The sequence below is a fragment of the Streptomyces sp. NPDC049585 genome (genome assembly GCF_040675615.1).
Lineage (GTDB): Bacteria > Actinomycetota > Actinomycetes > Streptomycetales > Streptomycetaceae > Streptomyces > Streptomyces luteosporeus.
This window is the reverse complement of sequence record NZ_JBFAPE010000023.1, coordinates 57,375-109,630: the sequence shown is the minus strand read 5'-3', so window position 1 is coordinate 109,630 and position 52,256 is coordinate 57,375. Positions and strand designations below refer to the sequence as shown.

General features: G+C 74.1%; 48 protein-coding genes and 1 riboswitch (1 of these 49 only partly in view). Of the genes, 17 read left to right on the top strand and 31 right to left on the bottom strand.

Annotated elements, in window-relative coordinates:
- Positions 1 to 337: 337 nt before the first annotated feature.
- Positions 338 to 2,113, bottom strand: a complete 1,776-nt coding sequence (locus AB0K17_RS22590) for a hypothetical protein (RefSeq protein ID WP_365984031.1) — start codon at positions 2,111 to 2,113, stop codon at positions 338 to 340.
- Positions 2,114 to 2,360: 247 nt separating this feature from the next.
- Here AB0K17_RS22590 and AB0K17_RS22585 point away from each other — a divergent pair, with 247 nt between their 5' ends.
- The 4 genes from AB0K17_RS22585 to AB0K17_RS22570 all read left to right on the top strand — a co-directional run bounded on the left by AB0K17_RS22585 (position 2,361) and on the right by AB0K17_RS22570 (position 6,172).
- Complete coding sequence (locus AB0K17_RS22585) at positions 2,361 to 2,831, top strand: helix-turn-helix transcriptional regulator (protein WP_365984030.1); 471 nt, start codon at positions 2,361 to 2,363, stop codon at positions 2,829 to 2,831.
- A 9-nt stretch (positions 2,832 to 2,840) separates the two neighbouring features.
- Positions 2,841 to 3,479, top strand: a complete 639-nt coding sequence (locus AB0K17_RS22580) for a hypothetical protein (RefSeq protein WP_365984029.1) — start codon at positions 2,841 to 2,843, stop codon at positions 3,477 to 3,479.
- Positions 3,472 to 4,695 (top strand): MAB_1171c family putative transporter, encoded by a 1,224-nt coding sequence (locus AB0K17_RS22575; protein ID WP_365968587.1) that lies wholly within the window; start codon positions 3,472 to 3,474, stop codon positions 4,693 to 4,695. The genes AB0K17_RS22580 and AB0K17_RS22575 overlap by 8 nt, the downstream gene beginning before the upstream one ends.
- 235 nt (positions 4,696 to 4,930) lie before the next feature.
- The gene (locus tag AB0K17_RS22570; RefSeq protein WP_365984040.1) at positions 4,931 to 6,172 is read left to right on the top strand and encodes a cytochrome P450; all 1,242 of its coding nucleotides are present in this window, start codon (positions 4,931 to 4,933) and stop codon (positions 6,170 to 6,172) included.
- A 118-nt stretch (positions 6,173 to 6,290) separates the two neighbouring features.
- On the opposite strand, the gene AB0K17_RS22565 is transcribed toward AB0K17_RS22570, so the two are convergent.
- Both AB0K17_RS22565 and AB0K17_RS22560 read right to left on the bottom strand, forming a co-directional pair.
- Positions 6,291 to 6,881, bottom strand: a complete 591-nt coding sequence (locus tag AB0K17_RS22565; protein ID WP_365968586.1) for a YIP1 family protein — start codon at positions 6,879 to 6,881, stop codon at positions 6,291 to 6,293.
- Between the two features lie 87 nt (positions 6,882 to 6,968).
- Entirely contained in the window at positions 6,969 to 8,501 is a 1,533-nt protein-coding gene (locus tag AB0K17_RS22560) for an APC family permease (RefSeq protein WP_365984028.1), read from the bottom strand.
- Positions 8,502 to 8,649: 148 nt separating this feature from the next.
- Positions 8,650 to 8,873: riboswitch (cobalamin riboswitch) on the top strand.
- Positions 8,874 to 8,902: 29 nt separating this feature from the next.
- Here AB0K17_RS22560 and AB0K17_RS22555 point away from each other — a divergent pair.
- Positions 8,903 to 10,135, top strand: a complete 1,233-nt coding sequence (locus AB0K17_RS22555) for a HoxN/HupN/NixA family nickel/cobalt transporter (RefSeq protein WP_365984027.1) — start codon at positions 8,903 to 8,905, stop codon at positions 10,133 to 10,135.
- On the opposite strand, the gene AB0K17_RS22550 is transcribed toward AB0K17_RS22555, so the two are convergent.
- Positions 10,089 to 10,307 carry a hypothetical protein gene (locus tag AB0K17_RS22550; RefSeq protein ID WP_365984026.1) on the bottom strand — a complete coding sequence of 73 codons (219 nt, stop codon included), beginning with the start codon at positions 10,305 to 10,307 and terminating at the stop codon, positions 10,089 to 10,091. The genes AB0K17_RS22555 and AB0K17_RS22550 overlap by 47 nt on opposite strands.
- A 184-nt stretch (positions 10,308 to 10,491) precedes the next feature.
- Between AB0K17_RS22550 and uvrA the strand changes: the two genes are divergently transcribed.
- From uvrA to AB0K17_RS22525, 5 genes are all read left to right on the top strand, one after another.
- The gene (gene uvrA / locus AB0K17_RS22545) at positions 10,492 to 12,897 is read left to right on the top strand and encodes an excinuclease ABC subunit UvrA (RefSeq protein WP_365984025.1); all 2,406 of its coding nucleotides are present in this window, start codon (positions 10,492 to 10,494) and stop codon (positions 12,895 to 12,897) included.
- Between the two features lie 163 nt (positions 12,898 to 13,060).
- Entirely contained in the window at positions 13,061 to 14,128 is a 1,068-nt protein-coding gene (locus AB0K17_RS22540; RefSeq protein ID WP_365984024.1) for a phosphatidylinositol-specific phospholipase C domain-containing protein, read from the top strand.
- 182 nt (positions 14,129 to 14,310) lie between these two features.
- Entirely contained in the window at positions 14,311 to 15,063 is a 753-nt protein-coding gene (locus AB0K17_RS22535; RefSeq protein ID WP_365968580.1) for a lysophospholipid acyltransferase family protein, read from the top strand.
- Positions 15,064 to 15,283: 220 nt separating this feature from the next.
- Positions 15,284 to 17,626: a GH92 family glycosyl hydrolase gene (locus tag AB0K17_RS22530; RefSeq protein ID WP_365984023.1), complete on the top strand. Its 2,343-nt coding sequence runs from the start codon at positions 15,284 to 15,286 to the stop codon at positions 17,624 to 17,626.
- A gap of 149 nt (positions 17,627 to 17,775) precedes the next feature.
- Positions 17,776 to 19,218 carry an amino acid permease gene (locus AB0K17_RS22525; protein WP_365968578.1) on the top strand — a complete coding sequence of 481 codons (1,443 nt, stop codon included), beginning with the start codon at positions 17,776 to 17,778 and terminating at the stop codon, positions 19,216 to 19,218.
- Between the two features lie 19 nt (positions 19,219 to 19,237).
- Here the strand turns inward: AB0K17_RS22525 and AB0K17_RS22520 are convergent, their stop codons facing one another.
- From AB0K17_RS22520 to AB0K17_RS22475, 10 genes are all read right to left on the bottom strand, one after another.
- Complete coding sequence (locus AB0K17_RS22520; protein ID WP_365984021.1) at positions 19,238 to 20,101, bottom strand: DNA-formamidopyrimidine glycosylase family protein; 864 nt, start codon at positions 20,099 to 20,101, stop codon at positions 19,238 to 19,240.
- Between the two features lie 36 nt (positions 20,102 to 20,137).
- Positions 20,138 to 21,280, bottom strand: coding sequence for an NAD(P)/FAD-dependent oxidoreductase (locus AB0K17_RS22515; protein ID WP_365984020.1), 1,143 nt, complete (start codon positions 21,278 to 21,280; stop codon positions 20,138 to 20,140).
- 180 nt (positions 21,281 to 21,460) lie between these two features.
- Positions 21,461 to 22,147: a (2Fe-2S)-binding protein gene (locus AB0K17_RS22510; RefSeq protein ID WP_365984019.1), complete on the bottom strand. Its 687-nt coding sequence runs from the start codon at positions 22,145 to 22,147 to the stop codon at positions 21,461 to 21,463.
- A gap of 81 nt (positions 22,148 to 22,228) precedes the next feature.
- Positions 22,229 to 23,278, bottom strand: a complete 1,050-nt coding sequence (locus AB0K17_RS22505) for a methyltransferase (protein WP_365984018.1) — start codon at positions 23,276 to 23,278, stop codon at positions 22,229 to 22,231.
- Positions 23,279 to 23,349: 71 nt separating this feature from the next.
- Positions 23,350 to 24,189, bottom strand: a complete 840-nt coding sequence (locus AB0K17_RS22500; RefSeq protein WP_365984017.1) for an NAD(P)H-binding protein — start codon at positions 24,187 to 24,189, stop codon at positions 23,350 to 23,352.
- Between the two features lie 35 nt (positions 24,190 to 24,224).
- Positions 24,225 to 25,265 (bottom strand): histidinol-phosphate transaminase, encoded by a 1,041-nt coding sequence (locus tag AB0K17_RS22495; RefSeq protein ID WP_365984016.1) that lies wholly within the window; start codon positions 25,263 to 25,265, stop codon positions 24,225 to 24,227.
- Positions 25,266 to 25,274: 9 nt separating this feature from the next.
- Positions 25,275 to 26,873, bottom strand: a complete 1,599-nt coding sequence (locus AB0K17_RS22490) for an FAD-binding oxidoreductase (RefSeq protein WP_365984015.1) — start codon at positions 26,871 to 26,873, stop codon at positions 25,275 to 25,277.
- A gap of 32 nt (positions 26,874 to 26,905) precedes the next feature.
- Entirely contained in the window at positions 26,906 to 28,678 is a 1,773-nt protein-coding gene (locus AB0K17_RS22485; RefSeq protein WP_365984014.1) for a thiamine pyrophosphate-binding protein, read from the bottom strand.
- Positions 28,665 to 29,381, bottom strand: a complete 717-nt coding sequence (locus AB0K17_RS22480; protein ID WP_365968569.1) for a hypothetical protein — start codon at positions 29,379 to 29,381, stop codon at positions 28,665 to 28,667. Before AB0K17_RS22480 ends, AB0K17_RS22485 begins: the two co-directional genes overlap by 14 nt.
- Positions 29,382 to 29,473: 92 nt before the next feature.
- Positions 29,474 to 30,472 (bottom strand): 3-oxoacyl-[acyl-carrier-protein] synthase III C-terminal domain-containing protein, encoded by a 999-nt coding sequence (locus tag AB0K17_RS22475; RefSeq protein WP_365984013.1) that lies wholly within the window; start codon positions 30,470 to 30,472, stop codon positions 29,474 to 29,476.
- 322 nt (positions 30,473 to 30,794) lie between these two features.
- On the opposite strand from AB0K17_RS22475, the gene AB0K17_RS22470 reads away from it, so the two are divergent.
- On the top strand, positions 30,795 to 31,772 hold the full coding sequence (locus AB0K17_RS22470; protein ID WP_365984012.1) for a helix-turn-helix transcriptional regulator: 978 nt from the start codon (positions 30,795 to 30,797) through the stop codon (positions 31,770 to 31,772).
- 1 nt (position 31,773) lies between these two features.
- On the opposite strand, the gene AB0K17_RS22465 is transcribed toward AB0K17_RS22470, so the two are convergent.
- The 6 genes from AB0K17_RS22465 to egtA form a co-directional block, all read right to left on the bottom strand.
- Positions 31,774 to 31,989, bottom strand: a complete 216-nt coding sequence (locus AB0K17_RS22465) for a dodecin (RefSeq protein ID WP_365968566.1) — start codon at positions 31,987 to 31,989, stop codon at positions 31,774 to 31,776.
- Between the two features lie 83 nt (positions 31,990 to 32,072).
- On the bottom strand, positions 32,073 to 32,558 hold the full coding sequence (locus tag AB0K17_RS22460; RefSeq protein ID WP_365984011.1) for a universal stress protein: 486 nt from the start codon (positions 32,556 to 32,558) through the stop codon (positions 32,073 to 32,075).
- 9 nt (positions 32,559 to 32,567) lie between these two features.
- On the bottom strand, positions 32,568 to 33,542 hold the full coding sequence (egtD, locus tag AB0K17_RS22455) for an L-histidine N(alpha)-methyltransferase (RefSeq protein WP_365984010.1): 975 nt from the start codon (positions 33,540 to 33,542) through the stop codon (positions 32,568 to 32,570).
- Positions 33,539 to 34,336, bottom strand: a complete 798-nt coding sequence (gene egtC, locus AB0K17_RS22450) for an ergothioneine biosynthesis protein EgtC (RefSeq protein ID WP_365968563.1) — start codon at positions 34,334 to 34,336, stop codon at positions 33,539 to 33,541. Before egtC ends, egtD begins: the two co-directional genes overlap by 4 nt.
- The gene (egtB, locus tag AB0K17_RS22445) at positions 34,336 to 35,667 is read right to left on the bottom strand and encodes an ergothioneine biosynthesis protein EgtB (protein WP_365984009.1); all 1,332 of its coding nucleotides are present in this window, start codon (positions 35,665 to 35,667) and stop codon (positions 34,336 to 34,338) included. The genes egtC and egtB overlap by 1 nt, the downstream gene beginning before the upstream one ends.
- A complete protein-coding gene (gene egtA / locus AB0K17_RS22440) occupies positions 35,667 to 36,944 on the bottom strand; it encodes an ergothioneine biosynthesis glutamate--cysteine ligase EgtA (RefSeq protein WP_365984008.1) in 1,278 nt (425 codons plus the stop codon). The genes egtB and egtA overlap by 1 nt, the downstream gene beginning before the upstream one ends.
- A 226-nt stretch (positions 36,945 to 37,170) precedes the next feature.
- On the opposite strand from egtA, the gene AB0K17_RS22435 reads away from it, so the two are divergent.
- Positions 37,171 to 38,457, top strand: coding sequence for a cytochrome P450 (locus AB0K17_RS22435; RefSeq protein WP_365984039.1), 1,287 nt, complete (start codon positions 37,171 to 37,173; stop codon positions 38,455 to 38,457).
- Here the strand turns inward: AB0K17_RS22435 and AB0K17_RS22430 are convergent.
- Entirely contained in the window at positions 38,435 to 39,190 is a 756-nt protein-coding gene (locus AB0K17_RS22430) for a hypothetical protein (RefSeq protein ID WP_365984007.1), read from the bottom strand. The genes AB0K17_RS22435 and AB0K17_RS22430 overlap by 23 nt on opposite strands.
- Before the next feature lie 53 nt (positions 39,191 to 39,243).
- Positions 39,244 to 39,498, bottom strand: coding sequence for a hypothetical protein (locus AB0K17_RS22425; protein WP_365968559.1), 255 nt, complete (start codon positions 39,496 to 39,498; stop codon positions 39,244 to 39,246).
- 80 nt (positions 39,499 to 39,578) lie between these two features.
- Here AB0K17_RS22425 and AB0K17_RS22420 point away from each other — a divergent pair, with 80 nt between their 5' ends.
- The gene (locus AB0K17_RS22420) at positions 39,579 to 39,983 is read left to right on the top strand and encodes a hypothetical protein (protein WP_365984006.1); all 405 of its coding nucleotides are present in this window, start codon (positions 39,579 to 39,581) and stop codon (positions 39,981 to 39,983) included.
- Positions 39,984 to 40,356: 373 nt separating this feature from the next.
- Here AB0K17_RS22420 and AB0K17_RS22415 read toward each other — a convergent pair whose 3' ends face one another.
- Together AB0K17_RS22415 and AB0K17_RS22410 are read right to left on the bottom strand one after the other, a co-directional pair.
- Positions 40,357 to 41,121 carry a crotonase/enoyl-CoA hydratase family protein gene (locus tag AB0K17_RS22415; RefSeq protein ID WP_365984005.1) on the bottom strand — a complete coding sequence of 255 codons (765 nt, stop codon included), beginning with the start codon at positions 41,119 to 41,121 and terminating at the stop codon, positions 40,357 to 40,359.
- Complete coding sequence (locus AB0K17_RS22410) at positions 41,118 to 42,764, bottom strand: acyl-CoA dehydrogenase family protein (protein ID WP_365984004.1); 1,647 nt, start codon at positions 42,762 to 42,764, stop codon at positions 41,118 to 41,120. Before AB0K17_RS22410 ends, AB0K17_RS22415 begins: the two co-directional genes overlap by 4 nt.
- Before the next feature lie 92 nt (positions 42,765 to 42,856).
- Between AB0K17_RS22410 and AB0K17_RS22405 the strand changes: the two genes are divergently transcribed.
- Positions 42,857 to 43,612: a PaaX family transcriptional regulator C-terminal domain-containing protein gene (locus AB0K17_RS22405; protein ID WP_365984003.1), complete on the top strand. Its 756-nt coding sequence runs from the start codon at positions 42,857 to 42,859 to the stop codon at positions 43,610 to 43,612.
- 4 nt (positions 43,613 to 43,616) lie between these two features.
- Here AB0K17_RS22405 and AB0K17_RS22400 read toward each other — a convergent pair whose 3' ends face one another.
- Entirely contained in the window at positions 43,617 to 44,045 is a 429-nt protein-coding gene (locus tag AB0K17_RS22400) for a hypothetical protein (protein WP_365984002.1), read from the bottom strand.
- 168 nt (positions 44,046 to 44,213) lie between these two features.
- Here AB0K17_RS22400 and AB0K17_RS22395 point away from each other — a divergent pair, with 168 nt between their 5' ends.
- The 3 genes from AB0K17_RS22395 to AB0K17_RS22385 are packed head-to-tail and all read left to right on the top strand — an operon-like array spanning position 44,214 to position 46,977.
- Positions 44,214 to 44,915, top strand: coding sequence for a response regulator transcription factor (locus AB0K17_RS22395; RefSeq protein WP_365968554.1), 702 nt, complete (start codon positions 44,214 to 44,216; stop codon positions 44,913 to 44,915).
- An 8-nt stretch (positions 44,916 to 44,923) separates the two neighbouring features.
- Positions 44,924 to 46,402, top strand: coding sequence for an ATP-binding protein (locus AB0K17_RS22390; RefSeq protein ID WP_365984001.1), 1,479 nt, complete (start codon positions 44,924 to 44,926; stop codon positions 46,400 to 46,402).
- Positions 46,399 to 46,977, top strand: coding sequence for a hypothetical protein (locus AB0K17_RS22385; protein WP_365968552.1), 579 nt, complete (start codon positions 46,399 to 46,401; stop codon positions 46,975 to 46,977). The genes AB0K17_RS22390 and AB0K17_RS22385 overlap by 4 nt, the downstream gene beginning before the upstream one ends.
- 220 nt (positions 46,978 to 47,197) lie before the next feature.
- Here the strand turns inward: AB0K17_RS22385 and AB0K17_RS22380 are convergent, their stop codons facing one another.
- From AB0K17_RS22380 to AB0K17_RS22355, 6 genes are all read right to left on the bottom strand, one after another.
- Positions 47,198 to 47,650 (bottom strand): DUF1801 domain-containing protein, encoded by a 453-nt coding sequence (locus tag AB0K17_RS22380; RefSeq protein ID WP_365984038.1) that lies wholly within the window; start codon positions 47,648 to 47,650, stop codon positions 47,198 to 47,200.
- A gap of 504 nt (positions 47,651 to 48,154) precedes the next feature.
- Positions 48,155 to 48,796 (bottom strand): class I SAM-dependent methyltransferase, encoded by a 642-nt coding sequence (locus AB0K17_RS22375; RefSeq protein ID WP_365968551.1) that lies wholly within the window; start codon positions 48,794 to 48,796, stop codon positions 48,155 to 48,157.
- 23 nt (positions 48,797 to 48,819) lie between these two features.
- The gene (locus AB0K17_RS22370) at positions 48,820 to 49,311 is read right to left on the bottom strand and encodes a MarR family transcriptional regulator (RefSeq protein WP_365968592.1); all 492 of its coding nucleotides are present in this window, start codon (positions 49,309 to 49,311) and stop codon (positions 48,820 to 48,822) included.
- A 280-nt stretch (positions 49,312 to 49,591) separates the two neighbouring features.
- Entirely contained in the window at positions 49,592 to 51,145 is a 1,554-nt protein-coding gene (locus AB0K17_RS22365) for an FUSC family protein (protein WP_365984000.1), read from the bottom strand.
- 37 nt (positions 51,146 to 51,182) lie between these two features.
- Entirely contained in the window at positions 51,183 to 52,193 is a 1,011-nt protein-coding gene (locus tag AB0K17_RS22360; RefSeq protein ID WP_365983998.1) for an acyl-CoA dehydrogenase family protein, read from the bottom strand.
- A protein-coding gene (locus AB0K17_RS22355) for an acyl-CoA dehydrogenase family protein (RefSeq protein WP_365983997.1) crosses the window boundary here: on the bottom strand, positions 52,190 to 52,256 show its end. 1,070 nt of this gene lie beyond the right edge of the window; the window shows 67 of its 1,137 coding nt (coding positions 1,071-1,137); the start codon falls outside the window, past its right edge; the stop codon is at positions 52,190 to 52,192. Before AB0K17_RS22355 ends, AB0K17_RS22360 begins: the two co-directional genes overlap by 4 nt.

The following is a 52,256-nucleotide window of genomic DNA, read 5'->3' as shown; positions in this document are numbered from 1 at the left end:
CCGCAGACGAAGTGCCGTGCTGCGCCCGGACCCCGCGGGGGTGATACGTCGTCTGCAGGCCGCCGGTGGCTGATCGCGCAGTTCCCCGCGCCCCTGACGGGGCACTGCATGATCCGCCGGACACGACCTAGGGCGACGGAAGGTAGCGCCCCGCGCCCGTAAGGGGCGCGGGGCGGTGTCGATCTGCGGCTAACGCCGCGTGGGCGCGATCGGCCGGCGACGGCCCGCAGCTGACACGCCACCCCGGGGTTCGGGCAATCTGCGGGTGCGTCGTGGCTTGTCGCGCCCACGCGGCGGCAGCCGCAATTCGGCACTGCCCCGCGCCCCTGACGGGGCGCTAGCGCACCTGCCGGGAGCGCCGCAGTGACAGCACGACGTCTTCGTCCCGCAGGCCCGCCCGCAGCCGTACGGTGCCCGCCGGCGGGCGGCCGGCGCGCAGGTGCGCGTACACGACCGCCGCGTGCAACCCCGCGTCGGCGGGCGGGCGGCCGGTGACGGACGTCTCCACGACGCGGCCGTCCCGCAGGACGCTCACGCAGCGCCCCGGGGCGGGGGCCGTGGCCAGGCGGGCGCCGGGCCAGGCGGCGAGCGTGTCGAGGGCCCAGCGCACGGCCTGCGCCACCGAGTCGTGGCAGGTGCCGGTGGTGAGGGCCGAGGCGCTGCCGAGCAGGCGCAGGTCCCGTTCGTCCTCGTCGCAGGAGAGGTGGAGGAAGCGCCCGCCGCCCTCCTCGGGCCGGGCGCCGCTCGCCGGCAGGCGACGTATGCAGACCTCCTCGCCGGTGACGGTCGTGGTCACCCAGGCCGCGGTCACCGCGCCGCCCTCGGGCCGGGGCGCCGGGCAGGCGTACAGGGGCGGCGGGGAGCCGTCCGGTTCGGGGAGCGCCATCAGCTCGTACAGGAACGAGCGCAACCGCGGCAGCGCGGAGCCGGGTTCGGTGAAGGCGCCGGCGGCCACCTTGGTGACGCGTTCCTCGTCGTGCTCCTCGATGGCCCGCTCCAGCTGGGCCGCGAGGGGCTCGTGTGGCTGCAGGTGCGGTACGACGCGGCCGAGTTCGGCCATCGGCGTGCCCGGCACCGACTCCTCGCCGAACGCGGCCAGCAGCAGCGGCCGGCCCAGCGCCGCGGCGTACAGGGTGACCGATCCGTGGTCGCCCACGACCACGTCGGCCGCGACGAGCGCCGCCGGCCAGCCGCGCTCCGGGGGCACGAGCAGCAGCCCGCCGTCCAGGGCCGCCGCCTCGACGGCACGCACCTGCCAAGGGCTGTGGGCGGACCAGACGTTGGGGTGCAGCACGGCGGCGACGCGGTACTCGTCGAGCGGCAGCGCGGCCGCCAGCCGCGCCGGCAGGTGCGGATCGCGGCCGAGCAGGGACTGCGGCCCCCAGGTCGAGGTGACCAGCACCAGCCGCCGGTCGTCGTCGGCGCCCAGCGCCGCGCGGTAACGGGCGCGCAGGGGACGCGAGGCGAGGAGCCCGTCGTGGTACGGGTCGCCGATCAGGCGGGCACGGGCGGCCGGGCCGGGGTGGTGCTCGGCGAGCTGGGCGATCTGGTCGGGGTGCGAGACGGCGTGCCGGGCGCGCGGATCGTCCATGACCCCGGAGCGCCGCCGCCCGCTGCCGCGGGCGTCGGGGACGAGCTTGTGGAAGCCGATGCCGTGCGGCAGGACGAGGACGGGGCACGTCGCGTCGAGGCCGGTGGTGTCGATGTTCTCGCTGGCGGAGACGACGAGGTGCGGACGGACACGGGAGAGCTGGTCCCAGGGCATGAGCCGGACGCCGGCGGCGTGGAGGAGGTCGTGGACGCCGTCGCCGAAGGCGGAGGTGGGGTCGAAGGCGAAGACGACGTCGACGCGGGGGTCGCCGCGCACGAGGTCGGGCAGGACGTCGAGGAGGCGGACGGCGGAGGTGACGGTGCGGGCCGCGGCGACGAGGAGGCGCTCACCGGGGAACGTACGCCACCGCCAGGCGTCGTCCCCGACGGGGACGCGCAGATCACCCGGTTTCCGGTTTCCGGCTTCCGGCTTCCGGCTTCCGGCTTCCGGCTTCCGGCTTCCGGCTTCCGGCTTCCGGCTTCCGGCTTCCGGCTCTATGGTGCCTTCTCTACCGTCCCTCACTCCGCCCCCGCAACTCGTTCCGCGGTATTCACTCCGCCGACCTCACCGTACGCGCCGTCGTCGTACCCCAGAGCCACCGGCTCCGTATAAACCTGTGGTTAAGTCCTTCATCCGCTTGTAACCGGGCATGGACTAGTGCTCGTCCGCTCCGCGTGACAGGATGCCCTCGCGGCCGACCGCACGGACTTAACTGGCCGTGAAGGGCCATGAAGCCGTGTGACACAGCGCGCTCGAAGGAACGGGGCAGATGGCTAACGGGGGGGACAGGCAGGCACGGGAGGCGAGCAGTCCGCTCGCACAGCGGCTCACCTACCTGTTCGAATCGATGCATCCGCCGGGTGCGCCGTACACCAACGGCCACGTGGCGGAGGAGATCAGCCGCGGGGAGGAGTACGGCGGGGTCACGCTGACCGAGCAGTACTTGTCGATGCTGCGCAACGGCAAGCGCGTCAATCCCAGCCCGGACGTGCTGCGGGCGCTGGCGAAGTTCTTCGCCGTGCCCGTGGGTTACCTGATGGGCGACCTGTCGGACTCCCAGGCCGAACGCGTGGAGGAGGAGGTCCGCTTCCTCGCGGCCATGAGGGATCAGCGCGTCCGGGCGATCGCCCTGCGGTCGGTGGGCCTCCCGCCGGAGGTGCAGGACAGCCTGACCACCATCATCTGCCAGTTCCGGCAGCAGATGAACCTTCCGACCGACCCGCCCTGCGCGGGGGGGTGAGGAGCGCCCGTGACCGTCACCGCGGAGGAGGGCCTCTTCACCAACTGGCGGCGTACCGAGGACGAGGACGGTGCAAGCATGCGGGTGGGGCGGATTCGCCGGCGCTGCAAGCAGCTCATCCAGGAGCTCGCCCTGCCCGCCTCGGCCGACCTGCAGGGCATGTGCGACGCCGTCGCGCGACACGTGAGCAGGCCGATCAACCTGGTGCCGATGAGCCTGGACGGCGTCGTCTCCGGCATGACCGCCACCACGGACGACGCCTACTGGGTCGTCTACGAGCAGAAGACCTCGCCCTGGCACCAGGTGCACATCGTGCTGCACGAGATCGGCCACCTGCTGCTCGGGCACGACCAGGACCCCGCCGTGACCGAGGACGCCCTGAAGGTGTGGACGCCCTCGGTGGACGTGGCAACTGCCATGCGCCGCATGGGCCTGACCATGGGTCTGGCCCGCCACCACTGCTACGACAACCTCACCGAGCGCGAGACCGAGATCCTCGGAACCCTTCTGATGGCGCGCGTGGTGCCCCCGCCGCCCGGCCAGGACGTCGTCCTGGAGGGCAGGGCGGCGGAGCTCGCCGCGTCCCTGGGGCCGGCCCTGCAGCACGTGCGCCGGCAGTTGCGCGACGGCGGGGGCGCCGGTGTTTGACGCCATCTACCTGACCTTCTCCGTCGTCACCTGGGCCATCGTCGGCTACAAGGCCCGCGCCTGGCTGCGCGACCGGGGCAACGTCGACCTCGGGCTGACCGCGCTGATGACCTCCGGCGTGCCGGTCGTCTTCCTCTTCTCCGCGCCCACCGTCTACCGCGCCTTCGACCGGCTGACGGGCGTGGCGAACCTGGCGATGGTCGTGCTGTACTCCGCGGTCGTGCTCTTCGCCTCGGGCGCCACGGTGCTGCTGCTGCGCTGGACCACCAGCCGCGGCGACGCCGCGGCCCGGGCCCGCGCCGCCACCCGCTCCCGGTACGCGGTGGCGGCGGTCGCCGTCGCCTGGACGGCGGCGATCGTCTGCTTCGCCGTCGGGCGCCCCGACGCGGTGGAACACCCCAGGGACTTCAGCACCGCGTACGCCGACGCACCGGGCGTGGTCGCCTTCCTGGCGCTGTACCTGGCCATCTTCGGCACCAGCCTGGCCGGGCTGGGCACCCTGTGCCCCCGTTACGCCGCCCAACTGGGCCGCTCCTGGCTTTCCAAGGGGCTGCGCACGCTGTCGGTCGGCTGCTGGCTGGGCCTTGCGTACTGCGCCTGCAAACTGGCCGGCTTCGCGCTGACCTGGGCCGGCCGGGACGCGTACTGGCTCTCCAACGGGGTGGCCCCGATGAGCGCTTCCGTGGCGGCGCTGCTCGTCCTGCTCGGCTTCTCGCTGCCGGCCGTCGGCCCGCGCGCGGCCGCCTGGCGGCGGCTGCGCCGGCTGGAGCCGCTGTGGCGCGAGGTGACCGCCCACGCCCCCGAGGTGACGATCGAGGAGACCGGCTGGGCCCGCTGGACGGCCCGCTGGCCCTTCGCCGACCTGGAGTGGCGGGCCAACCGGCAGATGGCGGAGATCCGCGACATCCAGCGCGGAGTGCGCCGCCACGTCGAGCCGCTCACCGTCGAACTGGCCCGGGAGCGGGCCCGGTCGGCCGGCCTGGACGGGCACGAGCTCGCGGCCGTGGTGGAGGCCGCGGCCCTGCGCCGGGGCCTGGGCAACCAGGCCGTGGGGCATGTGGCGGTGCCCCACGCCGACAACGTGGTGGTCACCGTCAGCTCCGACCCCGCGGAGGAGCACGAACACCTGGCCCGCGTCGCGGACGTGTACCACACTCCGCTGGTCGACGCGGTGCTCACCGAACTACGGGAGATCAGTGCCGCACGCCGCGGTTGACGGCGCGCGGCCCGTGGACGGGGCGGCCATGGACGGGGGTCACGGCCGCTCCGCCTCACAGGCCGGTGCCGGGTCCGCGCGGATCAGCGATCCGCGCGGACCCGGCACGGCCGGTGGGCGTCCTCCCCTTCCGCGCCCCGCGAAGGGCCACTGCCGTGGGCCCCTAAAGTCGGGTGTCATGCAGCCCACTGACGAGTCCACCGTCGAGTCCACTGCCGAATCCGCCGTCGAGTCCATGGCCGAGTCCGCCGCCGGGTCCGCCGCCGGGTCGTCCGTGCAGTGCGTCGACGTCGCGGCCCTGCTGGCCGACCCCTACGGGACGTACGCCGCGCTCCGCGAGGCGGCGCCCGTGCACCGCATGACCGGGCCCGACGGGCGGCCGGCCTGGCTGGTGACCCGCTACGACGACGTGCGGCGGGCGCTCGCGGACCCCCGGCTCTCCCTGGACAGGCGCAACGCCCTGCCCGGCACCTACAGCGGCCTGTCCCTGCCCCCGGCCCTGGACGCCAACCTGCTCAACATGGACCCGCCGGACCACACCAGGCTGCGCCGCCTGGTGGTCAAGGCGTTCACGCCCGCCCGCGTGGAGGCGCTGCGCGCCCCCGTGCGCCGACTGGCCGGCGACCTGCTGGACGCCGTCGCGGCGGACGGCCGCACCGACCTGATGGCGACGTACGCCGGTCCGCTGCCCATCGTCGTCATCTGCGACCTGCTCGGGGTGCCGCAGCGCGACCGGCGGGACTTCCGCGAGTGGACCGACGCCCTGATCGCCCCCGACCCGGCGCAGCCGCAGCGGGCCAAGGAGGCGGTGGCGAGCCTGATGCGCTTCGTGGACGCGCTGATCGAGGGCAAGCGGGCCGAGCCGGGCGACGACCTGCTCTCCGACCTGATCGCGGTGCGCGACGGCGGGGATGTCCTGTCGCCGGACGAGCTGACCTCGCTGGTCTTTCTCCTGCTCTTCGCCGGTTACGAGAACACCGTCCACCTCATCGCCAACGCGGTGCTCGCCCTGCTCGAGCACCCCGTACTGCTGCGGGAGGTGCGATCGGATCCGGACGTCCTCGCGACGGCCGTGGAGGAGCTCATGCGCTGGGACGGGCCGGTTCCGCTGGCCATCCGGCGCTTTCCTCTCAAGGACGTCAGCATCGGCGGGGTGGTGGTGCCGAAGGGTGAGACCGTCCTGCTCTCCTTGGCCTCGGCCAACCGCGACGCCCGGCAGTTCCCCGACCCCGACCGTCTTGACCTGCGGCGGGAGCATTCGGGGCAGCTCGGGCTGGGGCATGGGATCCACCACTGCCTGGGGGCCGCGCTGGCCCGGATGGAGACGGAGACGGCCCTCGCGGTGCTGTTCGAGCGGCTGGACGATCTGGAACTCGACCTTCCACAAGCGCCGCCGGTCCGCCGTGAGAGCCTCAGGGCGCGTGGCCTGAAATCGCTCCCTGTGCGCTGGTCGGCGCAGAAACGAACAGGTTTTTGATGCATGGCCCATCCTTGATGAGGTAGAACTGTTCTCGAGCCCGCCCGGTGTGCATCCCCCGTCGCACCGGGCGGGCCTTCGTCGTCCTCCTCGCACTGGCGAGCGGGCGCCCGCCGGATCAGCCGCTGCCGGGCGGGAACTTCAGCAGGGCCACGGCCGCCAGCATCTGAATGCTCACCGCCGCCACCGCCTTGCGGGTCGGCAGATGGTGCTGGCCGCGGATCAGCAGGACGGCGAGCGCGCTGCCGAAGGCCGCCGTCACCGAGGCCGCGGCCCGCACCGGGACGGACCCGGCCGGCAGCCAGGTGTCGAGCGCGAGCCGGGGCAGGTCGCTCGCCCAGAACAGGACGACGAACAGACTCGTCGTGGGCCCGAACCGCCCGTTGCCGCCCAGACGGCGGGCGATCGCGTGGGTGGCCGCGCCCAGCAGGAAGCTGGCCAGCATCATCACCACCGACCCGATGCCCAGCGCCTCCAGCGCCAGCACCGGGCTCACGCCCCACTGCCCCCAGAAGGAGTCCACGGCCAGCGTGCCCATCGCCCCGCACAGCAGCGACAGGAAGGCGGCCGCTCCCCACACGCTCCGGTCCCGGCACTCGTCGAGGACCTCGACGGGCCGGTACCAGAGCCCGAATATCAGGCGGTGCCACAGCAGCCTGCGCGGCGTGGCGGCGGGGGCGGACGGATGCGGGGCTGTGGTCACGGGCATGGGTGCCGTTTTATCACCGTTCGGCAGGCCCCTACGAAAGTGCGGGCGCCCGCAGGGCTCCGGCCGCGACGCCGAGCCGACGCCTCGTCAGGCGGGCGCGGTGGTCACGGATCCCTCCTCGCCCTCGGCCTCGCCGCCGGTGCCGGCGGCCTGCCGCGGGAGGTACTCCTCATGGATCTCGCGCGGCCCGAAGGGCCACTGTCGCTCGTACGCCGCCCACAGCACGAAGGCCACGCAGCCCGCCCCGACCCAGGCCAGCGACCACTCGATCGGATGCCGCCCCGGCGAACTGCGGTCCGCGAAGCCGTAGATGACGAGCCAGCCCGCCAGCGCCACCAGGCTCGGCAGCGGGTAGAGCCACATGCGGTACGGGCGCGGCAGGTCCGGCTGGCGGCGCCGCAGCACGGTGGCGGCGATCACCTGGGAGAGCGCCTGGAGGATCACCATCACGGCCATCAGCAGCTGGATGATCGTGGCGAGGTCGGTGTGACGGCCGATCAGGAACCCGACGGCGCTGACGACCCCCATCGTCGCCAGGGAAAGCCCCGGGAAGCGGTGGCGGGGGTGCAGGGCGCCGAAGCGGCGGAAGAAGACCTTCTCCCGCGCCGCGTCGTAGGGAATGCGCGAGCCGCCCAGGAGTCCGGTGAAGACCGACGCGAAGGCCGTGACGAGGATCAGCACGGTGACGACGTCGGCCGCCGCCTTGCCCCAGGTCTTCTCCATGACGGCCGAGGCGACCGAGGAGGAGGCGGTGGAGGAGGGGTCGAGCATCTCCCGCCAGTCGATGACGCCCAGGGTGCCGATCTGCAGCAGGAGGTAGATGACCATGATGCCCAGGATCGAGTGCACGATGGCTCTGGGCATGGTGCGCCCGGGGTCCTTGATCTCGGCGCCCATGTAGGCGACGGTGCTGTAGCCGCCGTAGTCGTAGATGCCGATGGTCAGGCCCGCGGCGAAGCCCAGCCAGAACTGATGGCTCGTCACATCGAAGGCGCCGGCCGGGTAGGTGAAGGCCCGCTCCGGGCTGAAGTGGGTGAAGGCGGCGACGATGACCAGGGACACCGAGACGATCATTACGCCCCACAGGACGGCGGTGATGCGCGCGATGGACTCCACCCGCCGCCACAGCAGCGCGACGACCAGCGCCACCATGGCCAGGCCCGTCACGTCGCCCTGCGTCTGCGTCATGCCGGGCCACAGATAGCCCAGGTACTGCACGAACCCGATCACGCCGGTGGCCATGGCGAGCGGGATGAAGAGCATCGCCGTCCACACGAACAGGAACGGCATCAGTTTGCCGGTGCGGTACTGGAACGCCTGCCGCAGATAGACGTAACTGCCGCCAGCGCCGGGCATCGCCGCGCCGAGCTCGGCCCACACCAGCCCGTCCGCCAGCGCCAGCACCGCCCCCGCGACGAAGCCGATGACGGCGTGCGGGCCGCCGAACGAGGCGACCATCAAGGGAATGGTGACGAAGGGGCCTATCCCACACATCTGGCTCATGTTGATGGCCGTGGCCTGGAACAGCCCGATGCGGCGCACGAACACCGTCCGCTGCCCGGGCACCGCCGGGGCGCCGCCGCCCGGGTCCTGCCCCGTCCCCGCTGCCGAATCTGCCATGGCGGTCAGCCCCTTCCGGTCGTTGCCTGCACTCGTAGCACCGGGCCCGGGGTGGCGTCCATCACCCGCGCGGTAGCGGAGCGATGGCCTCCGGCAGATGTCCGGCAGATGAGGTACGGCCGGGGCGACCATGAGGCCCGTCGGGAGGTTAGGGTGTCCTGGCCGTGGTGTTCGGGAAGACCGGTGCCGGCCCTTCGGGGCCCATTCCGGAGCGGCCCTCGCCACTGTGATCGGGGAGTGACCGTCCCCACTCCGTACGCCGGACCGTCCGGCGCGCGGAAGCCACTGGGCCGCATCCGGCGACCTGGGAAGGCGGGGCGGTCGCGCGTGCACCCGTCAGCCAGGAGACCGGCCACGGCATCTCGAAGTGATCCACGAGGTGCTGGAGCGTTCAACCCGAGATGTCCACCAACACATCCCTTCCCGTCGACATATCCACCGGCCCGCCGGCCTTCCGCTGGCGCCGCGAGGACACCGTGCGCACCGCCGGCCTGCTGGCCGTCATCGCCGCCCTGCACGTCGTCGCGTTCGGCGTGCTCTACCTGCTGGTCGTGCCGCAGCACTACACCGTCGACTCCAAGGTCTACGGCGTCGGTCTCGGCATCACCGCCTACACCCTCGGCATGCGGCACGCCTTCGACGCCGACCACATCGCCGCCATCGACAACACCACCCGCAAGCTCATGGCCGACGGCAGGCGCCCGGTCTCGGTCGGCTTCTGGTTCGCCCTCGGCCACTCCAGCGTCGTCGTCGTGATGGCCCTGCTGGTGGCCGGCGGCACGCACCTGGCCGGCACGCTGATGGACGAGGACTCGCCCACCCACCAGGTGCTCGGCATCGTCGGCACATCCGTCTCCGGCGGCTTCCTCTACCTCATCGCCATCCTCAACCTCATCGCCCTCGCCGGCATCCTGCGCGTCTTCCGCGCCATGCGCGAGGGCCGCTACGACGAGGGAGAGCTGGAGAAGCAGCTGGACTCGCGCGGCTTCATGAACCGGCTGCTGGGCCGCTTCACCCGCTCGGTCAGCCGACCGGGCCAGATGTACCCCCTCGGCTTCCTCTTCGGCCTCGGCTTCGACACCGCCACCGAGGTCACGCTGATGGTGATGGCGGGCAGCGGCGCCGCGGCCGGACTGCCGTGGTACGCGATCCTGTGCCTGCCACTGCTGTTCGCGGCCGGCATGAGCCTCTTCGACACGCTCGACGGCACGTTCATGAACTTCGCCTACCAGTGGGCGTTCTCCAACCCGGTGCGCAAGGTCTACTACAACCTCACCATCACCGGCCTGTCCATCGCCGTCGCCTTCCTCATCGGCACCATCGAGCTGGTCGGCGTCCTGCACGAGAAGCTCGGCCTGGACGATCCCGTCAGCGGCTGGATCGCCGGGCTGAACCTCGACAACGTCGGCTTCGTCATCGTCGGGCTGTTCGTCGTGGTGTGGGCCGCGGCACTGGTCTACTGGCGCCTGGCGCGGGTCGAGCAGCGCTGGACCGCCCGCACGGCGACGGCCGTCGTCACCGGCGGGTCCGGAGCTACGGACGGGCCCGGAGCTGCGGACGGGTCCGGAGCTGCGGACGGGTCCGGGGTCACGGACGGGGACAGTCCCGCCGCGCGCACGCCTTCCGGGCGCTGACGACCGGCGGGCCGCTGCCCGCCGGTTCCTCGCCGACCACCACCAGCGCCGGTCCGCCGCACGTCCGGCAGATACGGGACGAGGGGTCCCGTTCCCGCTCGATCGCTGCGGCGATCCGGCGCAGGGGGTCGGCGCCGAGGGCCGCTCGCACCTCGGCATCGGTGTCGGACATGGGCCATCCCGTCGAAAGGTCGTCGTCGACGTTCGCTGTGACATTCGCTGTGACGTTCGCTGTGGCATTCGCCGTGACAGCGGTTGCCTGGGGCATCTTGGCGCAGGATGCCCGGCCGCGTCAGTGTGTCGCCGGCGGTTCACCCTCCCGGGGAGGCCGGGGAGCGGCGCCTAGACTCGCTCGCGTGCACGACCGCCATGACCCCCACGACCCGTACGTCCGCGTCCGCGGCGCCGCCGAACACAACCTCAAGCACGTCGACGTCGACATCCCCCGCGACGCCCTCGTCGTCTTCACCGGCGTCTCCGGCTCCGGGAAGTCCTCCCTCGCCTTCGGCACGCTCTACGCCGAGGCGCAGCGCCGCTACTTCGAGTCCGTCGCCCCCTACGCGCGCCGGCTCATCCACCAGGTCGGCGCCCCCAGGGTCGGGGAGATCACCGGACTGCCGCCCGCCGTCGCCCTGGAACAGCGCCGCTCCGCCCCCACCTCGCGCTCCTCCGTGGGCACGGTCACCACCTTGTCCAACTCGCTGCGCATGCTCTTCTCCCGCGCCGGCACCTACCCCGAGGGCGCGCCCCGCCTGGACTCCGACGCCTTCTCGCCCAACACCGCGGCCGGCGCCTGCCCCGAGTGCCAGGGCCTGGGCCGCGTCCACCGGGTCACCGAGGAATCACTGGTGCCCGACCCCGCGCTCACCATCCGCGAGGGCGCCATCGCCGCCTGGCCGGGCGCCTGGCAGGGCAAGAACCTGCGCGACATCCTCGACACCCTCGGGTACGACGTCGACCGGCCCTGGCGCGAGCTGCCGCAGGCCGACCGCGACTGGATCCTGTTCACCGACGAGCAGCCGGTGGTCACCGTCCACCCCGTGCGCGAGGCCGACCGCATCCAACGCCCCTACAAGGGCACCTACATGAGCGCCCGCCGCTATGTGCTGCACACCTTCGCCGACTCCAAGAGCGCCGCGCTGCGCGCGCGGGCCGAGCGCCATCTGGTCAGTGCCGACTGCCCGGTGTGCGCAGGGCGCCGGCTGCGGCCCGAGGCGCTGGCCGTCACCTTCGCCGGCCACGACATCGCCACTCTCGCCGCCCTGCCGCTGACCGCCCTGGCCGAGGTGCTGCGCCCGGCGTGCACCGGCGAATCGGCCGCGGCGGCGCTCGCCGGGGACCTCCTCGCCCGCATCGGGATCCTCACCGACCTGGGCCTGGGCTACCTGGCCACCGACCGTCCCACCCCCACGCTGTCCGCGGGCGAGCTGCAGCGGCTGCGGCTGGCCACCCAGCTGCGCTCGGGCCTGTTCGGCGTGGTCTACGTCCTCGACGAGCCGTCCGCCGGCCTGCACCCGGCGGACGGCGAGGCGCTGCTGACGATGCTGGAGCGGCTCAAGGCCGCGGGCAACTCGCTGTTCGTGGTCGAGCACCGCATGGACGTCGTGCGCCGCGCCGACTGGATCGTCGACGTCGGCCCGCAAGCCGGCGAGCACGGCGGGCAGGTGCTCCACAGCGGCCCCGTCGAAGCCCTCGCGAACGTCGAGGCGTCGGCCACGCGCCGCTACCTCTTCCCCGACGGGCAGCAACCGCCCGCACGCAGCACCCGTACCCCCTCGGGCCTGCTGCGGTTGCGCGGCGTGAACCGGCACAACCTGCGCGACGTGGACGCCGGCTTCCCGCTCGGCGTCTTCACGGCCGTCACCGGCGTCTCGGGCTCGGGGAAGTCCACGCTGGTCGGCCAGGTCCTCGCCGAGACCGTCGCCGCCCACCTCGACGGAGGGGAACCGCTCGGCGAGGCCGAGGGCCTGGACGCCGTCGACCGGCTGGTGACGGTCGACCAGAAGCCCATCGGCCGCACCCCGCGCTCCAACCTCGCCACCTACACCGGCCTCTTCGACGCCGTGCGCAAGCTCTTCGCGGCCACCGACGAGGCCCGCGCCCGCGGCTACGGCGCCGGCCGGTTCTCCTTCAACGTCGCCGGCGGACGCTGCGAGGAGTGCCAGGGCGAGGGCTTCGTCGCCGTCGAGCTGCTCTTCCTGCCCGGTACGTACGCCCCCTGCGCGGCCTGCGCCGGGGCGCGCTACAACCCCGAGACGCTGGAGGTCACCTACCGCGGCGCGAGCATCGCCGACGTGCTGGCCATGACCGTGGACGCGGCCGCGGACTTCCTCGCCGACGTGCCCGCGGCCCTGCGGGCCCTGCGCACCCTCGAGGAGGTGGGCCTGGGCTACCTGCGCCTGGGCCAGCCGGCCACCGAGCTCTCCGGTGGCGAGGCCCAGCGCATCAAGCTCGCCGCCGAACTGCAGCGCAGCCACCGCGGCCACACCCTGTACGTCCTCGACGAGCCCACGACCGGGCTGCACCCGGCCGACACCGAGGTGCTGCTGCGGCAGCTGCACGGCCTGGTCGACGCGGGCAACACGGTCGTGGTCGTCGAGCACGACATGACCGTGGCCGCGGGCGCCGACCACGTCCTCGACCTCGGCCCGGGCGGCGGCGCCGAGGGCGGCCGCATCGTCGCCTCCGGCCCGCCCCACGAGGTGGCCCGGGCCGCCGGCAGCGCCACGGCGCCGTACCTGGCCCGCGCCCTGCGGCTGTGAGCGGCCTGGACGGGGCGGCCGCCCCCTCGCTCGTCGTCCGTGAGGGCGCCATCGCCGGGTGACGGGGCCGGGGCCCGCCATGCCTGTCGCCCCGTCACATCACCACCTCCCGTACGCTGCTGACTCGTTCATCACAGCGGAAGACTCGACAACGGCGGGGGACATGCGCACCACCATGCACATACGCACGGCGATCACGGCGGCCGTGACGGCAGCGGTACTGGCCGGCACGGCCGCGGTACCGGCGGGGGCGGCGGGCAGGACGGCAGCGGTGCGGACGGCTGAGGCGGCGTACGACACGACGACCGCGGTCGGCGTGCACAACGCCTACGACCGGGCCAAGTACCCGTACTTCGCCGACGCCCTGGACTCCGGGGCCGGGCTGCTCGAACTCGACGTGTGGAGCAACGGCTTCGGCGGCCGCGCCTTCCGCGTCTCGCACGCCAACCCCGTGGCCAACGACAACAACTGCGAGAACGCCCACTCTCCCGCCGAGCTGCGCACCAGGAGCCGCAACCAGCCCCTCGCCGGCTGCCTCGCCGACATCCGCGCCTGGCACGACGCCCACCCCGGGCACCGGCCCGTGCTGCTGAAGGTCGAGATGAAGGACGGTTTCAACGCCAACAGCGGTCGCGGGCCCGCCGAACTCGACGCCCTGCTGACGTCGGCCCTGGGCGACGCCCTGTACCGGCCCGCGGACCTCGCCGGCGGCCACGCGGACCTCGATACGGCCGTGCGCGCCGGCGGCTGGCCCTCGCGGGCGGCGCTGCAGGGCAGGTTCGTCGTCGAGCTGATCCCCGGCACGGTCGAGGAGAAGAACCCGGCCGACCGGCTGTGGACCGACCGCGAGTACGCCACGCACCTGCGCGACCTGGCCGCCGCCGGTCGCCTGGGACAGGCTGCTGCCTTCCCGGCCGTCCACGGAGCCACCGCGGGCGACCCGCGCACGCGGTACGCCGACGCCTCGTTGCGCCCGTGGTTCGTCCTGTTCGACGGCGACGCCGGCGCGTACACGGGCGGCGGCATCGACACCGCCTGGTACGACCGCAACCACTACCTGCTGGTCATGACCGACGCCCACAAGGTCGCCCCCGCCATCGACGGCACCCGCCCCACCGAGGCCCGGGCCCGCGAGCGCGTGGCGTTGCTGGCCCGCGGGCACGCGAGCTTCGCCACGGCCGACTGGTACCCGCTGCCGCAGGTGCTCGCATCCGTGACACCGCGCGGCTGAGGTTGCGCGACTGAAGGTTGCGGCCCGGTGAACGGGGGCCGTTTTGCCGTCTCTTGCCGTCCTTTACCGGGCCTTCACTCAGCGTGGCCGAATAGACACTCTCCCCATGATCCCGCCTGCCCACTACCGTCCCTCGGCGCGGGGGCAGGTCGCTCGGGAAGCCCGGGGAAAGGGGCCATGACGTGTTCTATCACCTGTTCAAGACGCTCGTTCTGATACCACTGCTGCGGTGGGTGTTCCGGCCCAGGGTCGAGGGGCTGGAGCACCTGCCGGAGGAGGGCGCGGCCATCATCGCCGGCAACCACCTGTCCTTCTCGGACCATTTCATGATGCCGGTGATGGTCAGGCGCCGGATCACCTTCCTGGCGAAGCAGGAGTACTTCACCGGCAGCGGCCTCAAGGGCCGGCTGATCGCGGCGTTCTTCCGCGGGGTCGGCGGCATTCCCGTGGACCGCTCGGGCAAGGAGGCGGCCCAGGCGGCGGTGGACACCGCGCTCGGGGTGCTGGAGGGCGGCGGCCTGCTGGGCATCTACCCGGAGGGCACGCGCTCGCACGACGGGCGCCTGTACAAGGGCAAGGTGGGGGTCGCCGCCATGGCGCTGCAGGCCGGCGTCCCGGTCGTCCCCTGCGCGATGATCGGCACGTTCGAGGCGCAGCCGGCGGGGCGGCTGCTGCCGCGCCGGGTGCCCATCACCATCCGCTTCGGCCGGCCGCTGGACTTCTCCCGCTACGCCGGGCTGCAGGACGAGCGCGCGATCCTGCGGGCCGTCACCGACGAGATCATGTACGCCATCTGGAAGCTGTCGGAGCAGGAGTACGTGGACGTCTACGCCGCCGAGGCCAAGGCCCGGCTGCGGCCGGTCGGCGGCAGCCCGCGGCCCCTCGCCCCGGCGCCCGGCGCGCACGCCGGCCTCGGCGAGTCCGCGGCGGCCTGACGGGGACACGACGGCCTGACGGGGGCTCGGCAGTCTGACGAGGACACGGCGGTCTGACGAGGACACGGCGGGCGCCGCATATGGTCATTCCGCGGCGCCCCCGCGCATCCCGCCCGCTGACCGGAACACCACGCCCACCAACCGGCGCATCCTTGACTCCCCTTGCGGCCCCGGCCAGCCTCTGCGCTGTCACCGAAGTCGGCTGGAGGGTCGTGGTCGCATGAGACCGGCCGTTCGTCCACTGCCGCGCCGCGCCGGCGCGGCCGTGCTCGCCCTCGTCGCGGTCCTCGGCACCGCCGGCCTCGCGCCGCCCGCGGCCCGGCCGGCCGAGCCGCTCACCGGCCTCGTCAACCCCTTCATCGGCACACAGAACGAGGGGAACACCTTCCCCGGCGCCGCCGTGCCCTTCGGCATGGTGCAGCTGTCCCCGGACACCGGGCACGGCACCGGGTACGACTACCGGCACGAGCACATCCGCGGCTTCAGCACCGTGCACCTGTCCGGGGTGGGCTGCCGCATCGGCGGGGACCTGCCGGTGCTGCCCACCACGGGCGAGGTCACCAGCACCGACAACGCGCGCTACGCCGCGTCCTTCAGCCACCGCGACGAGAGCGCCCGCCCCGGCTACTACCGGGTCCGCCTGGGCTCCTACGGCGGCATCACCGCCGAGCTGACCGCGACCGCGCGCACCGGGCGGCAGCGCTACACCTTCCCCGCGACCGGCAAGGCCAACGTGCTCTTCAACGCCGGTCAGGCGTTGCACCGCACGGTCTCCAGCACGGTCGAGGTCGTCGACGAGCGCACCGTGCGCACCACCATCACCGGCCGCGGCTTCTGCCAGGACACCCGCCCGTACACCCTGTACACGCTCACCCGCTTCGACCGGCCCTTCGCCTCGTACGGCACGTGGAACGGCGACCGCATCAGCGCCGGCTCCCGCTCCTCGTCCTCGGCGGCGCGCAACGGCGCCTGGGTGCGCTTCGATGCCACCCGCGACCGCGACGTGGAGGCGACCACCGCCGTCAGCTACGTGGACGCGGCCGGCGCCGAGCGCAACCTGCGCGCCGAGCAGGACGGCTTCGACCGGACGGCCGCGGCGGCCCGGGCCGCGTGGGAACGGCGGCTGGGCGACGTACGGGTCGCCGGCGGGAGCACCACCTTGCGCCGCACCTTCTACTCCTCGCTGTACCGCTCGTTCCTCTCCCCCAACGTCGGCAGCGACGCCGACGGCCGGTACCGGGGCTGGGACCAGCGCGTCCACCGCGCCCGGGGCTTCACCTACTACCAGAACTGGTCGCTGTGGGACACCTACCGCACCCAGGCCCAGCTGCTGGCCCTCCTCGCGCCCCGCGAGGCGCGGGACATGGCCCTGTCGGTGCTGCGCGTGGACGCCGAGGGCGGCTGGCTGCCCAAGTGGGGGTACGGCACGGTCGAGACGAACATCATGACCGGTGACCCCGTCACCCCCTACCTCACCAACGCCTTCCACCACGGGCTGCTCACCGGCCACGAGGAGGAGGCGTACCGGGTGCTGAAGAAGAACGCCGACGGGGTGCCCCCGGCCGCCTCCCCGGCGGTCGGCCGGGAGGGCAACGGCAGGTACCTCCGCGACGGTTACGTGCCGTACCTGCCGCAGCGGCCCCGGGCCAAGCCGGGCGACTCCGACTTCCACCAGGGCGCCTCGGCCACGCTGGAGTACGCCCTGGCCGACGGCGCCCTGGCGACGATGGCCCGCGCGCTGGGGCACCGGGCCGACGCCGACCGCTACGCCGCCCGCTCGCGCGCCTACCGCCGGATCCACGACCCGGACACCGGCTTCTTCCGGCCGCGCGACGACCGCGGCGCCTTCACGGGGCCCGCCGACCCGGCCCGCAGCCCGGGCTTCCACGAGGGCACGGCCTGGCAGTACCAGTGGCTGGTGCCGCAGGACCCGCCCGGGCTGGTGCGCCTGATCGGCGGCCGGGACGCCACCGACCGGCGGCTGGACTCCTTCTTCGCCTACGACCGGTTGCTGGCCGACCCGGCCCGCACCGCGCGCGAGGTGTGGGTCCACGGCCCGTACGACTACTACAACGCCGACAAGTACAACCCGCAGAACGAGCCGGACCTCATCGCCCCCTACACCTACCTGTCCACCGGCCGGCCGTGGAAGACCACGGACGTGGTGCACGCGGCGCTGACGCTGTTCACCGACACCCCCGACGGCATGACCGGCAACGACGACCTGGGCACGATGTCGGCGTGGATGGTGCTGTCGTCGATCGGGGTGTACCCGGTGCAGCCGGGGGCGGACGTGTGGGGGCTGAGCACGCCGGTCTTCGACCGCGTGGAGCTGCGCCTGGACAAGCGCTGGTACCCCGGGGGCCGCATCGCGGTGAGCGCGCCGGGCACCTCGCGCACCGACCGGTACGTGCGCTCGGTGCGCCTGGACGGCAGGCCGTACGGCCGTACCTACCTCACCACGGCGGACCTGCGCCGCGGTGCCCGCCTGGACTTCGCGGTCGGCCCGCGGCCCTCGGCCTGGGGCACCGGCGGGCAGGACGGGCCGCCCGCCGTTCGCTGACACCCGCCATCGGCGGGTGCCCGGCATCCGTGCGGGGCGCGGCGTCTTCCGTCGCCGCGCCCGCTCGGCCATGATGGGGCCATCCACCGGCAAACCACCCGTAAACCACCCAAGGGCGAACTGCCCGCAGGCCCACGAGAGGACACGCCATGGCCGGGCTCGGGACGGGGCAGGGCGTCTGGCGCCGCAAACCGATCGAGACGATCGAGGAGGCGGAGGAGACCGAGGCGCACGGCGAACGGCTGACCCGCACCCTGGGGCTGTGGCAGCTCACCGCGATCGGCGTCGGCGGCATCATCGGCGCGGGCATCTTCAGCCTGGCGGGGACGATCGCCAACGGCACGGCGGGCCCGGCGGTGCTCGTGTCGTTCCTGATCGCCGGCATCGCCAGTGCCGCGGCGGCGTTCTCGTACGCGGAGTTCGCGGGTCTCATCCCGAGAGCGGGGTCGGCCTACACCTATGGCTACGCGGTGCTCGGCGAGCTGGGCGGCTGGTTCATCGGCTGGGACCTGCTGCTGGAGTACACCGCGATCGTGGCGGTGGTGGCCATCGGCATCTCCGGCTACATCAACTTCCTGCTCGGGGAGGTGGGCGCGGAGCTGCCGCGCTGGATGCTGGGCGCGCCGGGCACCGGGCCGGGGCACCGGGTCGATCTGTTCGCGGCGGTGCTGTGCCTGCTGATCGCCTATCTGCTGACCATGGGCATGAAGAACGCGGCCCGCTTCGAGACGATCGTGGTGGGCCTGAAGGTCCTGGTGGTGCTGCTGGTGATCGGCGTGGGCTTCTTCCACATCAACACCGCCAACTACTCCCCCTTCTTCCCCTTCGGCGTCAGCGGTGCGTTCACGGGCGCGGCCACGGTCTTCTTCGCGGTCTTCGGCTACGACGCGATGTCCACGGCCGCCGAGGAGTCGAAGGACGCGCAGCGGCACATGCCCAAGGCGATCATTCTCTCGCTGGCGATCTCGATGGTGCTGTACGTGCTGGCCTGCCTGGTGCTGACCGGCATGCAGAACTACAAGGACATCGACAAGGCGAGCGGCTTCTCCACGGCCTTCAAGTCGGTGGGCCTGCACGGCATCGCGGACGTCATCGCGGTCGGGGCCATCATCGGCATCCTCACGGTGATGTTCACCTTCATGCTGGGTGTGACCCGGGTGTGGTTCGCCATGTCCCGCGACGGGCTGCTGCCGAAGTGGTTCGCCCACACCCACCCCCGGCGCCACGTGCCCACGCGGGTGACGTGGATCGTGGGCGTGGCCTCCGCGGCGATCGCCGGGCTGGTGCCCATCGGCGAGGCAGCCGAGCTGACCAACATCGGCATCCTGCTCGCCTTCGCCGTGGTGTGCACCGCGGTGATCGTGCTGCGGTACCGGCGGCCGGACCTGCCGCGCTCCTTCCGCTGCCCCGGCGTGCCCGTCGTCCCCGGCATCGGAGTGGCCGCGTCGATCTGGCTGATCACCTACCTGGCATGGCAGACGTGGGTGCGCTTCGCGGTGTGGTTCGTGATCGGGCTGGCGGTCTACTTCGCCTACTCCTACCGCCACTCGGAGCTGGCGAAGGCCGACGAGCGCGGCATCCCGCGCGACTGAGAGCGCGACCGGGGCGCCCTCACTTCAGCAGGCGGGACAGCCGGCGGTCGGCCAGCGGCTTGCCGCCGGTCTGACAGGTGGGGCAGTACTGCAGCGAGGAGTCGCTGAAGGAGACCTCACGGACGATGTCCCCGCACACCGGGCAGGGCTCGCCGGTGCGGCCGTGCACCCGCAGGCCGCTCTTCTTCTCCGCCTTCAGCTCGCCGGCCGCCTGCCCCCGCGAGCGCTCGACGGCCTCGCCGAGCGTGGCGCGCAGCGCCTCGTACAGCTGCCGGATCTCCTCCTCGCTCAGGTTCGCGGCCGGCTTGAAGGGGGACATGCGGGCCGCGTGCAGGATCTCGTCGGAGTAGGCGTTGCCGATGCCGGCGACCACCTCCTGATCGCGCAGGACTCCCTTGACCTGCCGGCGCTCGCCGCGCAGCAGCCCGGCGAAGACCTGCTCGGTGAAGTCCTCGGTGAGCGGGTCCGGACCGAGGCGGGCGATGCCGGGCACGTCGTGGGGGTCGTGCACGCAGTAGGCGGCCAGCCGCCTCTGGGTACCGGCCTCGGTGGCGTCCAGGCCGGCGCCGCCGGCGAGGTACAGCCGCAGGGCCAGCGGCCCCCGGCCCGGGCGCGGCGGCGCGGCCGGCACCTGCTCGTGCCAGCGCAGCCACCCGGCACGGGCGAGGTGCAGCACGAGGTGGGGGCCGCCGTCGGTGGCGACGCCGAGGAACTTGCCGTACCGCTGCACGCCCGCGACGGTGCGCCCCTCCAGGGCGCCGAGCGGCGGATCGTACGTCTTGAGCACGCTCACCGCCACGGGCACCACGCGCTCGACCGTCCGGCCGGTGAGATGCTCGGCGAGGAACCCGGCGAGGGCTTCGACCTCCGGCAGCTCCGGCATGGCTCCAGTCTGCCGCAGTGGCGCCCGGCGGCAACTTCAGCCCACGCGGGCGTCCCAGTCGATGCGATAGCCGGTGAGCCAGTCGGCGCCGCCGTCGTCGCCGCGCTGCGGGGTGTTCTCGTCCGCGGCCCCGGCCAGCCGGGCGGCCAGGGCGGCGCTGAGGGCCACGACGCGCTCGGCGCGCCCGCGGCGCAGCCGCTCGTACGCCGCGAAGGCGCGCGGAATGCCGGGCAGGTCGCGCAGGCACTGGGCGAGGACGACGCCGTCCTCGATGGCCAGGGAGGCGCCCTGGGCGGCGTTGGGGGCGGTGGCATGGGCGGCGTCGCCGACCAGCACGGTGTGCCGGTCGTGCCAGACCGGGGTGCGCTGCAGGTCGTGGGCGCTGGTGCCGACGATGTCGTCGCCGGTGGCGGCGGCCATGGCAGCGGCGGGCGTGCCGTCGCCCGCGAATGCCTGCGCCACCAGGCGCCGCCAGTGGGCCGGGCCGGCGCCGGGCCCGGGGGCGCCGGGGACGTTGGCGAACCAGTACGTGGTGCCGTCGGGCGCGGTGGTGCAGCCGAAGAACCCGCGCGTGCCGTACATCATCCGGTACGTCGCCGGCGGCACCGCGTGCGCCGGGTCGCGCAGGCGGCCGCAGACGGTCGTCTGACCGGTGGGGCGCGGCGCGGGGGCCGCGGGGTCGAGGAGGGTGCGGGTGCGCGAGTGGATGCCGTCGGCGCCGACGAGCACGTCGCCCTCGGCGCGCGTGCCGTCGGCGAAGAGGGCGGTGACGGTGCCACCCGGCCCGGTGCGCCGGTCCACCAGCCGCTTGCCGTGGTGGACGGGGATACCGCGCCGGGCGGCCTCCTCGCGCAGGACGCGGTGCAGGACGGAGCGGGACAGCGTACGCGGCGCCGCCCCGCCGTTCGCCCCCGCGAGCGGGCGGCTGCCGAGCGCGGCACCGTCGGCGCCGAGGAACTCGGCGGTGCGGGCGGGGAAGGAGTGCTCGCGCACGACCGCGTCCGCGTCGATGGCGGCCAGGGCCGCGAGACCGTTGGCGAACAGCACGAGGAAGGCCCCGACGTCGTCGGCGCCGGCGGGGTACGCCTCGTGGACGGCCGCCTCGATGCCGGCCCGCTGCAGGGCCATGGCGGTGACGGGTCCCGCGATGCCGCCACCGATGATCAGTGCCCGGGCCATGGCGCATCCCCCCGAACTGTCGCCTTCCGTCCGCACATCCGTCCATGCGGTGCGTTCATGAACGTAAGCAGACGCCGGCCGCCCCGTCCAGGCCGCTCACAGCCGCAGGGCGCGGGGCCCGGGGCCCGTGCTCGGCCCGTCCCTCGGGCCGGGCAGGCGAACGGTGTTCGACGGTGAGGGTCAGCGACCGCGCCTGCGCAGCACGCAGTCGCCGCACAGGCCGCCGCCGGGGGAGCGGTAGTACAGGCAGCAGGTGGTGCGGGCGAAGGCCGGGGTGCCGCCGGGCAGGTGCAGGGTTCCGGTGGTGCGCAGCAGGGGGTCGGCCAGGAGGGTGCGGGTCAGGGCGACGGCGCGCCCGGCGTCGGCCGGGCGGCCCTGGCGCAGGCACCAGGGGTGCAGGACGCGCAGGGCGCCGGCGAGGGCGGATCCGGCGTTGCCCCACAGCAGCCGTGCCGAGACCCCGGTCAGGGAGCGGGTGGCGGTGTGCAGGGGCAGGAGCACCTCGTGCAGGACGGCCGCGGCGTCGCGCGCCGGGGGCGGCGGGGCCGGTGCGGCCCACCACAGGTCGTCGGGGGCGCCGAGGCAGGGGTGCCAGCGCAGGGCGCCGGTGGCGAGGTCGGGTGCCTGCCCGGTCAGGACGACCGAGCCGAGGGTGAGGGACAGCAGGCGCCCGGCGATGCCCTGGAAGGCGAGGGATGCCGCGACCCGCTCCTCGCGGGTGCCCAGCCGGTCGCTGACGACGGCGATGCGCCGCCGCAGCGCCTCGGGGCCGGGCGGAAGGTAGGCCGCCGCGTCGTCCGCGGGCGGTGCCTGGCCGGTGGGCAGCGCGAAGAAGGGGCCCACATCCGCGAGTTCGCTCAGGGACATGGGCTTGCGTCTTCCTTCGCTCGCGGGCCGGCCGCCCCAATGTACCCGCGCGCCCCACCCGTGGGGCGCGCGGGTGGTGTCTCAGGCCTTGCGGGCGAGCAGGGCGCCGTTGGCCAGCGGGGCGTCCATGACGAAGCCCGCCCGCCGGATGTCGGTGAAGCCTGCCGCGGTGAGCATCGCGGTGTACTCGGCGCGGCTGCGGTTGGCGCCGTCGGCCGTCTCCACCAGCATGTTCAGGCCGGCGACGGCGCCGGCCACCGGGCCGGTCCCCTCGTCGTCCAAGAACGCCTCGCCCACGATGACGGTGCCGCCGCTGCCGAGCGCAGCGTGGCACTTGCCCAGCAGCGTCGCGCAGCGGTCGGCGTCCCAGTCGTGCAGGACGTTGGTCAGCAGGATGGCGTCGTAGCCGCGGGGCAGGTCCTCGGCGAAGAAGTCGCCGCCGATCGTGTCGACACGGTCGGCCACCGAGGTCTGCGCCAGGTGCTTGTCGGCCATGCCGACGACGAACGGCAGGTCGAAGACCGTGGCGCTCAGGTGCGGGTAATGCCGGCACAGCTCGCCGCAGAACGAACCCAGGCCGCCGCCGACGTCCAGCAGCTTGCGGTAGGGGTGGAAGTCCAGGGACAGGGCCATGGCGCGGGCGGTGAAGACCGCGCCGGCGTGCAGGGCCTTGGGGAACAGGTCGGCCATCTGCTCGTCCGCCGGATCGAACAGCGTCTCGGCGGTGTCCGGGTCCCAGGTGACGGGCCGGTTGCCGCGCACGGCGTCGGCCAGTTTGCCCCAGGCGTCGTACTCGCGCCGGTCGGTGAAGGTCACCAGGTCGCCGAAGAAGTAGCGCTTGCCGCGGACCAGGAACTCCTCCGCCAGCTCGGAGTTCACATACCGTCCCGCGCGCTTGTCCAGCAGCCCGAGCGAGGCGCAGGCGGTCAGCAGCAGGCGCGCGGGGCGCTCCTGCAGGCCCTCGCGGCCGGCCAGCTCGGCGGGTGTGATGCCGTCGGTGCCGCTCACGTGCGTGAACAGATCGAATTCCAGGGCCACCGCGAGGACTTTCGCGACACGGAAGCCGTCGGCGATCGCCATCAGCGGCGCGGGGGTCAGCGGCCGGACGCCGGTGTACGAGGTGCTGTTCATACGACTCCTCGAGCGGCCGGCACCCTCGGGTGCCGGCCGCCTGCAGTGGGACGACGGATGGGTGCGGACGGTCAGTTCGCCGGGGGCGTCCATGCGCCCGCGGCGGCGGCCGCGCGCACGTACGCGTCGAAGCTGCGCGGTTCACGGCCCAGTGCGTCGCGCACCCCGGTGCTCAGGTGCGCGTCGTAGCCGTTGCGGATCGCGGTCTGCAGGCCGAGCAGGATGCCGGCGTGCTCCGCCGGCACCCCGGCCTCGGTGGCGCTCTTGAGGAACGCCTCGTCGTCGAGGTCGACGAAGTGGATCTCGCGGCCGGTGGTCGCCCCGATGCGCGCGGCGGCCTCGCCGAAGGTCAGCGCCTCGGGCCCGGACAGCTCGTAGGTGCGCCCGTGGTGGCCCTCGCCGGTGAGCGCGGCCACGGCCACGTCCGCGATGTCGTCGGCGTCCACGAAGGGCTCCTTGCCCTCACCGGTCGGCGCGGCGAGGACGCCTTCGAGGATCTGCGGCAGGAAGACCGCCTCGCTGAAGTTCTGGGCGAACCAGGTGGGCCGCACGATCGTCCACGTCAGCCCCGACTCGCGCACCGAGCGCTCGGGGATCAGCAGCTTCTCGTCGCCCGCCGCGTCGATGCCGCGCGCGGAGAGCAGCACCAGACGCCGCACGCCGGCCGCGACGGCCCGCTCGACGAAGCGCGGGACGAGCTGCTGCGCCTGGCTCGGCAGCGTCGGCTGCACCAGGTAGACGCCGTGCACGCCCTGAAGGGCCGGCGCCCACGTCGACTCGTCCTGCCAGTCGAAGCGGGTCTCGGAGCTGCGGGAGGCGGCCCGCACCTGCCGGCCCCCCTCGCGCAGGGCGGCGGCCACCCGGCGGCCCGTCTTGCCGGTGGCGCCCACTACCAGAAACGTCTCACTCATCGGTGTCCTTTCCTTGGAAAGTCCCACAGGAGTTCCTACGGGGTGTGTCCGGCCGGTACGGCCGGGGCGAGCGCCCCGGCCGTGCTCAGGACGAGGTCGTCGGCCTCGCGCGAACCGACGGTCAGCCGCATCCCCTCGCCGGGGTAGAAGCGCACCAGCACCCCGGCCGCGGCGAGCGCCGCGGCCAGCGCCTCGGTGCGCGGCCCCGCGTCCAGCCACAGGAAGTTGCCGTGGCTCGCCGGGCCGGTGAGGCCCAGGCGGCCAAGGCCGGTCCGCAGCCGCTCGCGTTCGGCCACGACGGCCTCCACGCGCTCGGCCAGCTGCTTGCCGGCCCGCAGCGAGGCGGCGACCGCCACCTGGGCGAGGGGGCTGATGCCGAACGGCAGGGACGCCGCCCGCAGGCGCCCGGCCTGCCCGGGGGCGGCCACGCAGTAGCCCACCCGCAGTGCGGCCAGACCGTACGCCTTGGAGAAGGTGCGCAGCACCACCACGTTGGGGTGGTCCGCGAGCAGGCGCAGTCCGTCGGGCGTGCGCGGGTCGCGGGCGAACTCGTGGTACGCCTCGTCCAGCACGAGGGTGATGCGCCGGGGCAGGGCGGCCAGGAAGGCCTCCAGCTCCGCCCGGCCGACCAGGGTGCCGGTCGGGTTGTGCGGGTTGCACAGCACGACGACCCTGGTGCGTTCGGTGACGGCGGCGAGCATGCCGGGCAGGTCCTGCTCGCCCGCGGCCGTCAGCGGCACCTCGACGGGCACGGCGCCGGCCATCCTCGTGATCAGCGGGTAGGCGTCGAAGGACCGCCAGCCGTAGACCACCTCGTCGCCCGGCGCGGTGCACAGGTCGATCAGCTGGCGGGCGATGCCCACCGAGCCGCTGCCGACCGCCACGTGCTCGCGGTCGGTGCCCAGCCAGTCGGCGATCATGCCGGTGAGGGTGTCCGGGGTGAACTCGGGATAGCGGTTGACCGCCGTCAGCTCCGCCGCCAGGGCTGCGGCCACCTCGGGCAGCGGCGGGAAGGGGTTCTCGTTGAGGTGCAGCCTCAGCCAGTGTTCCTCGCGAGGACGTAAGTCACCGGTCATGCGCGTGCCTCACTTCACCGGAAGCGACTGGGCGTGGTGGAAGACGTTGTGCGGGTCGAAGGCGCGCTTGGCCTCGACCAGGGCCTCGTAGTTGTCCCCGTAGTACAGCCGGTGGGCGAGGGTCCCGGAGGTGTTGTACGCCGGGTCGTCCAGGTCGGTGTCCGGGTAGTTGACGTAGGCGCCGTCGGTGATGCCGTTGGACAGCGGCACCCCGCCGGTCTCCTTGTAGACGTCCGCGTAGAAGTCGCGCAGCCACTTCAGGTGGACCGCCTCGCCGGCCTCGTCGACCCAGGTGGTCACGTAGTGCATCTCCATCACCGAGTTGCGGTGCGCGAAGGCGGTGGCGTCGCGGCGCACGGTGTTGGTCCGGCCGCCGAAGGAGATCATCAGCAGCCGGGCGGCGGGGTTGGCGTAGTCCACCTCGGCGAAGTGCCGGTACATCGCCTCGATCTGGTCGTCGGGCAGGCAGCCGTGCTGGTAGGCCGACTTGGCCTTGAAGCGGAAGGTGGGCGTGTTGGGGCCGGTCAGGCCCGGCCAGGCGGTGGCGTGCAGCCAGGGCAGGCGCAACCGGTCCACCTTGGGCGTGACGGACACGTTCGCGCCCACGGCCGCGAAGAAGTCCGCCAGCAGCCGCTCGGCGTCCGGCTGCGTCGCGTCGAACTGCGCGATCATCGAGATCGCGCCGCCGGCCGCCCGCGGGGTAGGCATGAACTGGCTGTAGAGGCTGGCGTACGGCGAGTCGGCCGCGGCGTGCCGCTCGAAGAAGGAGCTGTAGTTGCGCACGAGGTGGCCGAAGTCCTCGCGGGTGACCTTCTCCCACGGCCAGGACAGGGTGCTGACGAAGACCTCGGCCGGCGGCCGGGGCAGCAGCCGGGTGGGGTCGGAGCCCTTGGCGGCCGGGTCGCGGAACCAGTACCGGGTCACCACGCCGAAGTTGCCACCGCCCCCGCCGGTGTGCGCCCACCACAGGGCGCCCCGGGAGCGGCCCCGCTCGAAGTCCTCGCGCGTGGCGGTGATCGTGCGCACCTCGCCCGCCTGGTCGACGGTGACGACCTCCACGGCGTGCAGGTAGTCGACGGTCACCCCGTGCAGACGGGAGAGCGGGCCGTGCCCGCCGCCGGCGACGTGCCCGCCGATGCCCACCGAGGGGCAGGCGCCACCGGGCAGGGTGACACCCCACGTCTTGTACAGCGCCTTGTAGACCTCGCCCAGCGTCGCGCCGGGCTCGATCGCGAAGGCGCGGTGCGCCGCGTCGTAGGACACGGCGTTCATGGCCGACAGGTCGATGAGGATCCTCGTGTCGGTGTTGAAGCCCTCGTAGCAGTGGCCGCCGCTGCGGGCGGCCACCTTCTTGCCGGCCGCGAACGCCTCGCGTACGACGTCCTCCACCTGGCGCCGGGTGTGCACCACGCGCACCGACTCCGGGCTGAAGACCCAGCGCTGGTTGTAGCCGCGGATCAGGTCGGCGTACCGCGCGTCGCCGGGCGTGACGGTGACCGCCCCGGCCCGCACGGCGTCGTCCCCGGCCGCGGCGGGCGGCGCCCCCGCGACGACCGGGGCGCCGGCGGCGTCCTCCTCGACGAGGGCACGGCGGGTGTCCTGTTCCATGAGCTGTTCTCCCCCTGTTTTGATGGTGCAGATCAGCCGGTCAGCACCCGGCTGTCCACCCGGCGGCGGGCGACGTACGTCGGCTCGTCCGCGGGCAGGAACGCGGTGAACGGCGGCACTTCCTCGACGGGCAGCCGCAGTTCGAGAACGCCCGGCAGGTGCGCGTGGTGGTCGTGGTAGTCGGCGAGCAGCCCCCGCAGCTCGTCGGCCGTACCGGCCGAGCCGACCCACAACCGGTCCGGACCCCCCAGTCCGTACGCCACCGTGGCCACGTCCAGCGCCGGGTACTCCACGCACTCCAGGCGGGAGTCGAAGAACGTCTGCTGGCGGGTGACGCACATGCCGTGCATGTTGTTGTTGAAGACGACGTAGAGCACCGGCAGCCGCTCGGCCACCGCCGTGTGCACCTCGAAGCCGTTCATCAGGAACGCCCCGTCGCCGCACAGCACCACCGTGCGCGTACCGTCGGCCGAGCCGAGCTGGGCGCCGATCGCGGCCGCGATGCTGTAGCCCATGCCGCCCATGCCGAGGGCGATGGTCGACGAGGCGGCCTCGGGCACGTGCGAGAGGTGGATGGCGGCGGAGGCGCAGTTGCCGGCGTCGAGCACGATGTGGCCGCCGCGCGGCAGGTACTCCTCCAACTGCCCGATGGCCTCGCTCTGGCGCAGTGTGTCCCCCGCGGTGCGCACCTCCTGCTCCCGGTGCTCGCGGGCGGTGGGCGGTGCCGGGCGCGGCCGGTAGCGGCGCAGCTCGTAGCCCTCGGGCGCGGGCGCGGTGAACGGCTCGGCCTCCAGCAGGGCCAGCAGGGCCGCGAAGGCGGCTCCGGCGTCCGCCTCGACGACGATGCCCGGGGCCGTGGCCCGTACCGCCTCGCCGGGGTCGATGTTGACCACGGCGAGGCGGGCGGAGGCGAGGTCCAGCGGGCCGCGCGTCATCACGCCCAGGCCCGTACCGACCGCCACGACGAGGTCGGACTCCTTGAGGTACGCGTGCGCCGAGGGGTGCCCGGTGACGCCGGCGACACCCAGGAACAGCGGGTCGTCGTTGGGGAACTCCCCGCGGGCACCCATGGTGGCGACCACCGGGACGCCCGCGCGCCGGGCGAAGGCGGTCACCTCGCCGGCGGCGCCGCTGCGACGCACGCCGTGCCCGACGAGCAGGGCCGGGCGGCGGGCCGTGCGCAGCGCCTCGAACAGCGGGCGCACGACCTCGCGGGCGACGGGTGGGGGCGCCGCCAGCCGCTCCAGGTCCACCGGCCAGTCCGCCGGCCGGGGGCCGACGGACAGGTCGTAAACGTCGCGGGGCAGCAGCAGCGCGACCGGGCCGGGGCGGCCGGTGAGGGCCGTGACCACGGCCGCGTGCAGCTCGGGCCAGAAGTCGGCCGGGTCCTCGATCTTGGCCACCCGCTTGGTGGTCGCCCGCAGCAGCCCGAGCGCGTCGACCGTGCGGCCGATGCCGGAGGAGTCCTGGAAGGCCCCGCGGCCCTCCAGCTCGCGCGGCGGCTGCCCGATCAGGGCGAGGACCGGCACCGACTCCGCGTACGACTCGGCGAGCCCGGTGAGCAGGTTGACCATGCCGCCGCCGGAGGTGGCGCAGCACACGCCGAGCGTGCGGTGGACGCGGGCCCGGCCGTCGGCCATGAACGCGGCGCCGTCCTCGCGCCGCGCCATGACCGACCGCAGGCGATCGCCGCCGAGGCGGTGGATCGCGTCGTGCAGGTGCTCGATGTTGGCCCCGCTGACCCCGAAGACGTACCCGAGGTCCCAGTCGCGCAGGGTGGTGACCAGGGCGTCAGCCAGTCGCATCGGACGGTCCTGTCACCAGGGGGGTGGCGGGGGCGAACGGCCCGACGGCGCCGGTGGCGAAGCGGTGCTCCAGGATGCGCTTGAGGTTGGCCATCTCCACCTTGTGGATGGCGTCGAACTGGGGCCAGATGTCCCCGACCCAGTAGCGGTCGGTGCGGGCCCGGCCGGCGGTGATGTACTCGGGCACGTCGGTGACCTCGCGGTCGTAGTACGGGTGCCGGCAGTTGGTCCACAGCACCACGGTGCCCGGGCGGCGCAGGGTGCGGGTGGCGTCGATGACGGTGAAGTAGTAGCGCATCCACAGCTCGTGGCCCTGGTCCCAGGCACAGGGCCACAGGACCGTGCCGTGCTCGGGGCCCTTCATGGTGTCCACCCGGATGAAGATCTCGGTGTCCGGCTGGATGGCCTCCTGGCCCCGGTACAGCCCGCCGCCCACGTGCTGCAGGTCGCGCATGCTGTACGACCATTCCTCCAGGGAATGGATGTCGGCGAGGTAGTCGAACACCACGTCGTAGGGGACATTGATGTGCTCGCCGAGCGAGGAAAAGGAGCCGAATATCTCCTCGTGCGAATACGTCTCCTTGGTCATTCCGACCATGAGCTTGTAGATCTCGTCCGCGTCGGTGTTCTCGCAGCGAATGAGGTCGAGCCCGGCGAGGTCGGAACGGTCCGGCCCGCCGGCAAAATTCTGTCCAGGCGCCATGACGCCTCCTCCAGTGCAGTCAGGGATGGTTGCTCGAATTCAAGCAGAGGGATTGCCCGGGGATTTACCCGGAAATTGGGTGGCAGGCCGCCTCACGCGCGGGCGGCGGACCAGCGCAGCGTCATCGCGCTGACCATGTCCCCACCGTTGGAGAAGGTGCCGAGGGCCAGGACGTCGCCGGGTTTGACCAGGGAGTTGTCCAGGGCGTCGGCCAGGGTCACCGGGATCGAGCCGGCGAACAGGTTGCCGTACTTGGCGAGCGTGTCGTGGGCGCGCGGCGGTTCGATGCCGCAGCGCCGGCGCCATTCGGCGAGGTACTCCTCATTGGGCTGATGGGTGATCAGCATCGAGACGTCCTCGGCGGCGAGGCCGGCTTTTTCGAGACTGATCGCGACGGCCTGGGGCACCAGGCTCATGGCGTTCTGGCGCAGCGCCTCGATGCGCTCGCGCGTGAAGTTGACCGTGATCGGTCCGCAGCCGCGCTCCCAGTAATCCCGGAACACCCCGTCCACCAGGTCGGGCTCGAAGCGCAGCAGTCCGTAGTTCTCCCCGTGGGACCGTTCGTACGCGGAGAGAATGGTGCGCTCACCCGGTGCGAGCAGGGTGGCGGTGGCGCCGTCGCCGAGCACCCGTGAACGCGGTGACTTCTGGAACTCCGGAAGCCGGGAGACGAAGTTGGTGACCGTGAGCACCACGACGTTGCGGTACTGCCCGGACTCGATGAAGGCGCTGGCCGTGCGCAGCCCGGACAGCCACGAGCAGCAGCTGGTGTCCACCTGCATGATCGCGGCGTTGGCGGCGCCCACGCGGGCCTGCACGGCGGGGCCGATTCCCGGCCAGAAGGTGTCGTTGAAAACGCAGTTGTACAAAATGAGGTCGATGTCGGCGGCGTCGGTCCCGGTGCGGCCGAGGAGCTTCTCGACGGCCCTGGCCCCGAGCTCCGCCGAGGTGTAGTCGGGCGACGCGAACCGCCGCTCCGCCACCCCGCGAAAGAACGGATCGTTCCCGAGCTCGTCGCCGTCGGCCTGCGAGCCGTTGGCGACCACCCGCTCGGGAAGGAAGTTGACTACATCAATGATCTGGGCAGACATCGCCCGGTCGTTGCGCACCCGCTCGGTTCCCCCCTTGTGGCACTTCAGCTGTCGCGGACGGATGTATTCCGTATCACCCGGACCGCAACGCATTCGAGTATGGGGACGCCGTGGCCGCCCGGCCACGATGCCCCGGTGTCCTATTGTGACCTGGCAACAAGCGGAAAGCAGTGTCCTATAGTTGCCTGGCAACAACCGGAAAGGCGTGGGAGCAAACGCGACATCCTCAAAATCGGGGGCAATGTTGACAGAACTGGATTCAACCTGCGTTTCCGTCTACACCCAGGCCCTGCGGCACGGTTCCTTTCACGAGCTCACAATCATGGACGCGCTGGGGATATCCCCGGCCGAACTGGCGCGCTGCCGCGAGGAGTTGCGCGCCCTGGGACTGCTCAGCCCGGCCGCCGACGGCACCCCCCTGGTCGCCGTGCACCCCGAGGTGGCCGAGGCGGTCGTCTGCGGTCCGATCGAGCGCGACATCCACGAGCGCAAGGAGCACATGGCCCGCGTCCGCGGGCAGTTGCACGCACTGGTGCCGGTCTACCGGGGCAGCACCGACACCTCCCGTCCCACGCAGGACACCCGCACCATCGCCGACCCCGGCGAGGTCCGGCGCGAACTGGCCGCCGCCGCCCGGCGCTGCCTGCACGAGGCCGTCGTCATCCAGCCGGGCACCGGACGCGACACGGACGCGGCCCTGCACCTGCGCGACTGGAGCCTGCCCCTGCTGCGCCGCGGGGTGCGGCTGCGCGTGCTCTACCAGCACGCCGAGCGGGCCAACCTCGCCACCCGCGCCTACGTCGTGCGGGCCGCCGAGGCCGGCGCCGAGGTGCGCACCAGCGCCGAGATCTGCGAGTACGTGGTGGTCCTCGACCGCTCCGTCGTCTTCCTGCCCCAGGCGCCGACGGAGGGGACGGCCGGCGGCGCGGCCATGGTGACCAACGCCACCGTGGCCGGATTCGTCCAACGCCGCTTCGAGGACGTGTGGATGGTCGGCCAGCCCTTCGAGGCCCGTGAGGCGCAGTACGAGAAGGTCGCCGGCGACGTGAACCGGACCATGCTGCAACTGATGGGCGCCGGCCTGAAGGACGAGGTGATAGCCCGCCGCCTGGCCATCTCCACCAGAACGTGCCGCCGTTACATGAAGGCCGCCATGGCGCAGCTCGGCGCGGTCAGCCGGTTCCAGGCCGGCGCCCGCGCCGCCCAGCTCGGCCTGCTGCGCGGTCCGGCGGTCGTCGGCGCCGAGGCGGCGCTGCCGGCGGCGGCCGGGACGGCGGAGCCCCGGGATTCGGGGCCGTAGGTCAGTCGGCCTCCTCCAACCGGAAGCCCACCTTCATGCCGACCTGGTAGTGCGCGATCGTGCCGTTCTCGAGGTGGCCGCGGATCTCGGTCACCTCGAACCAGTCGAGGCCCCGGAGCGTCTGCGAGGCGCGTGCGATGCCGTTGCGGATGGCGTCGTCCAGGCCCTGCGGCGAGGAGCCGACGATCTCGGTCACCCGGTAGGTGTGGTTGGACATGCTCCCACCGTGCCCCAGCTGCCGCGCCCGCGCGAGGCGGGGCGTCCGTCGGGGAGAGGGGACACACCCCCCGGGCGACACCCCTACGGGACGACCGTCACCGGCCAGCGGCCGGCCTTCACCAGCCGCACGGCCACCGAGCCCACGATGCGGTGGCCGGCGCGCTCGGAGGCGCCCACCACGACGGCGTCCGCCTTCAGCTCGTCGGCCAGCCGCACCAGACCCGTGTAGGGGTCGCCGCGGAAGGTGTGGAACTCCCAGCGGACCTCGTGCACCCCGCGCAGGCGCTCGGCCGTGGCGCGGATCTCGCCGAGCACCTCCTCGGCGACCTCCTCGGTGGTGTCCGTCACCGGTATGCCCAGGGCCGCCGTCCCGGCCAGCAGGGGCTGGACGTAGACGACGGCCAGCAGGGCGTGCTGGCGGTGGGCCAGGCCGGCCGCGTAGGCGGCGGCCCGCCAGGAGGTGTCGGAGCCGTCGACACCGGCCAGGATCACCTTCGGCCCGTCCGTGCCGCGCTCGAAACCGCCCCGCAGCCCTGCCTGTGCCTCGTGCTCTTCTTCCCGGCTCACACGGGCAGGCTAACCCCCGGCCCGCGGCACCGACAGGGACAGGGCGAACCGGCCGGCGCGGTCGGTCCACCAATGGGTCAGTTCCAGCCCCGCGGCCGCCAGCTCCGCCCGCACGCCCTCCTGCCGGAACTTCGCGGAGACCTCCGTGCGCAGCTCCTCCCCGGCCGCGAAGTGCACCGCGAGGTCCAGGGTGGGGATCTTGACCACGACGGCACGGCGGGCGCGCAGCCGCATCTCGATCCACTCCTGCCGGGCGTCCCACAGGGCCACGTGGTCGAAGTCGTCGGGGTCGAAGTCGGCGCCCAGCTCGCGGTTGATGACGGTCAGGACGTTCTTGTTGAAGGCGGCGGTCACCCCTCGCGCGTCGTCGTAGGCGGGCACCAGCACGCCCGCGTCCTTGACCAGGTCGGTGCCCAGCAGCAGGGCGTCGCCCGGCGCCAGCCGGGCGCGCAGCCCGGCCAGGAACGCGGCCCGCTCGGGCGGCAGCAGGTTGCCGATCGTGCCGCCCAGGAAGGCCAGCAGCCGCGGCCCGGGCAGGTCGGGCGGCAGCGCGAGGCCGTACTGGAAGTCGGCGACGAGCGCGTGCACCGTCAGGCCGGGGTGCTCGGCCAGCAGCGTCCGGGCGGCACCGGTCAGCGCGCTCTCGCTGACATCGACCGGAACATAGGTCTCCAGGCCGGTCAGGGCGTCGATCAGGTGGCGGGTCTTGTCGGAGGAGCCCGAGCCCAGTTCGACCAGGGTGCGCGCGCCACTGGCCGCGGCGATCCCGGGGGCCCGGGTGATCAGGATCTCGCGCTCGGTACGGGTGGGGTAGTACTCGGGCAGCAGGGTGATCTCGTCGAAGAGCTCACTGCCGCGGGCGTCGTAGAACCACTTCGGGGGCAGCTCCTTCGGTGAGCGGGTGAGCCCCTGGGCGACGTCGGCGCGCAGCGCGGCCGCCGTCGCGTCCGGGGGAAGGGAGCGGGTGAGGACGAACGGACTCACGAAGCGGGCTCCTTGCACGGGACGGCCGGCACGTCGGCGGCCTCCGGGAAACGCGGGGTCAGCGGGGTCAGCACGACCGCCGAGCGGTCGGCGGCCAGCAGGGTGCGGTCGGGCACCTCGGTCCAGCCGGGGTCGTCGTCGTACGGCTCGGAGGCCACCGCCGTGCGGCGGCCGCGGCTGACGTACCACAGCGAGTCGCCCCAGGCCGTCGCCGCGATGGCGGCACCGTCGGTCAGCAGCAGGTTCAGCCGGGCGTCCGGCACGGCGCCCGCCAGCGTCGCCACCGCCCCGGCCAGCGCCCGGGCCATGGGCGCACCCCCCAGCAGCCGCTGCTCGACCAGCGCCCAGACGAACGCGGAGTCGTTGCGGGCCGCCAGCCGCAGCAGGGCGGCCGCCGGCACCTGCCCGGCCAGCGGCGCGGCGCACTCCGGCCAGCCGGGCAGCGCGCCGTTGTGGCTGAACAGCCACGGGCCGCCGGCGAACGGTGCCGCGGCGGCCTCCGGGTCGGCGCCCGCCGCCGTGGCGTCCCGCACCGCGGCCAGCAGCGCCCGCGTGCGCACCACCCGGGCGATGTCGGCGAAGGACTCGTCGGCCCAGACCGGCCCGGCCCGCCGGTAGCGGGCCGGCAGCGGGTCGCCGGGCGCGTACCAGCCGACGCCGAAGCCGTCGGCGTTGACCACCCCGTGGCGCTGCCGGCGCGGCTCCCAGGACTGGCGCACCAGCGAGTACGGCGGATCCACCAGGCTCTCGGCCAGCGGGGCGTGGGGGCCGAGAACCGCGATGTGGCGGCACATCAGGCGCTGTCCGCGTCGCGCGCCGTACGGAACCCGCTGAAGATCTGCCGGCGTTCGGGCAGGTCCCAGTTGCGGAAGGTGCCCCGGCACGCCACCGGGTCCACGGCGAAGGAGCCCCCGCGCAGGACCTTGTACCGGCCGCCGAAGAAGACTTCCGAGTACTCGCGGTAGGGGAAGGCCCGAAAGCCCGGGTACGGCAGGAAGTCGCTCGCCGTCCACTCCCACACGTCCCCGATCAGCTGCCGCACGCCCAGCGGCGAGGCACCGCGGGGGTAGGCACCCACCGGGGCCGGGCGCAGATGGCGCTGGCCCAGGTTGGCCAGCTGCGGGGTGGGGTCGGCGTCGCCCCACGGGTAGCGCCGCGAGCGCCCGGAGGCCGCATCGTGCCGGGCGGCCTTCTCCCACTCCGCCTCGGTCGGCAGCCGCCGCCCCGCCCACGCGGCGTAGGCCGCCGCCTCGTACCAGCTCACATGCAGCACCGGCTCGCCCGGCGGCACCTCCTCGGTGACGCCGAACCGCCGCCGCACCCAGGTGCCGCCCTCGCGCCGCCAGAACAGCGGCGCGGCCAGTTCCTCGCGGCGCACCTGCTCCCAGCCGGCCGGGTGCCACCAGCGGCGCTCGCGGTAGCCGCCGTCCTCGACGAAGCGCAGGTAGGCGGCGTTGCTCACCGGCAGCGTGTCGATGAGGAAGGCGGGCACCAGGCGCGGATGGGCCGGCCGCTCGTTGTCCAGGGCCCACGGCTCGGTGGAGGTGCCCATGGTGAAGGGTCCGCCCGGCACCAGCACCTCGGCCGGCAGCGCCGCCGCGTCCGGGCCGGCCGGCGGCGGCTCGGCGGCGGTGAGCACCGCCGGCCCCCGGCGCAGCTGATGGGTGATCAGCATCGTCTCGTCGTGCTGCTGCTCGTGCTGGGCGATCATGCCGAAGGCGAAGCCTTCTTGTGCCAGCGGCCCGGCCCCCTCCAGCGGCGTCCGCTCCAGCACGTCCAGCACGCGCTCCCGTACGTCCGCGACGTACGTGCGGGCCTGGGGCGCCGTCAGCAGGGGCAGCGCCGGGCGGTCCGCGCGGGCGTGCCGGAAGGCGTCGTAGAGCGCGTCGATCTCCGGGCGCAGCGGCTGCTGCCCGCCCACGGCGCGCAGCAGCCACAACTCCTCCTGGTTGCCGATGTGGGCGAGGTCCCACACCAGCGGGGACATCAGCGGCGAGTGCTGGGCGTGCAGCTCGCCGTCGTCCACGCAGGACGTCAGCACGCGGGTGCGTGCGCGGGCGGCCAGCAGGGCGCCCGCGGCACGCTCGCGCAGCTCGGCCCCGTCCGGGGCGGGCGCGGCCGTCATCACCGGCCGCCCCGGCCGGCCACCGCGTCCAGCAGGTCGTCCGCCGGGCAGCGGCCCCGCTCGACGTACCGGGCGGTGAACTCGTCGACCGCGGCCAGGACGCGGTCGTCGGCCCCGAGCCGGGGCAGGGCCTCACGGGCCGCGGCGAAGCAGGCCACGGCGGCCGTGTGCAGCTCCGGGTCGGCGAGCCCGTGCCGTGCCGCCCGGCGCCACAGGGGGTTGCGCGGCGGCGGGTGCCCGCCCTGGACGTCCGCCAGCCCCTTGACCGCCCGGTAGGCGGTCTCCGCCGCCGACGGGTCGTCGAACAACGCCGCCGTCACGGCCAGCGGCACCAGCCAGCCGTCTTGCCCGCTCTGCGCGTCGATCATCCGCAACTCGAGGTGGCCGCGCGGCCTGATGGGCGGGAACAGGGTGGTCAGGTGGTAGGCGACGTCGTCGAGGGTGGTCCGCCGCGGCTGTCCGCTGCGCATCCACTGGCGCAGCGGCAGGCCCAGCTGCACGGGCCAGGGGCCCTCCCCGGAGCGGACGAACATCACCGGTGCGTCCAGGGCGTACGTCGCCCAGGCCGCCCGGGGGTCCGCCTCGCCCAGCGGGGCCAGCGTGCGGGCCGGGTCCATGCGCGCGTAGCAGGCCTGCCGGCTGGAGCGCCAACCGCTCGGCCGGCCCCGCAGCAGGGGGGAGTTGGCGAACGCGGCCGAGAGCACCGCGCCCAGCAGATGGGCCAGCCGCCACCGGCGCAGATACCCCAGCGGCCCCGGGCCCTCGTACCCGGCGTCGATGCAGACCTGCACCGATGCCGTACGGCACATCACATTGCGCCCGGCGCCGTTGATGCGGTCGTAGTAGACCTCCATGGCGTCGTAGCGGCGGGTGCTGCGCACGCACGGAGGATCGTGCCACGGCTCCTTGCCGTACCCGGCCAGGGCCAGGCCCAGTCCGTCGAGGGCCTCGCGGGTCAGGTCGAGGTCGGCGCTCAGCTCCGCCACACAGGCGCCCAGCGAGGGGGCCGGCCGGGAGCTGAGCTCCAGCTGGCCGCCCGGCTCGATGGTGAACACCGAGGTGAGCGGCAGGGCGCCCACCCGCTCGGCGGCCGCTGCCAGCCGGTGGGCCGCGACCGGCTGCCGTGGCTCGGCCACGTCGTGCACGAGCCACTCCAGCTCGGCCCCGATCAGGCGCGGCGGGCCGGTCTTGAAGGAGATCCCCCGCACATAGGCGTCGGCCTCCCGCTCGCCGACCGGCCGGGCGAGGTCTTCGTCGGAAGCACAGCACTCGGTCATGCTCGCCACCTCCCATCCGTTGCTGAGTACCCCCAAACGCGCGAAGCCAGTCGGAGCACCGGTGGCCGAGACCTGGAACCGGTCATTCCAGCGGTGGGGCGGGGCGAAAACGCCGACCAGGGCTTGACGGGCCCGCCGCAGCCGGCCGTACCGTCCGCGCGTGAGCACCCCCGAGGCAGCCCCGGACCCGACAACCCCGGACCCGACAGGCCTGGACCCGACAGGCCTGGACCCGACGCCCGTGTTCGACCCCGCCACCTATGCGCGGGGCGTGCCGTACGCGCTCTTCCGGCGGCTGCGCGCGCACGCGCCCGTCTGCCGGGTGCCGGAACCGGCCGTCGGCGCCTGGCCCGCCGGCCCCGGCTACTGGGCCGTCTTCCGGCACGCGGACGTCCGGCACGTGCTCGCCACCCCCGAGGTGTACTCCTCACACCTGGGCGCCACCCAGATCCGGGACCCCGACACCCCCGCCGACCTGGACTTCGTCCGCGCGATGATGCTCAACCAGGACCCGCCCGACCACGCCCGGCTGCGCCGCATCGTGGTCGCCGCCCTCACCCCGCGGGCCGTGCGGGAGCTGGAGAGTGCCATCGAGGGCCGGGCGCGCGAGCTGATCGAGGCCGTCGCCGACCGGGGCCGGGCGGACTTCGTGGAGCTCACCGCCGACCTGCCCGTGTGGACGCTCGCCCACGTCCTGGGCGTCCCCGCCCAGGACCGGCGGCTGCTGTACGACTGGTCCAACCGGGTGATCGGCTACCAGGACACCGACCACGCCCGCTCCCGCACCGCCGACCCGGCGGGCCTGACCCCCATGGGCCGCGCCGCCCTCGCCCGCCGGCCCGCGCTCGTACGGGCCGACGGCTCACCGGTCAACCCGCGCTCCCGCGGGGCGCTCACGGACATGTTCGCCTACGCCCATGCCCTGGCCGACCGGCCCCGGCCGGGCAGCGTGCTGGCCCGCATGCGCGAGGGAGGCCTGACCCGCGACGAGTTCGAGAACATGTTCTTCCTCATCGTCGTCGCCGGGAACGAGACGCTGCGCAACGGCATCCCCGGCGGCCTGCTCACCCTCCTCGACCACCCCGAGCAGTACGCGGCCCTGCGCCGCCACCCCGAGCTCACCCCCGGCGCGATCGAGGAGATCCTGCGCTACTGGCCGCCGGTCCTGCAGATCCGCCGCACCGCCACGCGCGACACCGAACTCGCCGGCCGGCGCATCCGGCGCGGCGAGAAGGTGGTCGTCTACCACGCCTCGGCCAACCGCGACGAGCGCGTCTTCACCGATCCCGACCGCTTCGACATCACCCGCAGCCCCAACGACCACGTCGGTTTCGGCCACGGCCCCCACTTCTGCCTGGGCGCCCACCTCGCGCGCGTCCAGATGCGGGCCATGCTGCGGCCGGCCCTGGACCGGCTGCCCGGCCTGGAACGCGCGGGCGAACCGGTCCGGCTGACCTCCAACTTCCAAAACGGGCTCAAGCACCTGCCCGTCAAATGGAGAACAGATCGGTGAACGGGGTGACGAAGTCGTCCACGTCGTGCCCGAAGGGCGAGTTGAAGTCCCAGATGAGGAAGAGCAGGAAGGCGATCATCGCACTGTAGAGCCCGGCGAGCAGCAACTCGCGTCCCGACCGCCTGATCTGCAGCGTGTAGATCAGGCCGACCGCCACCAGCGCCCCGCCGATCAGCCCGAACCACACCACGCCCGGCATCGTCGGCTCGGCGTTCTGCGCCCGGGCATTGCGCGCCGCGTCGGCCGCGCCCACCTGGTCCAGCAGCGGCTGGTACGACTGTGCCTCCTGGTCGTTGCGCGGCTCGTAGGCCGTGACATCGGTGCGCACCTTGTCCAGCAGCGTCCGCCCCTTGTCGGTGAGCTCGCCCTCCTTCAGCATCTGCGGCCACTCGTCCTTGACCACATAGGTCACATAGGCCTGCACGTCGGCCCGGATGCGGTCGCGGGCCTCCGGTGAGTACGCCTGGACCCGCTCGCTCACCTCGTGCAGCGCCTGCGCCTCGGCCCGTACGGAGCCCTGCGCCCCGGTGCGTGCCTCCCACACCCCGGCGATGGCCAGGCCCAGCACGATGGCATAGACCACCCCGACCATCATCGTCATGTACTCGATGACGTCGGGGGTCTCGGACGGGTCGTCGTCGGCCCCGATCCTGCGCTGCCGCAGCACGGTGATCGACAGGACGACCGCGCAGGCGGCAGCCATGGCGATGGCCAGAACCAGCCACTCGGACAAGGAAACCTCCGGTCTGGGGGTGGTGCGGTGGGGGAGGGAGCGGGAGCGGTGCGCTAACGCCCGCGGCGGCTGTTGCTGCCGCGCGGCCGCAGCAGTGCGGCGGACAGCACGGCCGGGGCCGTGAGGATCAGGGTGAACGTCACCAGGGACGTGCCGTGGTGCTGCTGCCCGCCGGCCGACACCACGGCGTGGTGGTAGGCGGGGAAGCGGCGCCGGCCCGGGAGGGTGGGCCGCGAGGGCGGTGACGACGGCGGTGACGAGGGCGGTGACGAGGGCGTGGTGCCCGGCACCTGGTTCTGCGCCGGCACCGTGCCGGTGCGCGAGCCGGGCGGCGCGGGAGCGGCGGGGCCGGGCGCACCGGGGGCGCCAGGGGCTCCCGGAGACCCGGGTGCGCCGGGAGCTCCTGGTGCGGGCGGCGCGGGAGGTACGGGCGCGGGGGCACCGGGTGCGCCGGGCGCACCGGGTGCGCCAGGGGCGGGCGGGGCCGGAGGTGCACCGGGTGCCGGGGCCCCGGGGGCTCCTGGCGCTCCCGGTGCCCCCGGCGCCCCGCCTGCAGGAGGTGCGCCCGGTGCCGGAGCGCCCGGCGCGCCCGGAGCGCCCGGCGCAGGAGCTCCTGGCGCGGGTGCGCCCGGCGCCGGGGGCGCGGGAGCCGGCGCGCCCGGGGCGGGCGCAGGGGCGCCGGGTGCGGGCGCGCCGGGCGCCGGGGGAGCGGGCGCGGGAGGTGCCGGCGCGGGAGGTGCCGGCGCCGGGGGCGCCGCCGCGGGGCACCGGGTCAGCCACACCCGTGCCCTGATGCCGAGCGCCGTGGCACGCGCCTGGATGCAGTCCCTGCCGTCGTCGTCGACCTCCGCCGTGACCGCGCCGCCGAGCGGCGCGGCTCTCACGTGGGAAGGAGGGCGTCTGGGCAGCAGGTCGGGGACATGGGGCACGACGGCGGTCACCCGTGAACCGGCGCCCCTGACGTCCGCGCCCACCTCGCCCGCCGCGGCCCCGGTCGCCGGAGCCAGCACGAACCCCGACGTGACCAATGCGACCGTGCACCCGGCCCTGAACCATCCCCTCACCCGGAACAGCCTGCACAACAAACGGTTCTTCACGCCGTCCGCACAGCAGGATTCCCTCGATGGGCGGAACTCGCCGGGAGCGAGGGTGACTTCAGGATTCCTTCACTCGCCCCCGAATTCCCCGTGCCGGCCCGCGCCCGCCGCGAACCGGGCCGCTCCTTCGGCTGCCGTGGGCAACGAGCGCAGTCCGTGGGCGAGTTCGGCGGCCAGTGCTTCCTGCGTACCCAGGCCTTCCTGGTCGAGCAAGGAGGCCCGGTCGCCGCGCAGGCAGCCCTGCGGGAACCGGGCGAGGTGCGCGGCGAGTTCCTCGGCCGCCGCGCGGGCGGTGCCGGTGGGCACGAGCCGGTGGGCGAGCCCCGTCGCGTACGCCTCGGCGGCCGGCACCGGGCGGCCGGTGAGGACCATGTCCATCGCGCGCGAGGCGCCGATGAGCCGGGGCAGCCGCACCGTCCCGCCGTCGATCAGCGGCACGCCCCAGCGTCGGCAGAAGACGCCGAAGACGGCGTCCTCCTCGGCCACGCGCAGGTCGCACCACAGCGCGAGCTCCAGGCCGCCGGCCACGGCGTGCCCGCTGATCGCGGCGACGACCGGTTTCGTCAGCCGCAGCCGGGTGGGGCCCATGGGGCCGTCGCCGTCGGGGGCGACGCGGTTGGCGCGGTCCGTCCCGAACGCCTTGAGGTCCGCCCCGGCGCAGAACGTGCCGCCCTCGCCCCACAGCACCGCCACCGCTGCGTCCGGGTCCGCCTCGAAGGCCCGGAAGGCGTCGGCGAGCGCCGCGGCCGTGGGCCCGTCGACCGCGTTGCGCGCCTCGGGCCGGGCGAGGACGACCGTGGTGACCGGGCCGCGGCGCTCGACGCGGACGCTCACCGGGCGTCCTCGGGCACCGCCCGCTGCAGGATCTGCGTCAGGTCGGTGCCCGGCGGCAGGGTGCCGAACGCCCGCCCCCAGTCGCCCTCCAGGCGCGAGGCGCAGAAGGCGTCCGCGACGGCCGGCGCGCCGCTGCGCACCAGCAGGGCGGCCTGCAGGACGAGCGTGAGCTGTTCGGCCAGGCGGCGGGCCACCAGCTGCGCCCGGCCGGGGTCGCAGAGCTCGCCCAGCAGGGTGCGCAGCCGCGCGACGGCGGCGGCCAGGCGCGGTTCGGCCGCGGCCGCGGGCGCCACCTCGGCGAAGTAGGCCTCCAACCCCTGCGGTTCGCGCTGCAGGGCGCGCAGCACGTCGAGGGCGGCCACGTTGCCCGAGCCCTCCCAGATCGACAGCAGGGGCGCCTCCCGGTACAGGCGCGGCATGCCGGACTCCTCGACGTAGCCGTTGCCGCCCAGGCACTCCAGCGCCTCAGCGGCATGCGCGCTGCCGCGCTTGCACACCCAGTACTTGCCGGCGGCCAGGGCCAGCCGCCGCAGGGCCGCCTCCTGCTCGTCGCCCGCCTGCGCGCGGTCCACCGCCGCCGCCAGCCGCATGGCCAGCACGGTCGCCGCCTGCGACTCCACGGCGAGGTCGGCCAGGACGTTGCGCATCAGCGGCTGGTCGATCAGCTCGGCGCCGAACGCCCGCCGGTACGCGGCGTGGTGCAGGGCCTGCCGCAGTCCCGCCCGCATGCCGGCCGCCGACCCGATGACGCAGTCCAGCCGGGTCATGTTGACCATCTCGACGATCGTGCGCACCCCGCGCCCCGGCTCGCCCACCGGCCAGGCCACCGCCTGCTCGTACTCGATCTCCGCGGAGGCGTTGGAGCGGTTGCCGAGCTTGTCCTTCAGTCGCTGCAGTCGCATCCCGTTGCGGGTGCCGTCCGGCAGGACCCGCGGCATCAAAAAGCACGTCAGCCCCTGCTCCGCCTGGGCGAGCACGAGGAAGACGTCGCTCATCGGCGCGGAGGTGAACCACTTGTGGCCGGTCAGGACGTACGTGCCATCCCCTGCCGGCACCGCCCGGGTGGTGTTCGCCCGCACGTCCGAGCCGCCCTGCTTCTCGGTCATCGACATGCCCGCGATCAGCCCCCGCTTGTCCAGCGGCGGGCGCGGACCGTAGTCGTACGTCCGCGACGCGAGCAACGGCTCGTAGGCGGCGGCCAGCTCGGGCTGGGCGCGCAGGGCGGGCACGGCGGCGTACGTCATGGAGATCGGGCAGCCGTGGCCCGGCTCCGCCTGCGCCCAGACGTAGAACTTCGCGGCCCGCACCAGGTGGGCGCCCGGGCGCGGCTCCGCCCAGGCAGCGGCGTGCTGGCCGCTCGCCACGGCCGCCGCCATCAGCTCGTGCCAGGCGGGGTGGAACTCCACCTCGTCCACGCGGTGCCCGAAGCGGTCGTGGGTGCGCAGCACCGGCGGGTACGCCTCGGCCAGCCGGGCCTGCTCCTGCACCTCGGGCGAGCCCGCCCGGGCCCCCAGCTCGCGCACCTCCTCCTCGCCCCAGGCGCCGTCGCCGGCGCGCAGGGCCTCCAGCAGGGCGGGGTCGTCGGCGGTGGAGAAGCCGGTCAGGGGCGGGGGCTGGTTGAACACCTCGTGCGTGGCGCTCACGGCGACCTCCGGGCGGGCGGCGGCAGGACAGGGCGGCATTACACTTTCATGATGCGTGACGCGAGACCGTAATGGATAGGGTGGCGTCAGCCATGGACGACGATTCGCTTTCCCTGCGGCCGCTGACCGCGCGCTCGGTCGTGCTCTCCACGCTCCTGGGCCACCACCCGCCCGCACTGCCCGCCCGCGCCCTCGTCCGGGTCGGCGCACTCTTCGGCACCGCGGAGGGCACCGTCCGCACCGCCCTGACCCGCATGGTCGCCGCCGGCGACCTGGAACAGCGCGACGGCGCCTACCGCCTCACCGAACGCCTGCTGGCCCGCCAGGCCCGCCAGGACGACAGCCGGGCCCCGCGCACCCGCCCCTGGGACGGCACCTGGGAGATCGCCGTCGTCACCGGCGAGCGCCGCGCCGCCCCGGAGCGGGCTGCGCTGCGCCAGGCCATGGCCGGCCTGCGGCTCGCCGAGCTGCGGGAGGGGTGCTGGCTGCGGCCGGCCAACCTCGCCCGCGACGGGTGGCCGGCCGTGGTCCGCGACCAGTGCGCCCTGCTGACCAGCGCCGCTCCCGAGGGCGACCCCGCCGCCCTCGCCGCGACCCTGTGGGACCCGGCGGGCTGGGCCCGCCGGGCCCGCGCCCTGGAGGCGGCCCTGACCGCCCTGCCCGGCGGCCCGCAGCGCCTGGCCGAACGCTTCACAGTCTCGGCGGCCGTCCTGCGGCACCTGCTGGCCGACCCGGTCCTGCCGCCGGCCCTCCTGCCGCCCGACTGGCCGGGCGAGGACCTGCGCCGGCGCTACGACGCCTTCGACGGGGAATTCCGGGAGATCCTGCTGCGGCACATCGGCGGCTAGGGAGTCACTTCAGATGGTCGCGGGCGACGTCGAGGAAGTCCTTCCGGCTCGCCCGGATGTACTCCCAGACCTTCTCCTCCTCCGTCGCCCCGGGGGCGTCGCCGGGGCCGTCGCGCATCACGTCCCGCACCTTGAACGCCAGCGCCCGCGCCGCCTCGTTGACCTTCGGCGAACACAACATGTGAAGGGTCTTCTGGGCCACCCAGACCCTGTCGATGACTTGTTTGGAGCGCACGAGCCACGGTTCGCCGGTCACGTGGTGGTGGTAGTGCTCGACGGCGACCCGCTCGGCCTCCTGCACCGCGGACAAGAAGTCGATCAAGTGCTGGATGCGCTGGGTGCGGCGCAGGTCCCGTTCCGTCACGCGGCCCTGCCAGAACTGGCCCGTGAACGAGATCAGCCCGCCGAGCACGACGCCGAGGATGGTCCACATGCGAGCACTGTGGGCGTGGCCGGAAGTCGACGCAGCGTGATGACGGATGTTGTCGGCGCCGGACCGCCTCGGGGCGTACAAGGCTTCAATATGAGAAGTCCGTGACAGTTTCGGCCCGCGCCCGCCCCGCCGCGCATTCGCGCGTGCGTACGACCGATACTGGGCTGCATGTCACGCGTGCTTCTGATCGAGGACGACCGCGCCGTCAGGGAAGGGGTCACCCTCACCCTGCGCCGCCGCGGCCACCAGGTGGAGGGCGCGCCCACCGGCGAGGCCGGACTGGCCGCGCTGGAGACCTTCCGGCCCGACCTGGTCCTGCTGGACCTCATGCTGCCGGACCGCAGCGGCTTCGAGGTCTGCCGCCGCATCCGCGCCACCCAGCAGATCCCGATCATCATGCTCACCGCGCGCGGCGACGACATCGATGTCGTCCTCGGCCTGGAGGCCGGCGCCGACGACTACATCGTCAAGCCCGCCCGCGGCGAGGTCCTGGAGGCCCGCATCCGGGCCGTGCTGCGCCGCGCCGCCCCCGTCGACGGCGCCGAGGCGGCCGCCGCGCCGCAGGCCGGCGCCGAGGTGCACGGCGACCTGACGATCGACCGCGCCGGGCTGCTGGTCTCCAAGCACGGCAAGGACCTGCCCCTGGCCCCCTCCGAGATGAAGCTGCTGCTGTACCTGTCGGCCACGCCCGGCCGCGTCTTCAGCCGCCAGCAGCTGCTGGAGCACGTCTGGGAGCACAGCTACCACGGGGACGCCCGGCTGGTGGACGCCTGCGTCATGCGGCTGCGCACCAAGGTCGAGGACTCCTCGCGGTCGCCGAAGTACATCCAGACCGTGCGCGGCTTCGGCTACCGCTTCGGCCCGGTGTGAGCCCCGCGGTGAAGCGATTTCGCATCAGGAGCCTGCGCGCCCTCGCCCGGGGCCTGCGGGCGCGGCTCGTGGTCGCCTTCCTCCTGGTGGCCTCGCTCAGCGCGCTGGCCACCGCGGCCCTGACCTTCCGCGAGGCCCGTACGGCGATCCTCAAGCGCACCCAGGACACGGCGGTCGCCGCGCTGCGCGGCCAGATCAACTCGCAGGTGCCCGAGCTGCGCTTCCCGCCGGCGCACTCCGACCTCACCGGCTTCGCCACCAACCTGGCCCGCGCCGGACAGGCCCAGCACTGGAACATCCACGTCCGCTACCAGCGCGGCCCGCTGGTGCCCGCCGTCCGACCGGGCGGCCACGGCATCCCCGAGGGCGTGCAGAACAAGGTGCGCGCCGGCATCGCCGCGTTCCAGCGGATCGACATCGGCGGCGAGCCCTGGCTGGTGGTCGGCCTGCCGGTGACCTTCAGCGGCGAGCACGCCGAGATGTCGGGCCTGGAGGTCTACGCCCAGGTGCCGCTGCGCGAGGACGAGGCCAACGTGCACGCCCTGGTCGACGCGGCCCAGAGCGGCGCCCTGCCGGCGGTGGCGCTGGCCGTCGTGCCGGCGCTGCTGGCCGCGCGCGGCGTGCTGCGACCGGTGCGCGAACTGCGCCGCGCCACCCAGCGGATCACCGAGGGCGAGCTCGACACCCGGCTCGCGGTCAGCGGCAGCGACGAGCTCGCCGACCTCTCGCGCACCTTCAACGACATGGCCGCCGCCCTGGAGAAGAACGTCGCCGAGCTGCGGCGCATGGAGGCCAACTCGCGCCGCTTCGCCGCCGACGTCTCCCACGAGCTGCGCACCCCGCTGGCCGCCATGACCGCCGTCGTCGACGTCCTGGACGAGGACGCCGACATGCTGGACGCGGACACCGCCCACGCGGTCCGGCTCATCAGCGAGGAGACCGGCAAGCTCGCCCGCATGGTCGAGGACCTGATGGAGATCTCCCGCTTCGACGCCGGCGCCGCCGCCCTGCACCTGGACGAGGTCGACGTCGCCGAGACCGTCCGCAAGACCCTGCAGGCGCGCGGCTGGCAGGAGAAGGTGGGCGCCGACCTGCCGGACGGCATCCGCGCCCGGCTGGACCCGCGCCGCATCGACGTGGTGGTGGCCAACCTGGTCGGCAACGCGCTGCGGCACGGCGGCGAACCGGTGAGCGTGGCGGTGCGCGTCGCGCCCGACCCGCACGATGCGGACGGCGGAGACCGGCTGCTGATCGAGATCAGCGACCGGGGCGAGGGCATCGACCCCGAGGTCCTGCCCCACGTCTTCGAGCGGTTCTTCAAGGCCGACGCGGCCCGCGCCCGCTCCGAGGGCAGCGGCCTGGGTCTGGCCATCACGCTGGAGAACGTACGGCTGCACGACGGAACCGTGCGGGCCGCCAACGGGTCGCACGGGGGCGCGGTGTTCACCGTGGACCTGCCCCTGCGGCGAGGAGGCGAGGAGAGATGACGACCACGCGCACCACGCGAACGTGGCGCCGGGTGGCGGCGGCGCTCGCCCTGTCGGCCGCGGCCGCCGGCCCGCTGGCCGGCTGCGGCATCGAGCCGACCGACGTCGTGGAGGTCGGCCAGCCCGCGCAGGGCGCGAAGCGGCCGGGCGCACCCGTCGAGGAGGCCCGGCTCTACTTCGGCTTCCCCGGAGGGCTCGAACCCCGTTCCCGGCCGGCCAGCGGCCAGGTCAGCGCGGAGATGGCGATCCCGCTGCTGCTCCAGGGGCCCAACGAGCCGGAGATGGCACAGGGCCTCTACACCGAGCTGCCCAAGATGCGCCAGGAGGCCGTGGAGGTCGTCAGCGCGGAGGGGACCGTCACCATCAGGCTGCCCCTGGACCCCACCCGCTTCACCGTCCTCGCCCGCAACCAGCTGGTGTGCACCGCCTCCCACAACGGCGTGCCCGGCAACCCGCGCCCGGAGGAGGTCAAGGTCACCCTGCTGGGGGCGGGCAAAACCATGAAGGACCTGGTCTGCGGCACGGGCGTGACGGTGGGCCGGGCCGTCCCCTCGCCAGTGCCCACCACCCCGTAGGGGCGCGGGGCCCCTTGTCGATTTGTGGCTGCCGCCGCGTGGGCGCGATCGGCCGGCGACGACCCGCAGCTGACACGCCACCCCGGGGTCCGAAGCAATCTGCGGGCACGTCGTGGCTTGTCGCGCAGTTCCCCGCGCCCTTTACGGGGCGCCGTGGTGGCGCGTGACGAAGATGCGCCGGACGCGCCCTGAGGCGCCCCGCCCGACCCCGGGTCGCAGCTCAGCTCACCGCCCGCTTCACCAGGGCGGCGATGCGGGCCTCGACCTCGGGGGTCACCTCGGTCAGGGCGAAGGCGGCCGGCCACATCGCGCCCTCGTCCAGGTGCGCCTGGTCGCTGAAGCCGAGGGTGGCGTAGCGGGACTTGAACTTCGCCGCGCTCTGGAAGAAACAGACGATCTTGCCGTCCCGGGCGTAGGCCGGCATGCCGTACCAGAGCTTCGGCGCCAGGTCCGGGGCGGCGGCCGTGACGACGGCGTGGACGCGCTCGGCCATGATCCGGTCCGCCTCGTCCATCTCGGCGATCTTGGCGAGCACGTCCCGCTTCGCCTCCGCCGCCTTCTCCTCGCGCGACGCCCGGCGCGCGGCCTTCTTCGTCTCCTGCGCGTGCTCCTTCATCGCGGCCCGCTCCTCGGCCGTGAACCCCTCGTACGCGCCGTTGCCCGTGCTGCTCATCATCGCTCCTGTCCGTCGATCGCTGTGATCAGAGTTTCTCCCGGACCGGCTGCGGTCCGCCTCCGTTCTCACTACGGAAACCACCACGGAGCGCCGCGGGCGCGAGCCCGAGGGCGGCGAGCAGCAGGGTGCGCGCCGACTGGTAGGGGCAGCCGGCCGCCTCGAACGCCGCCGGCAGGGCCGGCGCCGGGCGCGCCGAGGCGGCCGCGTGCCGAGATGAACAGCCGCGCGGCTGTCTCCGCGTTGCTCAGGTGCTGCCCCAGCAGCGCGAGCACGTCGGCCTCCCGGGCCGAGACCACTGGATGGGACACCGGCTCATTATCCGTGGCGGTTTCCGTGGCCGGCCCGGGCGCGACCGGCGGACCGTGCAGTGCCCCGTAAGGGGCGCGGGGCAGTACCGATGTGCGGCTGCCGCCGCGTGGGCGCGACAAGCCACGACGCGCCCGCAGACGAGGGTGCCGTGGGTGCTGGCCGATCGCGCCCACGCGGCGGCAGCCGCAGGCGCTACGCGCCCGCGCGCATCAGCAGGTGCCCCCGGCGGTACCGCTCGCCTTCGAGTGGCTCCCGCAGCATCCGGCCGACCTCCGCGAACCCCGCGTCGCGGGACAGCCGGGCCAGTTCGTCGACCGGCCACCGGTAGGCCGTCGTCACCTTGTGGTCGAACGCCGTGACCGGACCGTCCTCCGACTCGAAGAAGGCGAGCAGGAGATGGCCGCCGGGCGCGAGGACGCGCCGGAACTCGGCGAGGTACGCGGGCAGGTCGTGCGGCGGGGTGTGGATGACCGAGTACCAGGAGGCGATGCCGCTCAGCGTGCCGTCGGCCAGGTCCAGGGCGTCCATGGAGCCGACCTCGAAGCGCAGGTCCGGGTAGGCCTCACGGGCCAGCTCGATCATCACCGGCGACAGGTCGACGCCGAAGATGTCCAGTCCCAGATCCCGCAGGTGCGCGGTCGTCTGCCCCGGACCGCAGCCCAGTTCGGCGACGGGCCCGCCGCCGGCCGCCCGCACGAGGTCGGCGAACGCGGCGAGTATCGCGCGGTCCAGCGGCAGAGGGTCGAGCGCGTCGCGGACGAACGCGGCGTAGCGGACGGCGACGGCGTCGTAGGCCTCGGCCGTCGTACGCAGGTGGGAGGAGGGTTCGGTCATGATCGAGGACAGTAGTCCCCGCCCTACGGCTGCAGGCCCCCCAGGCGTCCCTCGAGGTGGACGAGCAGCCGGGCGAGGGTGCCGGCCAGTTCCTCCTGCCGCTCCCGGCCCAGGCCCGCCAGCAGGTCCTGCTCGTACGCCAGTTGCTGCGGCACGAGCCGGTCGATGAGCTCGCGGCCCGCGTCGGTGAGCGAGAGGTGGGCCACGCGCCGGTCGCGCTCGTCGGGCCGGCGGGCGAGGAGCCCGCGCTCCTCCAGGACCCGTACGCGCTTGGTGACGGCGGCGCCCGAGGCGAAGGTCTCCCGGGCGATCTGGCCCGGGGTCAGCTCGCCGCCCGTGCGCCGCAGGGTGCCCAGGATGTCGAACTCCGCGCGGGCCAGCCCCTCGCGGGCCAGCGGCGCGTCGGCCGCCTGCTGCAGCAGGGCGGCGCAGCGGTTGAGCCGGCCGATCACGGCCATCGGCGCGGTGTCGAGGCCCGGGCTGACCCGCTGCCACTGGCGCAGCACGCGCGCCACGACGTCCTCCGCGGCGGCCCCGGTGGCCTCGCCGGCTCCTTCGTTCCTGGCCGCCTCGGCGTCCCGGTCCACGTTCTCGATCCTCTCCGGTGGGTGCTCCGGGTCCGATTCTGCCGTGCCCCGGTCCGCGGCGCGGCGCCGGGCCAGGGCCGGTCCGGCGGATCGTGCGCCCTGTCAGGGGCGCGGGGTGTTGTCGATGTGCGGCTGCCGCCGCGTGGCGAGACAGGCCACGACGCGCCCGCGGATCGGCACCGCGGGACGAGGAGCCGCCGGCCACGCCCTAGCCCGGCGCCGGTGCCTGCACGGGCAGGGTGGCCAGCACGCGGTGGCCCTCGTCGTGCTCCTCCCGGGCGGCCCGGGCGGCGGCCGGCGCCGGCTGCCACCACTCGCCCGCGGCGACGTCCGCCGCGGTGCGCAGCTCCGCGAGCGCGGCCGCGAGCCGGTCGCGCGCCTGCTCCCGGTCGCCGGCGGCGTGCAGCCGGGCCGCGGCGGCGTGGCGTGCGGCACGGGCGCGCACCAGGGCCGCCTCGGCGCGGCGGGTGGCCCGCCGGTTGGTGACCGCGGCGCACGTCAGCAGGCCCACGGCGCAGCCGACGAGGGTGTCGGTCCACCGGTCGGCGACCAGGCCGCCCGCGGGGTGCGGCGCGGCGAACTCGCCGAGCAGCAGGGCCATCGGGGTGACGCAGACGCTGCCGAGCCAGTAGTTGCGCGACATGAACGCCTCGGCGCCGAACTGCAGGGCGAGCGAGAGGCCGACCAGGGCGGCGGCGCCCGTGCGGGCCACCGGCAGCAGGGCGGTGAACAGGGCGAGCCCCAGGAGGTTGCCGAGTACGCGCTGCACGGCGCGCTGCCACGACAGCGTGGTGTTGGGCTGGACGACGGAGGCGGCGCCGACCACGGCCCAGTACGGGTGCGCGCTGCCCAGGGCGAGCGAGGTCCATCCGGCGAGGGCGGCGCCGAGCGCGACGCGGACGGCGACGGGCAGCGGGGCCGTGCCGCGGAGGGCCGGCCGGGCGGTGCGGACGGCGGCGGGGGACAGGGCCGTCCGGTCGCGGCGTACGGCACGGGCCGCGGCCCGCAGCCGGGCGGCCGCGGCGGGATCCGCCGCCCCGGCGGCCAGTGCCGCCTCGGCCGAGGCCAGCGGCTGCGTCAGCGGCGGCCGGCCGGCGACCGCGCGCCGGGCCGCGCCGACGGCCGTCACCGCGGCGTGCCGGGCCGCCGCCCGCTCGGCGGGAGTGGTCGCCTCCAGCAGCCGGGCCGCCGCGGCGAGCGCGCGGGAGACGGTGACGCGCTCCGGGCCGTGCGGCCGTCGGACCGCCGGGGCCATGCACACCAGCCAGGCCAGGGCCCCGGCGGCCGCCACCAGGGCGAGGTGGCCGGGGACGTCGCCCGGCCGCTGGGGGACGAAGAAGGCGCTGGAGGTGACGAAGGTCAGCACGACGTTGCCGGGTGGCCCGATACCGCTCGCGTCGCACGCCGCCCGGTGCGCCGCCGCGACGAGGGCGGCGCCGAGGACGAGTACGGGCGCCGAGCCGGTCAGTGCGGAGCAGGTCAGCGCGGCGCCCACGCCGGCGAGGGTGCCGAGGACGACGCCGGCCAGGGTTCGGGCCCGCCGGGCGTAGGGCAGGTCGTGCCCGTAGAGCGCGCACAGGGCTCCGGCGGCGGTGTACAGCGCGAGGTCCAGGCGGCCGGCGGCCAGCAGGACGGCGTCGGGCACCGCCATCGCGACGACGGCGCTCAGGGCCGGCTTGTACCAGATGTCCGCGGCCGGACGCAGCCGGACCAGGCCGCGCAGGGGCAGGGGGAGCGGACGGGCGGAAAAGTGCTTCGCCATGCCGAAAAGATTAGCAGGTGTTTTACTCGTGAAGGAATTACTCGTGAAACAGTTCCGCGAGAGCGACCTCCCTGCAGTGCTCCGGAGTGCCCCACGCCGTCCGCAGCGCCCGCGCCTTGCCCAGCCACAGCGACAACTCGTACTCGGCGGTGTAGCCCATGGCCCCGTGCACCTGCAGCGCGCTGCGCGCCGCCGCGTACGCCGCCTCGCCCGCGGCCGCCTTGGCCGCCGCCACCTCGCCCGCGGCCGTCGCCGCACCCGAGGCCAGCGCCACGCCGGCCCCGTGCAGCAGGGGACGGGCGAACTCCAGGCCCATCAGCGTGTCCGCCAGCCGGTGCTTGACCGCCTGGAAGGACCCCACGGGCCGGCCGAACTGCGTACGCCGGCGGGCGTGCGCCACCGCCTTGTCCAGCAGCGCCGTCCCCACGCCGAGCGCCTGTGCGGCGGTCGCGTACGCCGCCCACGCGGCGGCCTGCGTCGCGGCCTCGCGCACCGCACGGCCCGCCGCGAGGATCTCGCCGCCGCCGTCCGGGGCGGCCAGGCGCCGGGCGGGGTCGACCGACGCCCGCACCGGGCCGTGGCCCGGGGCGAGCCGCAGCACGTCGCCCTCCACCACGAGCAGTGCGTCCGCGGCATCCGCGTCCAGCGCCGACGGCCCTGCCGCGGGCGCCGCCAGTGTCAGCACCGCGCCACCCGCGCCCACCCGGGTCAGCCACCGGCGTGCCGGGCCCGCCTCGCCCGCCTCGGCCAGTCGGGCCAGCAGTACCGCGGCCGCCACCGTCTCCACCAGCGGCCCGGGCGCGCAGTGCCGGCCCAGCGCGGTGAAGGCCAGGCCCGCCTCGACGGGCAGCAGGCCCGCGCCCCCGTACTCCTGCGGCACCGCGAGCGTGAACACCCCCGCGTCGGCGGCCCGCCGCCACACCGCGCGGCCCGGACCGTGCTCGCCGCGCGCCCACGCCCGTACGGCCGCGGGTACCTCCGCCCCGGCCAGGACCCGCTCCAGCAGCTGGGAGAAGGCCCGTTGCTCGGCGTCCGGGGCGAACCTCATCCGCGCCGTCCCTTCGGCAGTCCCAGCAGCCGTTCGGCGATCACATCGCGCTGGATCTCGTTC

Excerpts from the sequence above, each read along its gene's own strand:
- AB0K17_RS22585 (WP_365984030.1), top strand. The coding sequence starts at position 2,361 with ATGGCTAACGGGGGGGACAGGCAGGCACGGGAGGCGAGCAGTCCGCTC.
- AB0K17_RS22570 (WP_365984040.1), top strand. The coding sequence starts at position 4,931 with ATGGCCGAGTCCGCCGCCGGGTCCGCCGCCGGGTCGTCCGTGCAGTGC.
- AB0K17_RS22565 (WP_365968586.1), bottom strand. The coding sequence starts at position 6,881 with ATGCCCGTGACCACAGCCCCGCATCCGTCCGCCCCCGCCGCCACGCCG.
- AB0K17_RS22560 (WP_365984028.1), bottom strand. The coding sequence starts at position 8,501 with ATGGCAGATTCGGCAGCGGGGACGGGGCAGGACCCGGGCGGCGGCGCC.
- AB0K17_RS22555 (WP_365984027.1), top strand. The coding sequence starts at position 8,903 with ATGTCCACCAACACATCCCTTCCCGTCGACATATCCACCGGCCCGCCG.
- AB0K17_RS22550 (WP_365984026.1), bottom strand. The coding sequence starts at position 10,307 with ATGTCCGACACCGATGCCGAGGTGCGAGCGGCCCTCGGCGCCGACCCC.
- AB0K17_RS22540 (WP_365984024.1), top strand. The coding sequence starts at position 13,061 with ATGCGCACCACCATGCACATACGCACGGCGATCACGGCGGCCGTGACG.
- AB0K17_RS22530 (WP_365984023.1), top strand. The coding sequence starts at position 15,284 with ATGAGACCGGCCGTTCGTCCACTGCCGCGCCGCGCCGGCGCGGCCGTG.
- AB0K17_RS22525 (WP_365968578.1), top strand. The coding sequence starts at position 17,776 with ATGGCCGGGCTCGGGACGGGGCAGGGCGTCTGGCGCCGCAAACCGATC.
- AB0K17_RS22520 (WP_365984021.1), bottom strand. The coding sequence starts at position 20,101 with ATGCCGGAGCTGCCGGAGGTCGAAGCCCTCGCCGGGTTCCTCGCCGAG.
- AB0K17_RS22515 (WP_365984020.1), bottom strand. The coding sequence starts at position 21,280 with ATGGCCCGGGCACTGATCATCGGTGGCGGCATCGCGGGACCCGTCACC.
- AB0K17_RS22510 (WP_365984019.1), bottom strand. The coding sequence starts at position 22,147 with ATGTCCCTGAGCGAACTCGCGGATGTGGGCCCCTTCTTCGCGCTGCCC.
- AB0K17_RS22505 (WP_365984018.1), bottom strand. The coding sequence starts at position 23,278 with ATGAACAGCACCTCGTACACCGGCGTCCGGCCGCTGACCCCCGCGCCG.
- AB0K17_RS22500 (WP_365984017.1), bottom strand. The coding sequence starts at position 24,189 with ATGAGTGAGACGTTTCTGGTAGTGGGCGCCACCGGCAAGACGGGCCGC.
- AB0K17_RS22495 (WP_365984016.1), bottom strand. The coding sequence starts at position 25,265 with ATGACCGGTGACTTACGTCCTCGCGAGGAACACTGGCTGAGGCTGCAC.
- AB0K17_RS22490 (WP_365984015.1), bottom strand. The coding sequence starts at position 26,873 with ATGGAACAGGACACCCGCCGTGCCCTCGTCGAGGAGGACGCCGCCGGC.
- AB0K17_RS22485 (WP_365984014.1), bottom strand. The coding sequence starts at position 28,678 with ATGCGACTGGCTGACGCCCTGGTCACCACCCTGCGCGACTGGGACCTC.
- AB0K17_RS22480 (WP_365968569.1), bottom strand. The coding sequence starts at position 29,381 with ATGGCGCCTGGACAGAATTTTGCCGGCGGGCCGGACCGTTCCGACCTC.
- AB0K17_RS22475 (WP_365984013.1), bottom strand. The coding sequence starts at position 30,472 with ATGTCTGCCCAGATCATTGATGTAGTCAACTTCCTTCCCGAGCGGGTG.
- AB0K17_RS22470 (WP_365984012.1), top strand. The coding sequence starts at position 30,795 with ATGGACGCGCTGGGGATATCCCCGGCCGAACTGGCGCGCTGCCGCGAG.
- AB0K17_RS22465 (WP_365968566.1), bottom strand. The coding sequence starts at position 31,989 with ATGTCCAACCACACCTACCGGGTGACCGAGATCGTCGGCTCCTCGCCG.
- egtC (WP_365968563.1), bottom strand. The coding sequence starts at position 34,336 with ATGTGCCGCCACATCGCGGTTCTCGGCCCCCACGCCCCGCTGGCCGAG.
- egtB (WP_365984009.1), bottom strand. The coding sequence starts at position 35,667 with ATGACGGCCGCGCCCGCCCCGGACGGGGCCGAGCTGCGCGAGCGTGCC.
- egtA (WP_365984008.1), bottom strand. The coding sequence starts at position 36,944 with ATGACCGAGTGCTGTGCTTCCGACGAAGACCTCGCCCGGCCGGTCGGC.
- AB0K17_RS22405 (WP_365984003.1), top strand. The coding sequence starts at position 42,857 with ATGGACGACGATTCGCTTTCCCTGCGGCCGCTGACCGCGCGCTCGGTC.
- AB0K17_RS22400 (WP_365984002.1), bottom strand. The coding sequence starts at position 44,045 with ATGTGGACCATCCTCGGCGTCGTGCTCGGCGGGCTGATCTCGTTCACG.
- AB0K17_RS22395 (WP_365968554.1), top strand. The coding sequence starts at position 44,214 with ATGTCACGCGTGCTTCTGATCGAGGACGACCGCGCCGTCAGGGAAGGG.
- AB0K17_RS22385 (WP_365968552.1), top strand. The coding sequence starts at position 46,399 with ATGACGACCACGCGCACCACGCGAACGTGGCGCCGGGTGGCGGCGGCG.
- AB0K17_RS22380 (WP_365984038.1), bottom strand. The coding sequence starts at position 47,650 with ATGAGCAGCACGGGCAACGGCGCGTACGAGGGGTTCACGGCCGAGGAG.
- AB0K17_RS22375 (WP_365968551.1), bottom strand. The coding sequence starts at position 48,796 with ATGACCGAACCCTCCTCCCACCTGCGTACGACGGCCGAGGCCTACGAC.
- AB0K17_RS22365 (WP_365984000.1), bottom strand. The coding sequence starts at position 51,145 with ATGGCGAAGCACTTTTCCGCCCGTCCGCTCCCCCTGCCCCTGCGCGGC.
- AB0K17_RS22360 (WP_365983998.1), bottom strand. The coding sequence starts at position 52,193 with ATGAGGTTCGCCCCGGACGCCGAGCAACGGGCCTTCTCCCAGCTGCTG.